Source organism: Bacteroidota bacterium (genome assembly GCA_018266755.1).
GTDB lineage: Bacteria > Bacteroidota > Ignavibacteria > Palsa-1295 > Palsa-1295 > JAFDZW01.
Genome location: JAFDZW010000002.1, coordinates 403700 through 461370, shown reverse-complemented (window position 1 = coordinate 461370; position 57671 = coordinate 403700). Strand labels below are relative to the sequence as shown.

Sequence of the window (57671 nt, the reverse complement as noted above, 5' to 3'; positions counted from 1 at the left end):
GTATTATAGTACGGCAGCTCCTCGGTCGCTTGCTTGCAGGAAGCGATCGCGAAGAGTGCAATACTACTGACGATCAGTGCTATCGTTCTTGAACGGAGATTCACAGTTGCGATATCCGGTGTTGCCGTACGAGCGGCCGCCGCGAACTTCATAGTTCGCTTGAATGCGGCCATCTTGGTAATAGACCGTTTGAAGGCCTTGCTCGTGACCTTCGTGATAATGAAACGAACGGTACAGCGCCCCGTTTGGGTACCACTCTTTGACGACGCCTTCGAAGTTATCATTGTCAAAATCATAGACGAAGCGCTGTGTACCGTCCGGCCACCAACCCTCGTGCCTACCAGTCTTCTTGCCGAGGGAGTAGTGACGAACTTCTCTCAATTGCCGGTTCGGATACCATTGCCGTTCGGTGCCATGTTCCTTGCCCCGCGAGAACGGCGCCACGGCAAGCGTATCACCGTTCTGCGCGGAGGCAACGATGTATCCCGTGTACAATTTCCCGGCAAACTTCATGACTCCCGAATCAAGCTGCAGCCGCGGATCGCTTGCGCTCACCGAGATCGTCGGCTGTTCGATAGGCTCGACATCGGGCGATCTCGGATGCTCCGCGCAATCTATAAAGAGCAGGGCCGAGATCGCCGCGACGGCGGTAACCCATACAACGCTAGTGACTGACCGTGCCCGGCGTGCCATAGAATCCGCTGCCGTTGATGTACGGCGCTTCCGCAGTGACGTGATAATGATAGATCCCGTTCGGGTACTCTGCCGTCACGCCGGTGTGTCCGTGATACGAATCGAGATCGGCGTTCGTGATCGTCTTGCCGTTCTCGATCGGCCCATAGACCGGGAAGCCGTCCAGCAGGAAGCCGAGCAGCGCCGAGCTCCCTTTTGATTTTGTCAACCACCACGGCTCGGCGTGATAGTGATATTGATTCATCGGCGTCGGATGTCCGTTCTGTTGGTCGAACGTATTGAGTTCGTTCGAGCCGAGCGGCGCGCCGTTGCCCGCATATTGATTGAAGAACGGCACGCCATTGAGCGACACACCGATCGGGCCGAGCGGCGTGGAGCTGTGCGTCGTTGCAACGGAGGGGTTCATCGGCATGCGGAAGGTCAGCGTCTGCGCGGCGATGATACCCGGTGCGAGCATGAAGCTCGTGTTCGTGCCGTTGTAGGCTTCGTAGAGTGAATCCTGCCACTGCGTGCCTTTGTAGTACGGGCTCTTGTGGTCAGGCAGTCCCTTCGACGTGATAACGACGTAATCACCATCTTGCGTGATGCTCGTTGCGCCGTAGATCTTTTTGTAGATCGCGAGCGGGTCGGTGTTCGAACTGCCGTTGTCGGTCGGCGTGGATGAACTGTTCGACTTGCAGGCCATTGCAAATGCGGCGAGGGCAATGACGGCCGTGGCGTAGAATGCGATGCGGATCGTTTTCATGTTCGTAGCGATGAATGAGTCTTTGATCTATTAGACGCCGAACCTCACGGCTTCCTACGCTCTGGTGGCGGCATTTGTTCACCGCCTTCGTGCGGCGGCGGAGGAGGCGGTTGCGTCATCCCATGCGGACCAGCTTCCGGCGGCGGCATCATACGGCCTTGCGACATTGGTCCACCTTGCGGGCCACGCGGCTGTTGATTCAGCAGCATCCGTGTCAACTCGGGCACGATCGAATCGAACTTCGGCTGCTGCTCGCTTGTGCAAAGTGCACGGATCTCTTCGAAGTGTTTGTACGTCGCTTCGGCTTTGCCTGATTGTGCTTTGCCGATCGCGGCAAGCGCCGCATCTTTGTCGGACTGACTCGCATTGCCGCGAAGCATCTGGAAGTAGCGATCCGCCGCGCTGCGGAATTCGCTGTCGAGCTTCATCATCGCCGAATGATGCGTTTCGATCGATGCGGCGTATTGTTTGTCTTGCGCTTCGCTCAGCCCGAGCGTCGAGCGAATGAGTTCGTCGGGCCGCATCATCGGGCCGCGCTCACCCATTGGCGGTGGCGGTGGAGGCGGCATGTGGTGTGGGCGTGAAATGAAGAGGTACGATATCGTGCCGATGTTCAGCACCAGCAGCACGACGATCGCAATCGTCAGTAATGTATCCCGTTTCATTTCGAGTCGAATGTTGTGTTGAACGCATCGAGCGAGAGGTCGCCCGACTGGTAGGCGCTGGCAGACTGTCCGTTCCCCGTGGCAGGGGATGATACACTGGTTGAACGTGACGCCCAAAGCATCGCCCCGGCGTTCACCATGACGAGCATCGCCGCGGCGGCAAGGGCCATGCGAACCTTCGAGGCCCCGACGTAGCGGACACCTTCCGAGATGCGCGCTTCGATCCTCGTCAGGAGGAACGGCGGCGCCTCGGCAGGCTTCATGCCTTCGGTGCTCGAGAGTATCCGTTCGGTTCGGTTCGTCGTCATGTTCGTTGTATTAGACGTTGTTCGTTTCACATTCCTACGGCTATTCTTTCCTTGCTTGTCATTCTGAGCGAAGCGAAGAATCCTCATCGTCAGTATGTCATTCTGAGGAGTGGCTTTAGCCCGACGAAGAATCCCTTGAGGTTTGCCTCGAAGGCCCGTACAGGCCGAAAGGGATTCTTCGCTTCGCTCAGAATGACACCACGGATTAAGAAGCTCCTCAAGTAGCTCCTCCTCAAGTAGCTCCTCCTCAAGTGGCTCCTCCGCAAGTAGCTCCGACTTTAGTCGGAGCATCGCCGAAGGCGATCCGCCAGCCTCGTCGCCGACTAAAGTCGGGGCTACTTTCTACTCTCGTTCTATCCGTTTCCTCAAATTCACTTTCGCCCGTTGCAGCAGCTGCTCAACGGCCCCGACGCTGGTGCCCATGACGCTTGCAACTTCTTGCTGCGGCAGGTTTTCGACGTAGGTGAGGATGAACGCAGTCTTTTGCTTGTCGGGCAACTCGTCGATCGCCGCGAAGAGCACTTTCGAATCCTCTCGCCGCTCGAGCTCGATGCCGGGGTGGACGAAATCCGACGCGTCGTGTTCGAGCTTGCCGCTCGTGGGGTTGAAGAGTCGCACGAGCGTGGCCGTGCGTTTCTTGCGCTTGCGCCGACGCAACACGTCGAGCGACCGATTGACGGCGATGCGGTAGATCCAGGTCGAAACCGTCGAGCCGCCTGCAAAGCCGGAGGCCGTGCGCCAAATGTCAACGAACACATCTTGCGTCACCTCCTCGGCGTCCGAAGGGTCTTGCACGTAGGAGAGGGCCGTATTGTAAACCTTGCCCGAGAACGCGTCATAGAGCAGCCGCAACGCCTCTTTGTCGCCGGTGGCGAGCCGATGAAGCAGTTTGTGGTGCTCGTCGCCGCTCATTTCTTCTTGCTGCTTCGCTTCTTCGATGGCTTGGCGATCTTGTTGTATTCAAGCGCCTCGTCGAGCCAGCGGTGCAGGTCGGTTTCTTTATCGAGGGCCTTCTCAGTCACATAGACGTAGCCGGCCATCGGTCGGTGCGTGAAATCCATCGGACGTGCACCCGGCCGCTTGACGGCGGCATCGGTGTCATCCGGATCGATGCGGACCATCAGGTCGTTTTTTATGACGCCGACGCACATCTTCTCGGCCACCATGAAGCAGATGCCGCCGAACATCTTTTTCTCTTCGACGTCCCGGCGGCGGGTCAGGTAGGACCGAATCCGTTCTGCAAGTGCTTCGCTGTATGCCATGGTTACCTCGTGGTTTGAATGACTAATACGTTATTTCGGATTTCCGTTCGGCCAAATTCATGGTCCGTAAGTCCCTTAGAATTCATCCGAACCCGCGTACACCCCTCACTTCGGCGACCCCCAGAAACACGAAAGTCCGCCGGGGGGCGGACTTTGCGAGCGCAGGGCGATCAGACCGATCACCCCTCGCACATCACATCTGATGTGGTGCCTATCATTCACGCATTCAATATACAACCTCGAATCCCAATTGTCAATGGGTGCCCATCAAACAAAATTTCAGAGCACAAACCGTGCCAATGACCGATAAGAACCCCCTCTCCACAAAGTGGAGAGGGCCGGGGAGAGGGCGTAATAGATTGTACTACGCACAGTCAATTGATCGGGCGCAGTTCAAAAGTTGCACCCCAAGGTCGTTGTTGTAATGATGTCGTTCAGCCGATGCACGAGGTATTGCGACTAACCGTTTCTGCGACCTGGAACGCAAATCATTCTCTCCAGCTCTTGGTTAGCAACTATGCAAATCGTGAAAGATTCACCTCGATGGATATTGACTCGGTAATCAACACAATCATATGCGGGGACTGCCTTGAGGTCATGCGGGAGTTGCCCTCTGCGAGTATCGACCTGGTAGTAACTTCACCTCCGTATAATCTCAAGAATTCTACCGGCAACGGTATGAAGGATGGACGGGGTGGTAAGTGGCGGAACGCAGCGCTCATTTCCGGATATTCTGATCATGATGACTGCATGCCACATGGTGATTATGTGAAATGGCAGCGCGACTGCCTTGCTGAAATGTTACGCTTAATAAAGGACACGGGAGCAATTTTTTACAACCATAAATGGCGAGTACAGGACGGACTACTCCAAGATAGGCACGATATAGTGGAGGGTCTTCCCGTTAGGCAGATAATTATTTGGCGAAGAAAGGGTGGCATCAACTTTAATCAAGGGTATTTCTTACCAACTTATGAAGTCATCTATCTAATCGCTAAGCCCGAATTCAAGTTGGCGCCAAAAGCGAACGCCTATGGTGACGTCTGGGAGTTCGGCCAAGAGATGAGGAATGCCCACCCTGCGCCTTTTCCGGTCGCTTTAATCGATCGTATTATTGGGTCGACCACCGCGCGGCTTGTGCTCGACCCATTCATGGGATCAGGCACAACTGCAATTTCTGCCCTAAGGAATGGACGGAATTTTGTAGGCATCGAGCTATCACAGGAATATTGCCGGATGGCAGAGGAACGGATAGGTATAGTCAAAGCTCAGTACGATCTCTCAGCATCACTAGAAATGGAAACGGCAGATGGAGTCTAGAGAAATCGTCCAACAGTTGGATAATCCGTGGCACAAATCATATTGGTTCGCTCGGATGCTCATAAGTGGTGACAAGTACGGAGGTGTGGCTAAGGACAACCGGTTACTACTGAGAATTGGAAGCGCTATGCGCGTTTTGGAAAGTGGACCAATTGCGCCAACCGAAAAACTCGCGCTCCAAAAGGCAGCGATTGGAAATATTCTTGAAGAGCGTTTCAGCCGCTCTGAAGCCAAGCTGAAGCTCGTCAGGAGACTTCACGCAGATCTTTCTGAGGAGATTCAGACCGTCGAGGACATGCGTGTCTTTGTTCTGACGTGTGAAAGTATAATTATCCCGATCAATCAAGCTATCGCTAATATTCCATCGGATGACCGAGCTTTCACCCAGACAATCGCGCAGTCCTTTCTTAAGGTTCAAGGCGACGCCGGACTCGCGACGGTCATACGTCTATGGGATGATCTCGGTGTAAAGGGTTGCTTGACAGCCGAGAGAACCGAGATTGTAAAAGCATTTGCTGCCCTCCGGCTTCTGTTGGAAAAAGACACAATTTCCGTCGAAGAGAGGGATATTGTTCTAACGGCATTTGTGCAAGAGTTTGAAAGACGTGCGGGGCAGAAAAGAAAAGGGCGTGCAGGGGGCAGCCTAGAGGATGTGACGAGCTTTATACTGGACTACTACGGTATCCCTTCTGCTTCACAGCCTGAGCATTTTCAGGCTGACATTGAGGTAGACAAATGGGTAAAGACGCGCGATAGCTGGTTGATTGGAATATCTTGCAAGAGAACCCTTAGAGAACGATGGAAACAGGTAACCAGCGCGGATCGCGGAACACTCGGACGATATAAGATCAAGCAGATTTATCACATCATCACATACGACGAGGATCTTTCGGATGAGAAACTGGCACTCCTCGGCTCACTGAGTCATATTGTATACCTCCCCAATGACAGCTCTCGTCTTAGTCACGCTGAACAGCATATCGGATTGAAGCAGTATGTTCGGCCGATCTCAGAGTTTATCAATGACTTGCGCCAGCAGCTATAGCAGCAGGAACACTGCGCTTCGCATTGAAGAACGAAAGTTCTGTCGTCGTACTGAGTCTACCTTACGAAAGCACGCCAGGCTCGCCCGATGAGATTGCGGAGCCATCGTTCAGAAGGATATCTCGATAATTGCAGTATGCTGATCCTTCAGTTTGAGAAAGACTTTCGCTCCGAAATAGCTAAGCAAGAGTAAGAATCTCTGCCATGCAGTCGGTCCATGGGCCAATACGGTGCCGATCATAGCCTCGCTAACGTAGGGAGGAGTAATTGATATCCTCTGATCTTTGACAGCCTTCTCGGCAAGCGTATCAATGTTATCAATCGTGTCTATTAGCTCCTTGAGGTCCACTTCAAATTCGACCGGTTGACGGTTGTTGATAATTGCTTTCTTCTCCTCGTTGCTTAATGATTCGAACTTCTTCAGCATAGGGCAATAATGGATGTGATATGTTGCCTGAATATGACTCACACTGCGCACACATTTAACCAACAATCGCGTCCGGGCCTTGAATTCCCGAGATCTACTCTCCGTCCAAACCATGTTTCACCAACAAGCATTGTTGGTACCCCTCCCCCTCGCAACCCTTCCGGAACGCGTATCTGTTAGTATCTTTGGCGCTTGGAGCGCGATACTTATGGACGAAAAGAAGACTACACGGGCCCGGAAGGGTCGGACGGGGGCGGGGAGCGATGGCGGTGGGACGGGGAAAGGACCGATGCCGCGGTGTTCGTTCTGTCTGCGGCCGGCCGACGAGGTGACGACGCTCATCAGCGCGCCGTATGGCGATGCGTATATCTGCGATATCTGTTCGGCGAACAATGTCGAGCTGCTGCGGGCGCATCTGCCCGACTTCACGCCGCGCGCGAACACGCGCAAAGCCGGCCTCGCACGCGTCACGCCTCGTTCGATCAAGAAATCGCTCGATGAGTATGTGATCGGGCAGGACGAAGCGAAGAAGGTCCTTTCGGTCGCGGTCTATAACCACTTCAAGCGCATCGAATCCGAGACGCTCATCGGCGTGCCGGGCTTCGAGGACACCGAGATCGAGAAAGCGAATATCCTCTTGATGGGTCCGACCGGCACGGGCAAGACGCTGCTGGCTCGGACGCTCGCGCGCATCCTCGACGTGCCGTTCGCCGTCGCCGATGCAACGACGCTCACCGAAGCGGGGTACGTCGGCGACGACGTGGAGTCGATCCTCTCGGCGCTGCTGCAGTCGGCCGAGTACGACGTCAGCCGTGCCGAGCGCGGCATCGTGTATCTCGATGAGGTCGATAAGATCTCGCGCCGCAGCGATAGCGCGTCGATCACGCGCGATGTGTCCGGCGAAGGCGTGCAGCAGGGCTTGTTGAAACTGCTCGAAGGCACGGTCGCGGGCGTCCCGCCCAAAGGCGGCCGCAAGCATCCCGAGCAGCCGCTGATCTATATCAATACGAAGCACATCCTCTTCATCGCCGGCGGCGCCTTCGATGGTCTGGAAAAGATCATCCTCAAGCGCATGCACCAGAACCCGATCGGGTTCGGCGCGGCATTCCCGGAGAAGAGCGAGGAGAAAGAGCAAAACATTTTCCAATTCGCCGAGCAGGACGACCTATTGAAATTTGGCTTCATCCCCGAGCTCATCGGCCGCTTGCCGGTGCTTGCCGCGTTGAATGGTTTGTCGCGCGAGGCGCTGCTGCAGATCCTCACCGAGCCGAAGAACGCGCTCGTGAAGCAGTACAAAAAACTCTTCGCGATGGAAGGCGTCGAGCTCGACTTCCGCGCCGATGCGCTCGATGCGATCATCGACGAAGCCGTCCGCCGCGGGACGGGTGCACGTGCGCTGCGCTCGATCATGGAGAAGGTCCTGACCGAGCTGATGTTCTCGCTGCCCGACGATGCGAAGCTCGAACGCGTGACCGTCACGCGCGAAAGCGTCGAAGGCACAGGCAAGCCGATCACGACTCGCAGCGGAGCGGGGGAGTCGCTGGCGGCGTGAGCGGCGGCGGGGGAATGTAAAATGTAAAATGTAACATTGGGGAGGGCACCCAAAGCGGTGGCACGGACTCTTAGTCCGTGCAGTGCAATGCGAAGCGAGCACTCTCCTCGACGCGTACGCTCGCTAGCGCATCGCGTGCACGGGCTAAGAGCCCGTGCCACTACTGAAAGAGGTTCTGTTGAGATGAATACTACCGCCCGTTTTTCCGATCGCGTTGAGAACTACATTAAGTACCGGCCGTCGTATCCTCCGGAGTTGATCGAGTATTTGCAGCGAGAGCTCGGGCTTGATCCGGGTTCGGTGGTTGCTGATGTCGGGTCTGGGACGGGGATATTCACGGAGCTACTCGCCAAGACCGGCGCGACCATATTTGCTGTCGAACCGAATGTGCCGATGCGCGAGGCGTCAGAGCAATTGCTCGCGCTGTATCCGAATATTCGTCACATCGGCGGGACGTCTGACGCCACCACGCTCGCCGATCATTCGGTCGGTATCATCACCGCTGCGCAGGCATTCCACTGGTTCGATCCCGAATCTGCCCGCACTGAGTTCTTGCGTATACTCAAGCCCGATGGTTGGGTCGTGCTGGTCTGGAACGACCGGGAAATCGACGCAACGCCATTCCTGCAAGAGTATGAATCATTGCTCTTAACACATGGTACCGACTATAAGGATGTAAGTCATGCCTGGGGTGATCTGACGGCGATGAGGACGCTGTTCGGTGGTGAGTACCGGCACGTGACGTTCGAGAACCGGCAGGTCTTTGGTCTCGAGGGGATGCTGGGGCGGCTTCTTTCGTCGTCGTATGTGCCGAACGAGGGACCGGCGCTTGAGGCAATGATAGCGGCATTTACCGATCTATTTCGGCAGCATGCCGACGACGGTCGGGTAGTCTTCGAATACACGACGAACGTGTATTACGGCCAGATAGATGTTAAGACAGACAATTTCTCCGAAACGACATCTCGGCAGCCAGAGTTAGAATAATAACGATAGGAATTCGTCTTGGCCGCCCCAAGGTTGAGACGTATAATTATGAACGGCCGCCGACCACCACAAGGGCGGTATTTTTTCGTCATCAGTTCTAAGAGAGTATCCGAAGAATGCTGAAGTATCGTGCCGACATTCGCACAGTGATCTATATGGTGGTAACAACTGCGACACTGATTGTGCAGTGGAGCCTCCCGCATTTTAATATTTTTCTGTTCGTCCTGAGCTTGTATCTCGGCGTGGCAACAGCCGTGATCGCGCACAACCACAATCACGTCGCGACGTTCAAGCCGAAGTGGATGAACGTCTTCATGGATTATTGGCTGACGCTCTTCTATGGGTTTCCGGCGTTCGGCTGGATCCCGACGCATAATAAGAACCACCACAAGCTTAATAACAAAGCGGGCGATTATACGATCACCTATCGCTACAGTGAGAAGAACAATCTGATCACGCTACTGACGTATCCGACGATCTCGAGCTACTTCCAGCAGACGCCGATCCGCTCGTATCTCAAAGAGATGTGGAAGACCGACCGTCCGTACTTCTGGGAGTATGTGATGCAGTATGTCGCTCTGATCGTGTATGTCGGTGTTGCGCTGCTGATCGACTGGCAGAAAGCGTTGCTGTTCATCGTGGTGCCGCAGCAGTTCGCGCTCTACATGATCATGATCTTCAACTATGTGCAGCACGTGCACTGCGACGAGGAATCGGAGTACAATCATTCGCGCAACTTCCTGGGCCTAACGAATCTCTTCCTGTTCAATAACGGCTATCACACCGTACACCACATGCGTGCCAGCACGCACTGGAGCGAGACGCCGGCTGCACATGCGAAGGTCGCGCATCTGATCGATCCGGAGCTCAACGCCAGCGGATTCTGGAGCTTCATGTTCAAGACCTATATTCTCGGTCTCGTTATGCCGAAGATGCGCACACATTCAATGCGTCTGGAGCGCATGGGGCACACACACGAATCGCCGCTGGTGCCGGCGGCCTAGAAGTGAGGGGGTATGCGGTTCGGGTATCGTCGTCCTTCGATCAAGAAACGCATCGCTGCGCGAACATCGTGGAAACGGTACGTTCGCAATAACATGGGTCTGAAGGCGCCTCGAGGCTGGGGATGGCTCACGAACCCAAAGAAAGCGGCGTACAACCGAGTGTATAACCGCACGACGAAAGGCTGCATGGTGGCGGTGGTATGGTTGGGTATCGGTGCAATCTCGATTCTTGCATCGGTGGTTATCACACTACTCTAGTATTCGCGAGACTTGCCATTCTGACCGATGGCAGAAGTCAATACTGGCAGTCGCTTTTGAATACATGCGCCTGTTGGACGTAGTGCTTTCCCGGACTCCTCACTTCGTTCGTAGTGCAACGGAAACTTTAAATCCCATACGAATAGTTATTCTTTCGTTACTCATCAAGAACAGCTGAGGGACAGGCCCGAAGAAGCTGTAGCAACCGTCGAAGCCGCAAGGCTTCGAGCCCAGGTGCTAAATCCTGCCGCGAGAGCGATCTCAAGGAAAGATGAGCCGAGGTATTAGCTTGTTCGCTTGTGTGCGAACCTCTACTACGACCTATCGGCGCTTTCCGATAGGTTTTTCGTTTTAAACCTATCGGTCCGGCGTCTGCATGTGGGAATAGATCGCCAACCTCGTGTGTCGTCTGCTGTTCTTGGAATGAGTCCACCAAACATCAGACGACCATGCACATCGAAACATCCGCAATACAACTGACCACGCATACCGATTCCGAGTACGGGAGCATCGGTACGCCGCTCTATCAATCGTCCAACTTCCGCTTTCGCGCACCGGGTGTGAGCACGGGTTACGACTATACACGCTCCGGTAATCCCACACGTGCAACGCTCGAGACCGTACTGGCCGAGCTTGAAGGCGGCGCAACGGCGGTCGCCGTTTCGACCGGAATGGCAGCGATTACCACCGTGCTTTCACATTTTCCTGCGGGTTCGCATATCATCTGCACGCATGATTGTTACGGTGGGACAGCACGACTACTGAATCACTATCAGACACAAGGCATCCTCGATGTGTCGTTCGTCGATCTCGAAGACGTGCGCGCACTCGAAGCCGCTGTTACGTCGAACACCCGATGTCTGTGGATCGAGACACCAAGCAACCCATTGCTCAGAGTTGTCGATCTTCCGGCGCTTGCCGAGATCGCACACCGACACGACATTCTTGTTTGTGTAGATAATACATTCCTCTCGCCGTACAACTTCAAACCGTTCGCATTCGGCGCAGACATCGTTGTGCACTCGACGACGAAGTGGCTCAACGGACATTCCGATGTGGTCGGCGGAGCGGTGATCGCAAAAGAGCGCGAGCTCGGCGATCGCATCTATTGGCTTGCGAATGCACTCGGTGTTACCACCGGCTCGTTCGATAGTTGGCTCGTGCTGCGAGGCATCAAGACGTTGGGTGTGAGAATGCGGCAGCACGAAGAAAATGCACACCGGGTCGCGGAGTTCTTAGAGGTTCATCCGGCGGTGCAAGAGGTGTTCTACCCTGGACGTGTGTCCCACGCGACTCACGAAACGGCGGCAAAGCTGTTCGACGGATTTGGGGGAGTCATTAGTTTCCGAATCGCAGGTGGGATTGAAGAAGCACACCGGATCATCGGCTCGACCACAGTCTTTGCGCTTGCGGAATCGCTGGGCGGTGTCGAATCGCTCATCGAACATCCGGCGACGATGAGTCATGCATCCATGGGTGCGGATCTGCGCAAGAAGGCAGGCATCACCGACGACATCATTCGTATTAGCGTCGGTATCGAGCACATCGACGATCTGCTGCACGATCTCGATCGCGCACTTGGGGCACATGAACGTCGCGTATCGATCACTGCACCTTCACTCGAGGAGGTGGTCGCATGAGCTCACTCTCTCGATGTACGATCGGCGATTTGGTGCTCGATAGCGGCGCTATACTTCCTGGTGTGGAGATCGCGTACACTACCTATGGCGCACTCAATGCCGAACGTTCGAATGCAGTCATCGTCTTTCACGCATTGACCGGCGATACAAATGTTTCGCAATGGTGGGGCGGACTCGTTGGCGCAGGGAAGCTGATCGATCCGGCCGATGACTTCGTAATCTGTCTCAACGCAATCGGTAGTTGTTACGGATCGACCGGCCCGGACAGTATTGCACCGCATACCGGACGTCCGTATGGGAAAGACTTTCCGTCGATCACGACACGCGACATCGCACGCTCGCAGCTCTCTGCGCTTGCCGAGTTGGGGATTCGCAGGGCACGTATCGGGATCGGAGGTTCGATGGGTGCAATGGTGCTCCTGGAATTGGCATTGCTCGAGCCAGGCTTTTTCGATGCCGTGATTCCGATCGCGTGTGGGGCGTCGCACAGTGCGTGGCGGATCGCATTCAGTTCGGTGACCCGCAAAACGATCGAGACGATCGCTGCCGCCGGCGGATCGACAGACGACGCATTTGTACAAGGCATGCGCATCGCTCGTCAGATCGGGATGACCTCATACCGATGCAGCGAAGAGTTCGAGCAGCGGTTTGCCAGGGATCGACGCGAAGACCAGTTCGAGGTCGAACATTATCTCCAACATCAGGGTGAGAAGATCGCCGCACGGTTTTCGCCGCATAGCTACCTTCGATTGACACAAGCGATGGAGACCTATGACGTATCGGAGGCGATCGGTTCGCTCTCATGCCCGAGCGTGTTTGTCGGTATCGATTCGGACGTGCTCTATCCGAAGTCCGAGATACGCTCGCTCGCGTCGCGCATCCCAATGGCGAAGTATGTGACGCTGCATGCGAACTGCGGACACGATTCGTTTTTGGTTGCCGAAGCAACGCTTGCACGCTTGCTTACACCGTTCGTCACTGCCATTCGCCAGTCATCAATTACAGAGGAGATCGTTCAATGAGTGAATTTCTATTTGGTTCGGATGTGGCATCGACCACAGCTATTTCAATCCCGAAACGCCTCGAGACCTTGCGTATCGGAATGTTCGGGCTTGGTGTTGTCGGCAGCGGTGTATGGCGTGTACTCAACGAAAAGCGCCGTGAATTCGCATCGCGATTCGGTATTGACGTGTCGATCGAACGCGTTTGTGTTCGTGACGGAGCGAAAGACCGCGACGCCGATCTTCCGCTCGATCGTATCACACTCGATCCGCAGGATATACTCACCGACGAGTCGATCGAAGTCGTCATCGAACTGATGGGTGGGCGCTACGAAGCACAGACCGTGATCGAAGCGGCATTGAAAGCGCGCAAACATGTCATCACCGCGAACAAGCTCTTGCTTGCACATGAACTACCTCGCTTGCGAACACTTGCAGAACGCAACGGCGTGAACTTATACTATAGTGCGTCGGTCTGCGGCAGTGTGCCGGTCTTGCGTGCGCTCGACGACCACCGCGCCGGCGATACGGTCGAGGCCATCCGTGGTATCGTCAACGGCTCGACGAACTTTATCCTCACGAGTATGACGGACAATAACCTGAGCTATGGTGATGCACTCGTGCTTGCGCGTGAGCGCGGATTTCTCGAAGCCGACCCCACGCTTGACGTCTCCGGTCAGGATGCAGCGCAGAAGCTCTCGGTACTTGTCTATCACGCATTCGGAAAACACATCGCACCGGACCGGATCGAAACGATCGGTATCGAAACGATCACCGACGACCGGATCGCCGCCGAGAAGGAGCAGGGAAATGTCGTGAAGCTGATCGCAGAGGCCAGACTTTCATCGGATGGGGAGATTCTCGCGCGTGTTGCCCCACAGTCGATCACCCGTGAACATCTGTTTGCCGCAACACGCGATGAGTTCAATGCGCTCGAGATCACGGCTCGTCACGCCGGCCCGCAAATCCTCTATGGCAAAGGTGCCGGCAGCTTCCCGACAGCATCGGCCGTGATCAGCGATGTCGTGGAATTGCTCAGAGAAAGGCTGTAAACAAGATCAGTAGGACGGACTCTTAGTCCGTCCCTCTATCGGCAGGCAGTCTATTCTCAATAATGGCACGGACGAAAAGTCCGTCCTACGGTCTCTTTGCTCAATCCTCGATCACTTGCTCGAAGTAGCTCCGGTCCTTGCCGCAGTTTGGGCAGACTTCGGGCAACGGAGCGTGGTTCAAGTGGAAGATCTCGCCGCAGTTGGTGCAGCGCCAGATGAGTACCATCCCTGCACCGCGCGATTCCGGCGGCGGGATGTTAATATCGAGTGGTTCGTCAGTTGGTGTCGGCATATTATCCTCTCTTTTACACAGAACACTTCTCATCGGGTAAACAAGTTCACCGTAAAGTATAAGGTAGTGGCTCAGCTTTGACTGTATTCCAAATGTCATTCTGAGCAACGCGAAGAATCCCTTTGGCGGAGCCTCACAGGGTTTCAGCAAGGGATTCTTCGCTTCGCTCAGAATGACAGCTCCTTGCACCGTTTTAAACTGAGCCACTACCAGAATCAGGGGGCATAACTTATTGCCCTATAATGAGTCACGCCATCATACCTCCGAGAGGTACTTATAATGGTACAACACTCGCATAATTGAGTAGTACCTGTAGCGGGAAATGAAACCCGATAACTACTTCATGTCTCTACAAACGGTCATACTCGGTGGCGGACTGGCAGGGTTGAGCGCAGCATATCATCTGCGCACCCCATACACATTGTTTGAGGCACGTTCGCAATTCGGCGGAATTGCCGGGTCGTTCACTGTCGACGGGTTTACGTTCGATCATGCAATTCATATACTCTTCACTCGGGATCCATACGCATCGGAGTTTATCCGGACGATCCTTGCAGACAACTTCGAAGTTCGAGAACGCAGTTCGTGGCTGTACTCGTATGGGACGATGACGCCGTACCCCTATCAGGCGAATATGCGGGGGCTGCCACGCAAAGTGATTGCCGAGAATCTGATCGGGCTCGCACGAGCACGCATACAGAGGCGCTCAACCAGAAGCGCGAACTTCGAGGAGTGGATTCTCGCGAACTTCGGGGCCGGTATCGCAAAACATTGCATGCTTCCGCTCAACGAGAAAGTGTGGGGCGTACATCCTCGTTCGATGAGCACCGACTGGATGGACGATCGCGTGCCTCGGACGAAGCTTCGCGATGTGCTAGCCGGTCTGCGGCGCAACGATGACAGGGGACGTTTCGGTACAAACGGAACATTCTGGTACCCGAAACGAGGGGGAATGGGAGCGCTTACCGAAGGAATCCGACGTCAGGTTCAGAACCTGCATTCCGCAACGCGGTGCGTGCGGATCGATGCGACCTCTCGAACATTGACATTCGCCGACGGCTCGACGGCATCCTACGATGTTCTGATTACTTCAATACCGCTCCACCGGCTGATCGACTTGCTCGGCGAGGTTCCGCAATCGGTCTTCACCGCCGCTCGCTCGTTGAAATGGAATACGGTCCACACGGTTGTACTTGGGATCGACCGGCCGAATATCAGCAACAAACACTGGATATACTTCCCGGAGCGTGAGGTGTTGTTTCAGCGAATTTCTTTCCCAATGAACTTTGCCGACGATCTCGCGCCGAGCGGGACCAGTTCGATCATGGCCGAGATCACCGATTCCAGCGACCGACCGCTCGAACGCGACAGTCTGACGGATCGAACGATCGAACAATTACGCAGGATCGGCATCGTGCGCAGTGACGATCGAATACTCACTCGTCACTGCGTAACGATCGAGCCTGCGTATGTGATCTACGACTGGGCCCGTCCGCAAGCCGCCCGGATAATTCACGAGTATCTCCATGGGCTTGGTATTATTCCGTGCGGCAGATTCGGTGACTGGGAATACCTGAATATGGACCAAACGATCCTCAGCGGACGTCGTGCCGCCGAGACCGTACACCGGGTACATTCCGAACACGTAGTATGAACACACACTATCTATTGATGAAGCGAGGCCTCGACGTTGCGGTGGCTACGCTACTACTTATTCTCACGCTTCCGGTGCAGTTGATCGTTGCAGCGGCGATCAAATGTTCCGATGGCGGCCCAGTCTATTTCCTTCAGCCGCGCATCGGTCGCGATGGGCAAGTGTTCCGCATGATAAAGTTTCGATCGATGCGAATCGATGTGACCCGAGAGTCGATGCGTGTCGATCTGTATGCGCCGTCTGTGGCGCAGATCCTTGAGAAATCTACGCATGATTCGCGGGTTACGCCAGTTGGTTATATTCTCCGTCGAACGTCGCTCGACGAGTTGCCGCAGCTATTCAATGTAGTACTCGGCGACATGAGCCTAGTCGGGCCCCGGCCGGTTGTCGCGCGTATGCTTGCCGCCGCGGACCCTCGAGTCGCGCAACGGCACTCCGTTCCTCCCGGACTGACGGGGTATTGGCAGATCAATGCGCGAAGCGAGAACACTTCGATCGAATCCATGCTGCCCTACGATCTTCGCTACATCGAAGAGATGTCGATCCGTACCGACGTAAAAATCTTGCTGCGTACGATTCCTGTCGTTCTATGGGGTGAGGGAGCATACTGAGAGTATTTCGCCTCACTTACGAATACTCGAATCGGAGACGAGATATGTGCGAACTGCGCTTGTCACTTCGGATACGTTGACATCGCATGCCGACGAATCGGTTGCAAGCTTCTTCCAGGGCGGTATCTTTCCATAGGCGTAGTTACCGAAGACGATAACCGGCGTCCCGTTCGTCGCAACACGGGCACCGTCCGGCGTGAGTATCCATTGATCGGCCCAATGATAGATCCATTCTGCATCCTCCGAGAGCAGACGCACACAACTATGACTTGCCGGATACCCGGGCAGATCGTATTCATGTAGTGATATGCCTTCAAGATTATCGAGATTGAAGTACCAGTTCAATATCCAGGCGTCGTCCACAGTGCTGTGGGTCTGTTTCGATTTCCAATTGGTGTGATAGAGTCCTTCCGGCGTAGGGGTCGTGCGTTTGCCGGTGCTTGTTGGTCCCCATCGCACGAGCGTGCCGTGTTCGTATGCGGCAAATGCCTGAACGCGACGCGAAATAACGAGCAGCTTGCCTTGAGCGCCGAGCGAATCCAGATGCCGCGGAAATGGCGAATATGCGAGGATACTATCTGCGGCTAACGGGATGACGATCGAATCGCCCGTTTTCAGATGTTTGAGATCTCGCCGATTCAGCTTATAGACGAGCATCATCCCGTCAGGCCCGAGCGAGCGCAGCAACGCCGAAAGCGCCGAGGCTCCGTCGATCAGATACGAGCGGTAGTGGCCCGACACGGGATGCACTGTGGCGGAAGGCGGCATTGTGGCGGGTTTCTGCACGAGCGGCGCGGACGGCTTCGGAGTCTCCGTGCGCTCTTTTGAACAGGATGCAATTATGATGAGTAGAAGACAAAGCGAACTCGCACGAAGCGGCACGAACGGTTGCGTCATAAAATAGACACATCTGGTAGTATAACTTTATTGAACATATTCCGTGCCAAAGCGTTAATAGAACGCACACAGACGACACGATCCTTTACAACCCGCTCATTCCCCATGCAACTGCGTATAAACTCGCTCTGTATTTTTGTATGCCTCTGTTGTTTTTCCCGGGTGCTGTCGGCCCAACCCTACCAGCATTATGGCGGTGCCGGGTATCAATTCGGCTATCGCATTAAACCAACCACCGATGGCGGGTTTGTTGCCGCCGGTGCAACCGATGCAACGGATTCAGCCCAGGAGGATTACTACGTCATCCGGTTCGATCGTAACGGTCACAAACTATGGGATAGTGCATACGGACGTCATGGCATCTACGATTTCCTGTGGTCTGTGCAACCGACCCACGATAATGGCTCGCTGCTCGCCGGCTATAGCGGACAGCAGTTCAGCGGAGCCGAGGAAGCACTCCTCTATAAGATCGATTCGAATGGTCGTACGGTGAAGAAGATTGAGGTGAACTATGCCAAATCCGATCATGCGCACTGGTTTGCACAAACCTCGGACGGATACTATTACTGGGCCGGTCACACCGATTCGAAAGGCGATCCGAACGGGGATATGATCTGTCAGCGGCTCGACAGCAATTTTAATCTCATTTGGGAGAAAACATACAATCACGGCGGACCGGAGCACTGCCATGCCGGGACGATCGCGCGAGACGGCGGCTGCATGCTCATTGGGCATACGAGCGTGAATAATCACGAGAAGTTCTATGCCGTGCGCAACGACACAAGCGGCGCCGTCGAATGGCAGAAGGTATATAGCAGCATCGACACGCTCGACGACTCTCCGTACGAAGTGACCAATACGTTCGACGGCGGATTTGCATTCTATGGCGGTTCTTCTGAAAGCAACGGCGCATCCAACGCCTGGCTGCTCGTTGTCGATTCGCTTGGCAACCGCGTGCTCGACCATCATTTTTCGCATGGACAAACATTTGCATGGTCCGGCATTCAGTCTTCGGATAGTGGCTTTGTCATCGTCGGTCAGGTTGCCGATACGACCATGAACTCTCAGCTCTATGTAGCAAAAGTTGATCGCACAGGCACGCTCATGTGGGAGCACTCTTATGGACCCGGTAACGGGGAAGGCGGGTATGGTATCTTCCAGCGAGGGAAGCAGTATGTTCTCACCGGCGAATTGGTGCTTGGTGGATCTGTCAGCTCCGACCTGTGGATCGCGGTGCTCGACTCTGTAGGGAATATCACTACATTGGACACGACAACATCGGATAATTCCGAAGTTCGTACTATTCCAAATGGCGGTGGTATTACGCTCGGCAATTGTATGCCAAACCCCGCAGCGTCGAGCACGATGCTAGATTTCTCCGTCGATCGGCCGCAACAGATGACACTCGATATAATCGACGTATCGGGCCGCGTCGTCCAGACGATGTTCGATGCGCGCGTCGAAGCAGGGCAGCATTATGTCCGGCTCGATACGCGCACGCTTCCCTCCGGCACATATCGTTGTTGTTTGCGTGGGTCGGATGTCGCCCTGAGCTCTGCACTCGTTGTCGTACACTAAGGGAAAGATAGCGGTCGCGAAATTGTTTAGGTGATATGCATATCACCTCGGCAGCCGATGCCGTTACCCATATCAAGAGCGGCGACCACCTCTTTATCCAATCCGTCGCCGCCGCGCCGCAGCAGCTCATCAACGCGTTCACCGAGCGTGCGCCGCATCTTCGCGACGTCAATATCTACCACCTTCACACCGAAGGCGATGCACCGTACACGCGCGACGAGTACAAAGATAATTTTCATACGTTCGCGCTCTTCACCGGCGCGAACGTCCGCGATTCGATCGCCCGCGGTAACTCCGACTATATTCCCGTCTTCCTCTCCGAAGTCCCGGCGCTCTTTCGGCACAAGGTCATCCCCTTGGATGTCACGCTCATTCATGTTTCGCCGCCTGACCATCACGGCTTCTGTTCGCTCGGCACGTCGGTCGATGCGACGCGCGCTGCCGTCGAAATGTCGAAGCTCGTCATCGCGCAGATCAACCCGAACATGCCGCGCACGCACGGCGATGGGTTGATCCATGTCAAGGATATTCAATACGCGACGGTCGTTGACGACCCGCTTCCCGAGCGCATCCCCGAACCGCTGACCGACGAGACGATGGCGATCGGACGCCTTGTTGCGGACCTGATCGACGACGGAGCCACGATCCAAATGGGCATCGGCAAGATCCCCGACGCCGTGCTTGCAGCGCTTACGGGGCATCGCGATCTTGGTGTGCATACCGAGATGTTCTCCGACGGCATCATCGATCTCGTCGAACGCGGCGTGATTACCGGCGAAAAGAAGCGAGTTCATCCGGGGAAGATCGTTGCAAGCTTTGCGCTTGGTTCGCGCAGACTCTATGACTTCATTCACGATAATCCGCTCGTGGCGATGCTCGATGTATCGTATGTCAACGACACGAGCGTCATTCGTCGCAATCCGAAGGTGGCGGCGATCAACTCGGCGATCGAGGTAGATCTGACGGGGCAGGTGTGCGCCGACTCCATCGGTCCGCGCATCTATTCCGGTGTTGGCGGGCAGATCGACTTCATCCGCGGTGCGTCGCTCTCGGAAGGCGGAAAGCCGATCATCGCATTGCCGTCGCTCACGAGCAAAGGCGAGAGCCGCATCGTCCCGTTCTTGAAGCAGGGAGCCGGTGTCGTGACGACCCGCGCAAACGTGCACTACATCGTCACCGAGTACGGTGTCGCGAACCTCTATGGCAAGAGCCTCCGCCAACGCGCGCAGGAGCTCATTGACATTGCGCATCCCCGTCACCGCGAATCACTCGACCGCCAGGCGTTCGAGATATTTAAGACGCTGTAGTATCTGAGCGCGGTGATCCTGTCATCCGACCGACATGTCTTCGCTGGTGAATGACAGAATATTTTCTGAGTATGGGTCATCATTAGTGTAAGGAATTGCTTCTATCAACCGTCATTACTATCAATGACCCGTACACTCATATTACTTGTGGGCCTCACGTTGGCCCTAGGCTTGGACGCCCATGCACAACGCCTTTGGCAAAAGGTAGGTGGTACCTTTTCGGGCCATATGGTCACACTCACTGCCGGTCAAGGTGGGGCAGTGTTCGGTGTTGAAAGCTCAAAGTATATGAGCATGAATCGGTCGCAGAATAGTTGTTATCGGTACTCCGCGAGCGATGGGTATTGGTCTGGGTTCGACACCCTGCTCCAGGGCTCGACCATGAAGGTGGTGACGTCGACCCCGAACGGGCTGATTCTGACTACCAGCTACGATGGGACCACGCATGGCTTGTCGGGTTGGTATTCGACGGACAACGGCCAATCCTGGGCCAGTGTCGTCCTGGGTCAGAGCAATGGTTTGGAAATTGAACCTGTGTACTCCATGATCCTCGGGCCTTCCGGCAGAGTAGTTGTGTCCACTTGGGCTGGAATATTCAGTCGCCAACTGCCGGATGGACCACTAACGCACGCTGCGGACGCGCCCGCCGGTGACGTTTTGGCGATGTCGGGTAACGGGATGATCTTTGCAACGACGAACGTGAGGCCGAACATCTATCGTAGCTCCGATTTCGGAGCCACCTGGCAGCCAAGTGGATCTGGCCTATCGTCCATAGGCGCGATCACGGTCTGTCCGAATGGGAGCGTCTTTGCCACTGCCAACAGGGGAGTGTTTCGGTCAACTGTCTCAGATACGAATTGGAGGTGGGTCTCGGCGTTGCCGTTGTCAGCGTGGGGGAATGACTATCAAACACTTGCAGCCGACTCGTCCGGACGCATATTCATCGGCAGTATCCATGGCGTGTATCGTTCGAACGATAATGGAAGCTCGTGGCAACTCTCGCGGTCCGGGTTGCTCGATACAAACATTGTTGCACTGTGTGTCACTTCCACCGGCGACATTGTGGCATCATCATACTCCAGACTGTTGTATCGCTCGACCGATCATGGCGTGACGTGGGAGCGCTTCAATCGTGGGCTGTCGGACGGACTTGTTGCGATGTTTGCTGCCGATTCGGCCGGCACCCTCTTCGCAGCTTCATCCAATGGGTTATTCTGCTCGAGTGATCGTGGCGACAACTGGGACGTGTGTGCCATGCAAGATACGGGTGTGACATCGGTGATGGCGCTGCGCGATGGGGCGATCGTCATATCTAGGCAAGCCGTCGGCGAAATTTTCCGCTCAACCGATCACGGAGCGAGCTGGAAAGGTGTATTTAATGAGGGGCTTGTGAATCAACCGTATGGGATCGTCTCAAAATCCTATGCGGGTACTCTGTTTGCATTGCCAGACGCAAGCCACCTGTATCGCTCCACCGACGACGGCCGATCGTGGGTCGGGCCGACAACGGTGCCGTACTTCCAACTCATTGCTGCAGCACCCGATGGCGGCTTATTCGGCTATTTGACATGTTCCAGCGCTCAGGCAATATATCACTCTACAGATGATGGGATCACCTGGTCAACAGTCAGGGACCACTACCCGGCTGGGGCCGAGCTTCTGCACGCCGATTCCTCGGGAGATTATTTTCTGTATTGTGACGGGCTCATGCGATCGACGGACGCTGGTCTATCGTGGGAAATGAAGTCAACTGGCATTCAGGGTGGAATATCTAGTTATTGGGCGCCGGAGAGTTTTGTAGTCAACCAAATAGGGCGGCTCTACATCGCCACCAGTGCAGGTGTGTTCCGATCAACAGACCACGGAGAGAATTGGGCAGCATGGGATGACGGCATCTCCAAAAAGCAGAGCGGTAACTTTGGTCTCCTGCCGGACGGGACCATGCTTCTGGCGACGGATGAGGGTATTTTCAGAACGGGCCAATCTACGCTGACGGCCCCTGTACAAACACCAGAACCTTTGGCGCAACTTGACCAAAGCATCCCAAATCCGCTCATTACGAACACAGCGATCCGATACTCACTCTCTCGCTCCAACGAAGTCTGGCTCGAGGTATCAGACCTTCTCGGGCGTGTAGTGCTAAGCACGTATCAAGGTATCCAAGATGCAGGCTCCCATACCATTACGATCGATCGCGCAGCGTTGCCGCTCGCAGGCACGTATCTCTACCGTCTTCGGACCGGCGCCGAGTACAGTGAAACTCGTACGATGATCGTACTTCCTTAGTACGCCTTCGACCAGACGACTTCGTACTTCGCCGGCTCGCCGGTGACGATGCATTTGGTCGGCGGGTTGGCGCTGCGGAATTCCTCGTCGGGGATGCAGCGGATCGTCGCCTTCGTCTCGTCTTTAACGACGGTCTCGATAGACGCGCTACCGTTCCAGCCTGCATAGACGAAGCCGCCGTCACGTGCGAGGATCTCTTTCATCTCGCCGAAATCGGTGATGCCGCGGAAGGAGTTCTGCTCGCGGCGGATCTTGGCGTTTTTCAGGAGCTGTGCTTGCAGCTCGACCGAGATTTCTTCGATCGTGTCGCAGAGTGCATCCACAGTAATAAAGAGCTTCTGCTTTTTGCCGGGCTTCGGCTCTTCGCGGCCGTCGAGCTGTACACGCGGGACGATCACGACCGTGCGGGAGGCAACATCCTTCGGTCCGATCTCAATGCGCATCGGTACACCCTTCATCTCCCACTCGTAGTACTTTGCTCCGGGCGAGAGGTTATCGCGCGTATCCATCTTGACGCGGAAGCCCTTCGACTTCAGATCGGCGAAAATGTTATCCGCTGCGGCGAGCACTGTTGCTTTCTCTTCGTCGGTCTTATAGATCGGTACGATCACGGCGACCGTCGGCGCAAGACGCGGAGGGATGACGAGGCCCGTGTCATCGCCGTGCGTCATGATGAGTCCGCCGATCAGGCGCGTCGAGACTCCCCATGAGGTGTTCCACGCATACTCGATGGCGCCCGAGCGTCCCTGGAAGCTGAGGTCGAACGCTTTTGCAAAGTTCTGTCCGAGGTTATGGCTTGTGCCTGCTTGCAGCGCTTTGTTATCCTGCATCATCGCCTCGATGCAATACGTGCGCAGCGCGCCGGCGAACTTCTCGCTGTCGGTCTTCTGTCCCGTGATCACGGGGATCGCGAGGTACTCTTCGGCGAACGTGCGATAGACGCCGAGCATCTTCAGCGTTTCTGCTTCCGCTTCGGCCTCGGTCTCGTGCGCGGTGTGGCCTTCCTGCCAGAGGAATTCCGCCGTGCGAAGGAACAGCCGCGTGCGCATCTCCCAGCGCATCACGTTCGCCCACTGATTCATCAAGATCGGAAGATCGCGATAGCTCTGAACCCACTTCGCGTACATCGAATAGATGATTGTCTCGGATGTCGGACGAATGACAAGAGGCTCGTCGAGTAACTTGCCGCCACCATGCGTTACAACTGCGAGCTCAGGCGCAAAGCCTTCCACGTGATCGGCTTCTTTCGTAAGGAACGACTGCGGGATCAGGAGCGGGAAGTATGCATTCTCATGCCCCGTGTCCTTGAACATTTGGTCGAGGTTGCGCTGGATGAGCTCCCAGATGCCGTAACCGTTCGGACGGATCACCATGCAGCCGCGAACCGGAGCATGCTCTGCAAGTTGTGCCCGTTCGACCAGCTCATTATACCAGGCGCTAAAATCCTCCGCCCGCGTCGTCAATTTCTTCTCGTCAGCCATTTTCGTGGATATTCAGTAGTATAGACCAATGAAAAGAGCGAATCGGGGATGGGAGTTCCGAGGGGGAAGAGGTGGGTGGAAACGTTGTAGCACACCGTCATTCTGAGCGAAGCGAAGAATCCCTGTGGCGGAGCCTCACTGCGTCTCATCAAGGGATTCTTCGCTTCGCTCAGAATGACGAGTCTTATACAATTCTAAACCGTGCTGCTGCTACCAAACGCTCAATTCTCCGTCGGTTTGCGAGCCCGATACACGATCCACCCCGTCACTCCCTCGATCACCATCGAGACAACAACGAGCATCGGCGAGATCAGCACGATCATGAACGAGCCGTAGTAGTGGAGCTTCGCGAATTGCGTCCCGACCTCCGACTTCACGAGCATCTCAGGCACGAGCATGATGGCAATGCACACTGCGATCGTCAGCGCAACGCTCGAGAGCATCGCTTCCGCCACGTTGCGCAGCTTGCCTCGCTTGATTCGGCTGTTACGCTTGCCGAGCCAGATGCCGTAAGCGATCGCGGCAGCGGCGAAGAGCACTAGCCCGAGCCAATCGGCCACAGCTTCTGCAAAGCGAACAACCCAGCTCGTCGGTTGATATGTGGTGATCGAGAGGATGTCTGCGGGGAGGGCATCCCAATGCTGGGCGAACGCACCGGGGCCGGGCCGACTATTCATCGCCGGGGTCAACTCAGCGCTCCAGCCTTCGGGGAGCTGCACGGTTGCGTCGAGTGCACCGAAACTTGCCCAGCGTTTGGCGGGTGCGAGAATATAGTAACACGTCCATGTGATCACGGGGCGATGCCGCAGCTCTTGCGTGACTGCGGCGGAGTAGCTCACGACGATCGTGTGCTTGCCAGGAGTGACATGCAGTGTGAAATGCAGCGCGTTCTTCGTGTTGCCGCGCGACTCGTAGAGATCGCCACGGCGACTATCGCCCAGCGTGATGCTATCGTCGAGCCACTCTTTCGGCAAGTGCTCGTCGCGAGATGCCAGAAACTTCATCGGAGCGCCGTCGAAAAGAACTTGATAGTGACCGACCTCCATATCGACACCGACGAACACGAGCTCGACATCTCGTTCGCTGCTGTCGTTTCGGATCTCATACTGCGCTTTGACGAGTGCAGGCTCGGAACGCTCGAGCGGGCGAAGATCGATCAGGAGATTCTCATGCTCGATGTGGAGCTTGCGCAACTCGCCCGACGGCTCGCCAAGCCGATCGCCCGGACGTACGGGGTTCGCCATGTTGGCGAAGGACGTTTCACAAACGAAAAGAATGAGCAGTACGAAAGCAAAGAAGCGAACGATCATGAGGGGTCACTATCATTTGGTTCGGCAAAGGCAAGCAGGAAGTTGGCCAGTGCTGCGGGTTGAGTGTCGTCGATCACTCGTTTGAAGCCGACGATCAACAGGCCATTATGCACCTCGATATATACGGGGCCGAGTTCGTCGACCAGAGTGAAAAAATCCGGCGTCAATACTGCTTCGGCTGCATCAGGGTCGAAGCACTGGAAGTGATGCCGCAAGCGAAATGAATCGAAGCCATCGATCGCCAATCGTACTGGACGAGCAAGTTCGGTGATACGGCTTTCGACATCGACCGGTTCGATCAATAGGTCACCCGGGTCATCACGAAGCGGGACAGTCCCGTAGAGTCGGGCATCTCCTACCTCAAGCAGTATGCTATCCTTGATCTCATTGAAGTATGGGGCGTTGACGAACAGAACCGGGTTAAAGAATTTGAATGGGACCTCGGACATTCGGGTCGCGCAGATCGCAATCTCAGCATGCTTGGATGCGGAGAGTGAAATGCTGTAGACCGGGAATATCTTGCGATAATCCATGAAGATTGTAAACCCTCGGAGATCAAGACCATCTAGGCGTCCTTCGTCGTGAAGCGTGCATGCAATCCCCGCTTCTGTAAGGAGCTGGGTGCACTCATCCGCTAACTGCTGCCACTCATCCGGGGAGTCGAATTCGTCGTCTGTCATGGGTACAAATATAGTACTTCTATCGGCTTGACGGATCGTGCGCTCGCTACGAGCGTTATGGGTCACATCGGCCTGCAATGTCACACGGCACGGATGTTGCTTCGTCTTCTCGTAGGCTCCCTGCACCGTTCACCAATACAGTCACATCCATGAAATTCCTTCGATATACTGCGATCAGTGCAGTGGTGATCGTCGGCTGCGGCCAAAAGACGAGTTCATCCGACCCCGAAACGCTGCTCGCCGCCGACAAGAACAAGCTCTTCGAAACCCTCAAACGCGTCGATTCGGCCGGCACTGCGAACGAAGTCTTCGCATCCGCCGCCGCCGATTCTTCTCTGCGCGATAAAATGGAAGAAGCACTGGGAATGAAACAGCGGCACGCCGAAGCTCGGCCGCAAAAGGGGCCGAAGAAAGATGTTCTCGATAAGTCGGCGGACGCATTGGACGTTGCGAACGAGAAAGTGACCAAGTCTGGCGTCGTGCTGGACAAAGCTTCGGAAGTCAAAAAGAAGACGACCGATATTCTCTCGAAATAAACTGACATTGAAATCCGGGCGGCCTGGTGAAGCCTCACACGTGGATCAACACGAGGCGTTGCTTCGTCAGAGGGTACACGTCGGCCCGTCCGCCCGGATGTTGTTTCTATCGGTCCTCGCCGAATCAAGATACATAGATGAGCTAGTAGCCGCCCCGGTTACAAAAGTCCGGCTGTCACGTAGAAGCGTGGGATGCGTGAATTCAGGCAGTGAGTCTGCTTGTACAGTTTACGAAGAAGTCATTCTGAGCAACGCGAAGAATCCCTGTGGCGGAGCCTCACAGGGTTTCATCGAGGGATTCTTCGCGTTGCTCAGAATGACAGTATGAAGAACGTCAAAACTACGCTGCTATCCGAATTCATAGCCACAAACCGCTGTTGCACCAAGCTCAATGACCACTAAAGGGACCATCCTCTGGGTCGACGACGAGATCGATCTGCTCAAGCCGCATATCATGCTGCTCGAACAGCGCGGTTATGCCGTGCGCACGGCCACCAACGGTGCCGACGCCGTTGCTCTGAACACGACCGAACCCGCCGATCTCATCTTCCTCGACGAAATGATGCCAGGCATGGGCGGGCTCGAAACGCTCATCGAGATCAAGGCCCGCAATCCAGAGACTCCGGTCGTGATGGTCACGAAATCCGAAGAGGAAGACCTCATGGAGCAGGCCATCGGCAAGAAGATCTCCGATTACCTGACAAAGCCCGTGAATCCGACGCAGGTCTTGCTGGCGGTTAAGAAGTTTCTCGAAGGCAAGCAGATCGTCTCGGAAGCCGTCTCGCGCGATTACACGCAGGAGTTTGCGAAGATGGGCCGCGAGCTCATGATGGCGAGCACCGCGCAGGACTGGATCGATCTGTATTCGAAGCTGGTCGGCTGGGAGATGGAGCTCGATGCACATCCCGATCTCGGCCTGACGCAAACGCTCGCCGACCAGAAGCGCGAGATGAACGCGGAGTTCGCGAAGTTTTTCGAGCGCAATTACAAGTCGTGGGTCAATACGATCTTCACGAGCGAGAACAAGGCGAGCCGTCCGGCGCTTTCGCCTGACATCGCAGGCGAGTGGGTACTGCCGGTGCTGCGCGAAGGCAAACGCAACGTCGTGTTTCTGGTGATCGACTGTATGCGGCTCGATCAGTGGATGATCATGGAGCGCGAGATCGCTTCACTCTTCAAGATCAACCGCAACTACCACTTCGGCATCATCCCATCGGCCACGCCGTATGCGCGTAATTCCATTTTCAGTGGCTCGTTCCCCAGTGAGTTCGGTAAGATGTTCCCCGATACCTGGACGGGGTCGGACGATGAGTTCTCACAGAACAAGGACGAAGCGCAGATGCTCCGGCTGCTGCTCGAGCGTCAGCGTGTGAAGCTTACGAACGATCTGAAATATATCAAGATCATCGACCGCGACTTCGGCGCCGGCATCGCGCAGAACATCGTCACCTATGCGCGCAACCAGCTCACGGCCATCGTCGTGAACTTCGTGGATATGCTCGCGCATCACCGAAGCGATTCGCCGATCCTCAAGGAGATCGCGCCGGATGAGCGCGCGTATCGTTCGCTCACGCGTTCGTGGTTCTTGCACTCGAGCTTGTATGAGATGTTCAAATCGCTGGCGCAGATCCCGAACGTGACCGTCGTCGTGACGACCGATCACGGATCGGTCCGGAGCCTGCGTGGCGCGAAGGTACTCGGCGACCGCGAGACCTCGACAAGCCTGCGTTATAAGTACGGCCGTAACGTCAAGGCCGAGGACAAGCAAGCGATGTTCATCAAAAAGCCGGAAGAATACAAGCTTCCGTCGCGTGCGGTCACGACGAACTACATCATTGCGAAAGAAGACTATTACTTCGTCTATCCGACCGATTACCACAAGTATTTGAATCACTATAAGGACACGTTCCAGCACGGCGGCATCTCGATGGAGGAGCTGATCCTGCCGGTCGTTGTTCTTGAACCGAAATGATGAGATCAGTTATATTCTCCTTCGTTCTGCTCGCCTCGCTTTCGTCTGTCACCATTGCGCAAGATGCGAAAGAAAAGGCATTCGTTGCCCGAGCACGGCAGTTCTTCGATCTCCTCGAAGCGAAGAAATACGACGAGTGTCTGACACTGTGCGATAGCTCATTGATCAAAGTACTTCCGGCGGAAAAGATCAAGCAGAACTGGGAGCCGATACGAGCGTCGATGGGGAAGATGCTTGAGCGAACCGGTGAACTCTACGAGGATAAGAAGTCGTACGTACTTGTGTATGTCGGTGCGAAGTACGAGAAGGAAGCGATGGACCTGAAGATCGCCTTCAATCCGCAAATGAAGATCATCGGCTTCTTCAAGAATGCGCCGATGTCGAAATCCGCGTACCATCTGCCGACATACGCCAGGCCCGATCGGACCGTCGAAGAGCCGATCACGATCGTTACCGATAGCTTCAAGCTCCCCGGCATTCTTTGTCTGCCGAAGGGTGTGGCTCATCCGCCCGTCGTGGTGATGGTCGCCGGGAGCGGCCCGAACGACCGCGACGAGACGGTCGGACAGAACAAGCCGTTCAAAGATATTGCGTACGGGCTTGCCGCTGTCGGTATTGCGAGCATTCGCTACGATAAACGCACGATGGTCTATGGCGCAACATCATCGTCAAGCCCAAACGGTGTAACACCGGACGATGAGGTCGTCAACGATGCGCTCTCCGCACTGAAGCTTGCCCGCGCAAATGCGGCTCTCGATCCCAAGAAGATATTCGTCCTCGGTCATAGCCTCGGTGCGATGATGGCGCCGCGCATCGCCGAACGTGACGGACATCTCAGCGGCGTGATTATGCTTGCGGCACCTGCACGGCCATTCCAGGATGTGCTTCTCGATCAGATGGAATTCCTATTGCCGCAGCAGACGACGCCGGAGAATGCGAAGACACAACTCGAACACATCCGCTCGATGGTCGAGACGATTTCGAAGCACGCGTACACCGCGTCAACGCCACCGGCGCAATTGTTTGGGTTGCCGCCGGCGTATTGGGAGTATCTTTCGAAGTACGACCAGGTCAACACTGCCGTCTCGCTGAGAGAACCGATCCTCTACTTACAAGGCGGAAAAGATTACCAAGTAAACATAAAGGATTTCTCGGTGTGGCAGCGCAAATTCGGTGCAAAGCAGAATGCCGAACTGAAACTCTTCGGCACTCTCTATCACCTCTTCATGCCGGGGAAAGGCACCTTCACTGATTATGATGTCCCCGGGAACGTCAGCGAAGACGTGGTTGCTGCGATCGTATCGTGGATCAAGCGGCAGTGAGGACGGAGGAGATTATTTCGCATTCGGCCGCCGAGACGATCGCCGCGGGCGAGCGCTTTGCGCGAACGTGGATGCAGCGCAGCGGCACGATCGTTGCATTGCGGGGCGATCTTGCCAGCGGGAAGACCCATTTTACAAAAGGTATCGCGCATGCGTTCGCGATCGACGAGCATGAGATTTCCTCGCCGACGTTCGCACTTGCCAACGAGTATGCAATCACGATCGACGGAAAGCCCGGAGGTATGCTCTACCATCTTGATTGCTACCGGTTCGAACGCCCAGAAGAATTGCTCGAACTTGGTGTCGAAGAATATCTCTACCCCCATGACGGCATGACGGTAATCGAATGGGCGGAGCGCATCGAGGAATATTTGCCTGCCGAGCGCATCGATGTTCGCTTCGAAACTCTCTCGCCGACCGATCGACGGATCACAATCACTCCCCACTTCGCATGATTCTCGCATTCGATACATCTGGCAACGATCTGCACATCGGTCTCTTCGATGACGACGCGAACGTACTTGGGGAATTCCACCATATCGCAACCGCCGGCGAACGAGGCGTACACGATTCGCTACTGGCCGAACAAACACTACGGCTGCTCGCAACACACGGCGCGCAGGTGCGCGATATCCGGCGTATTGCTTATATTAGCGGTCCCGGTTCGTTCACTGGGTTGCGCATTGGTCTCGCATTTGCGAAAGGTCTGGCGTTTGGTGGCGCTTGCCAACTCGTCCCGGTCGTAGCGCACCGGGTGATCAGCGAGTGTGCAGTTCGCACATATCCCGACCGCGAGTTTACGACGATCGTCACGCCCGGATATGAGCCGACAACAGTGTATGTCGCGGCATTCGGCTCTGCGGAGAATGTCATACTCCAACGCATCAACGACGTACGCGGGGCGATTGTAGGTCCGCGAGCGTTGAGCGAAACTCTTTCGGCATCGGATATAGAATTCACTCCGCTCGATATCGATCTGGGCGTACTGGCGTATCTCTCGCGCGAATTTCCTGTTGCAGCCGACCCCAGCAATCTCGAACCGTTCTATGGGACGGACTTCAAGCCCCATCCTTCCAGCATTCGGTCTCAGAAATCATAGCGCATCCTTCTACAAGATTGCGGATCGGCAGGGTGCTCTGATTCTTTAAAATACCATGCGGAAGAAGGCCGCTTTTGTCGTATATTTACGCCAGAAGGCTCCTGCGTATGTATCTCTGTGCGTTTGGGCCGAACCCATACCACCCGGAATCGTACACCAATCCTTATTACGCATATGAACGTCTTGGAAAACCTGTTCGACTTTCATCAACTCTCCGTCAAAGATCTCCTCGATGCACGCGATCACTTTCACGTGCACCTGATGAACAAGAAGAATGTCGTAGCGACGGCCATCGGCCGGTATCTGATTCGTCGTTCCGATCCGCGGCCGGGCACAGCCGCAAGCAAGCGGAAACCGCGGGGTCCCAAGCCGGCACGAACGCTCGAGAATTCGGAGGTCCGCGATTATTCGTGGCCATGTGTGCTGGTCTTCGTTAGCCAGTGGGAGCAGGAAACATCGTTGATGAACAATGCCAGCGATATTCTGCCGACGAATATCTATCTGCCGGACGGCCGCGTAGCGCCGATTTGTGTCGTCGAAGCACCGAAATCTGCATTCTCGCAAACAGTGGTCGATCCTGCCGCACTAAACTTTCCGAAGAATATGATCAGCGGCGGTTTCCCGATCCTGCTCACGGTGCAGGGACAACAGCGAATCGCGTCGGTTGGCTGTCTGGTCTCGGACGGGAATAAGACGTATGCGCTCACCAATCGGCATGTGACTGGAGATCAGGGGACAGTAATCTATTCAAAGCTTGGCTCGACACTTAGTCCGATCGGGACAAGTTCGTCGCTGCAACTCGGCAAGGTCGGTTTCGGCGAGGCATATCCCGAGTGGCCGGTGGATAACGTCGTAATCAATACCGATGTCGGATTGATCGAGGTCGATGATGCGAAAATCTGGAAGACGGAAGTGTTCGGCATCGGAGCCTTCGACGAACTCGCCGACCTCAATACGGCGAATCTCAGCTTGCGGCTCATCGGAGCGCCGGTATGTGGGTATGGCGCAGTGAGCGGGAAGCTCGAAGGGGCGATTGCCGCGCTCTTCTACCGCTATAAGTCAATCGGCGGGACGGAGTACCTCAGCGAGTTCTTGATCGGGGCGCGTCGAGGCACGAGCCTCGGCGTGCATCACGGTGACAGCGGGACCCTATGGCTCCTTGAACAAGACGGCAAGCGGCATCCCATCGCATTACAGTGGGGACAACATGAGTTTCTCTCCGGCGACGGTATCTCGACCAATGGATATGCGCTTGCTTCGAGCCTGAGTACCATCTGTAGGCTCCTCGATGTCGATCTGGTTCGCGGTTGGAATCTTGATCAAGATTATTCCTGGGGAAAGACCGGGCATTTCAAAATTGCGGCAAGTGCCTGCGATGTCGTCAGCGGCACAAAAATCGCGAAGCTTCTGAAAGCGAACAAGTTTCTCATCGGCTACTCGGATGCCGATCTTGAATCGGGCGATTCGATCGCAAAAGCGAAGAGTAAAGACTTCATCCCGCTTGCCGACGTCCCGGATCTCTGCTGGCGGTATATCCGGTTTAAAACGGAAGGACCGAATCACTTCGCCGATATGGACGAATCGAATCCGAAAGTTGCCAAAGGGAAGAGTTTGCTCGAACTCTGCAAGCAAGATTCATACATCGACGTCGATAAATGGATTCAGTTCTATAAGGACTTCGACGCCGTCGATCCGAAGACTTCCATCGATCGCATTACCAAGAAAGAAGTGCCTGCACCACGCCAGGGTGCCGTCCCGTTTCGGGTATGGCAGATGTACGAGCAGATGGTGAAGTCGTTGAAGGCCGGCAATCTCGATGAATTTATTTGCGCGGGCGGCGCGATGTCGCATTATGTAGGCGATGCCTGCCAACCGCTGCATGTATCGTATCTGCATGCGGGGATCCCGGGACACGAGACGAATGTCCATGGTGAGTACGAAGATAAGATGGTCGACGCGAACGCGGAAGCGCTATTTGCAGGCGTCAACAAGATTAACTCGAAGCGTAAAGTCAAGAAGACGGATCTCATTACCGGCGGCAAAGCTGCTGCCCGGTTGACGATCGAATTGATGCGTTCGACGTTCAAGACACTGCCACCTAAGAAAATCCTCGATGTCTTCGGTCGCGTCAGCGGACGGGGGAAGTACACAGAAGCGTGGAAAACCCTCGGCACACCCACCATCAATGTTGTCGCCAACGGCTGTTACGCGATGGCCGTGTTGTGGCAGAGCGCATGGGTCGAAGGGAACGGCGATGTGATCGCGGCTACGAAGCTCACCGAACGCAACACGAATGCATTGATCCAGCTCTACACCGACTTTCATTTCGTACAATCGTATGCGCTCACTGATGAACGGTTCAAACAAGTCCTGACCTGATCGGTGTTCTCGGGGACTCGTTACGCATGCGTTGTGTTCTCAAGAAGGCATGAGCGAGATCCCATTTACACTCTATAGCGGCGCGGGCAACGAATTCGTTGTTATCGACGCATTCAATACGCCGACCGTGTTCGGCTCGACCAAACTTGCGTTGCTGGCACAGACTGTCTGCAAACGCGGCGGTATTATCGGTGCCGACGGAATGGTTGTGCTTGCACGCAGCGCGCGCGCGCCGTTCCAGATGAACTTCTATAATCCCGACGGCTCGTTCGGTGCGCTCTGTGGCAACGGCGCTCGCTGTGCGGTGCAGGCTGCCCTCGACGCAAAGATTATTCCCACGGCCGAAACGACCTTTCAGGTGCTCGACGATATTATCAGTGCCGAACGTCCGTCGTCCGATACGCTTCGCGTCCACTACGCCGACCCAAAGCACATTAAACTCAAGTTTAAACTAAGCGTGGGTGGTGCGCTGGTGACGACGAGTTACGTCGATCTCGGTTCACAACATGCGGTGATCTTTTTCGATGAGTTCGCGGCAATTGCGAATGCCGGGATCGAGGATTTCGATATCGCGCGTTTCGGTCCGCAGGTTCGCCGGCATCCTGATTTCGAGCCCAAGGGTGCGAACGCAAATTTCGCCGAGATCCGAAGCGACCAACTCGGTCCCTACATTCGTATCCGCACCTTCGAGCGTGGCGTGGAGGGCGAAACGCTTGCGTGCGGAACCGGCTGTATGAGCACGGCAATCGCTGCCGTCGGTCGTGGGCTGGTCCCATCGGTGCCCGTACGGCTCTTGACGCAATCCGGCGAGTTCGTGAGCGTCGGATTTCGAGTCGAAGACTCGCATGTGAAGGAGTTGTGGCTCGAAGGGGGCGTCAAGCGCGGACGCAGCGGAGTACTCAGCGTCTAATGCACTCTAAACCTTCTTATATTTGTAGACGCTACGAGTTATAGATCTTTCATTTAATCGTTCGACCGATATGAAGCGCGTTTCCCTCATTGTCGTGACGTTTGCTCTGGCATCGTTCCTGGGCCTCGTCACGTCTGCCAATGCCCAGGAATTTCAGGCATCCTATAAACAGTACGAAGTCGGTCCGATCGCGACCGGCGGAGCTTCCATCTTCACCGGCACCGTGCCGGACGGAGCAAAGACCGATATTCAGCTTGCTTACACTGCTGGGGTATTCGCCGATTATATGTTTAATAAAAATTTCGGAGTCGGCTTGGGCTTGGGGTACGAATCGCGTGGGGTGTTCTTCAAAGCGCAGGGTAGTGATACCCCAAACCATAAGGAGACTATCGGATATCTCTCACTACAGCCGAGCTTTAAGATTAAGAGTTTCATGCTTGGTGCAGATATTAATCTCCCTCTAAGTGGGACGGCGAAGCATGACAATGGACTTGGTGTCGTCTCAAGTTCGATTGGGAAGGACTCAATGGGAACGCTCATTGATGTTAGGGCATCGGTTTTTCTGCCTTTGGTTGAAAACGATAAGGGTAACCTAGATTTTCTCATACAGGCTGCATACTGCTTGACAGACTTTTTTGGTGATCCGGGTCGCCAGTTCAGTGGTATCCAGACTTCTGCTGACATAGTAAAGAAGAGCCCTGTGCCCACCGTTCAGATCGGCTTCACTTATCTCTTCTCGCCGGGAGGCCCGGTGTACGAAAAGCGTTAGTGGCTGAGCAGGAACTCCGAGGCGAGTTCGGCTACACGTTCCGGATAGAATTCCATTACAATATGCTGCGTGTTCGGGAAAACCGATAACGCAGCATTTTTTATTGTGCGCTTCATCTCGACAGCGATCTCGGCGGGAAAGAACAGATCGCGATCTCCGTGGAGGATATACGTGGGTGAGGTAATGTCGCCGAGCCATTCGCGCGGGATATTAATGTCGCACTCGGGGAGCCGAAAATCGTAGAACGCGCCCGCCATAACGGGGCCATATTCAGGACCGTATGCCTCGTTCGCTTCGGCGTAGTATTGCTTGAGCTTATCGTTCAATGCTTCGTACGGTTTATAGTAACGTCTCGATGTCTCGGGGATGCGGTATGTTCCGGAATCGAGCACCATTGCACGCACGAGCTGTGGTGAGTATCGTGCGACTCGAAGCATTGTCATCGCTCCGGAGCTCGCGGCGAGGAAGTAGGACTCCCGGAGCCCGATCGAATCGCAGAGCTCGATAATATCGCGTGAAAAGCGCTCTTTGGTCCAGTCGTTCGTATCGTTGGTCGAGCGACCGTGACCACGCAAATCTACCAGATAACAGGTGAAGTGCCGAGTCAGGATCGGCAGCAGCGGGGTAAACCGAGACCGGCCGTTCGCGCTGAAATTATGCAGGCAGACAAGCGGTGGTCCATCGCCATGCGTTTCGAAATATATCTCGGCATCCGTCACGCGGATGCGTTGTCTGGCCCAGGAATCGTGGTTCACAACAGAGTGAAAATGTAACGCACATCAACGTCAAATTCTCTGTTTAGAGTTGCGAAATAACCCCAGTGATATTCCCATGAACGAGGTTGCCGAGCTTAGAAGTCGTCTGCCGAAGAAGATCGAACGGCTGGCGGATGTTGCCTACGATTTGTGGTGGTCGTCGAGCCGTCATGCGCGTGCTGTGTTTCGCATGGTCTCACGCTACCATTGGTCGGCGAGCGAACACAACCCGATCCAACTGCTCAAAGAAGTCGATCCGGCCAGGTTCGTCGCGCTTGCCGAGGATGAGGATTTCCTGCGAACCTACCGTGTGATGCTTGCGCATTACGACATCGAGTGCGAGCGATCGACGAAGTGGTTCGACTCCGAGGTGCTCTATACCGGTGCAAACCCGATCGCCTATTTCAGCGCGGAATACGGATTGCATTCGAGTTTGCCGATCTATAGCGGAGGCCTTGGCATTCTGGCCGGTGATCATGTCAAGACCGCCGACGAACTCGGTGTCCCGCTCGTTGCCGTAGGGTTCATGTATCCGTACGGGTTTTTCGAGCAGCATATCGATCATTCCGGCGAACAGATCGCGGAGTACAAACACATCGATCTCTCGCATGCTGCCTTGCAGCAGGTACTGAACTCGGACGGTTCGCCACTTCGCATTTCGTTGCGGCTCGATGCAGAACCGACACGATTGCATCTGAAGGTCTGGAAGGTTGCCGTTGGTACCGTGACGATCTACCTGCTCGATTCGGACCTTGACGAGAATGCACCGTCCGACCGCGAGATCACGCGCAGACTCTATGGCGGCGATAAGATCTACCGCCTGCGACAGGAAATCGCCCTCGGCGTCGGCGGTGTTCGAGTGCTCAACGCACTCGGTATTAAACCGGCAGCGTGGCACGCGAATGAAGGACATTCGGCATTCCTCTTTGTCGAGCGGCTTCGCAACGAGATGCATGCCGGGATGACCTTCCGCGAAGCGCTGGAGCATATTCGTCATACGAGTGTGTTCACGACACATACCATTGTTCCTGCCGGACACGATACGTTCGATCCGGAGCTTGTCGTCGAATATTTTCAAGAGACGATCAACGAACTCGGTATTTCGAAAGCGGAATTCCTCTCGCTTGGGTTGCATCACGAAGGCTGGAGCGAGATGTTCAATATGACTGCGCTGGCGATGTCGATGACACGATATCACAACGCAGTCAGTAAGAAACATCAGGAAGTAACGCGGACGATGTGGCCGGAGTACGAGACGATGAGCGCCCCCATCGTTTCGATCACCAACGGCGTCCATGTCTCGACATGGCTCGCGCCGGAGATGGAAGAATTATTCCACCTCGCGCTGCCGGACGATTGGCGCGAACATCAGTCCGATGCCGAGTTCTGGACCCGTGTTGCGACGATCCCGGATCATATCCTCTGGCATGCGCGCAAAGAGCTGTCGGCACATCTGGGACAGTTCATCAATGCCAGACTGCGTGCAGTATCGGATACCGACCCGACGGAGTTGATTGCCCGTGGTGCGCTCTTCAATCCGTTTGCACTCACGATCGGCTTTGCCCGACGATTTGCAACGTATAAGCGCGCCGATCTTCTGTTCCACGATCCGGAACGCCTGGCCCGAATCCTCGGCCATGCCGACCGACCGGTTCAAATCGTCTATAGCGGAAAGGCTCATCCTGCAGACGAAGGCGGGAAGGCATTCATCAAAGAGGTCTGGCAGTATGCACAGGATCCGCGGTTTCACGGGAAAGTATTCTTTCTCGAGAATTACTCGATGCACACGGCAAAATTTTTGGTGCAGGGCTGCGACCTCTGGCTCAACACGCCACGTGCTCCTCTGGAAGCATCGGGCACGAGCGGTATGAAGGCTGCGATCAACGGTGTTCCGAATCTTTCGGTGCTTGACGGCTGGTGGTTGGAGGCATATAACGGGAAGAACGGCTGGGCGATCGACAGCAACGACAAACTATCGGAACAAGAGCAAGATGCTGCCGATGCCGAGCAACTCTATCGCATGCTCGAAGAACAGATCGTCCCGCTCTATTACGATCGCGACCTGAACCACGTACCGGTGAAGTGGCTCGCGGTGGTCAAAGAGTCGATTGCCTCGGTCCTACCGCGCTTCTCGAGTGCACGGATGATGCGCGATTATGTGGCCGAGCTCTATCTGCCGGCAATTGGGAAGTCGTAACCGTTACCGCGGATCGTATTTCTTCGGCATCGCCCGGCCCGTATCGGGCAATGGAAATAGGATTACGCCGTTCATGTTGCACGTGCCCTCGCTTCCTTCGAGGAATCGAACGTCGCGATCGAACTTCCTTCCGATCTTTCGATAGCGTGCCGGGATAGGTGGGCGCATCTCGTAGCGAAATCCTTCCTTCGTGCGGATGTACCAACATCCCGCGCTGGTCCGGTGGATCGTACCGACGATCCGATGCTGCATAATGATCGGATCGCGAACGTGGAAGTTGGTATCGAGCACTTCTACGATCTCGATGCGGCGCCCAAGCATACAGGTCGAAGCCATGAACGGTCGATCGACAACGCGAAGAGTCACCAACCGCCCTTCGACATAACATTTGCGCAAATCTTCCGGCGAACCTGTGAGCTCGAATTTTTCTTTCTTCGTCTGCAAGAACCAGCATCCGCCTTCGAGGTCGGTATGCTGCATGATGCCGCTGACGGTGTATGGCTGCGAACGTTGTTTCGCGACTTTTTGCGCGAACAGCGGGGTCGTTACGGAAAGAAACAGAAGTGCGAGTAGGATGCGTCTCATGTGCTGCTTCGATGATTGTTCTACCGATGCCTACGCACCGACAAATGCAGAAGTAACGAGAACAACCGTGAGTAATTATTAATGCGTATCGTGTGGCAAACGAAATACGACCGGTACTGTCCACCAGGTCTTGATCGGTCCGGAGGCATTTCGGGCAGGCTCGAAAAGCATGTGTTCGACGGCTGTCTGCGCGGCAGTGTTGAATATAGGATTCGTGGAATCCCCCACAACGGTTTGTAGTACAATCCCGCGTTCGTTGATCTCGGCCGAGACGTTCACTGCGCCTTGTAAATGCTGCTCCTTGGCTTCGGGTGGGTACACGAGCAGGTCTTCCAGATCAAAACGCATCTGCGGGTTGGTGCTGTATTGATCCGATGATCGGATACTCGGTGACAACGGAAATTCGTCGAGTGTGACGCGGTCCAATGCATGACCTATCGTGAAATCGACAGTAGCATACGCAGTGGCCGTGTCGGCTGTGCTATTCGTTCCGAACGGAGCGTAGCGCGCGCGGCCGACCGCATCGAGCGCCGGACGGATGAAGAGAGAGTCGGTGGCGCTGAGCACGTTGATGCTCTTTTTGGCTCCACTCCGATCAAGTAGGACTCCAATAACCACCGTGCCTTCACGCCCCTCTCGTTTCGCTTGCTCCGGGTAGTAGATGTAATGCTGAAAAGAGTCCAGCAACGTTGGCTCATACTGTGGTTGGAAGAGGCGTACCCGCACTGCAGTTGAGGGGATCAACTCATCCGCGATCCTCGCAACAACTTGCCTGCCGTAGTGACGGGTGTTGGAGGTTGAGGAGTCCACAGCGGGCGGGAAATAGATCGGTAGCGTCCACCAGATCTTAACCGGTTTGCCGTTTTGTATCGCCGGACTGAATCGTGCGTTCTTCGCAGCTTTCAAGGCAGGCTCACGGAAGAGTGGGTCGGAAACATAGTCTGCTGCACATTGTGTGACTGTGCCGTCAGTGTCGATCAGGACACTTGCACTCACCCATCCTTTCAGTCGTCGTTCTGCCGCGCGTTTCGGGTATATCGGGATGATTGGGGCAAGCAACTTGGGTAGGATCTGAACATCAATATACTCCTCTTTGCGAATGAACCGTGTGGTATCCTTCGGCTGCTTGGCTCGCGTTCGTTGTGCAAACGCTAATGTGCTGATCGTGAGGAGCAGCAAGATCACAAAAACACACGTTCGGCGGAGGAGGAACATGGAGGCTACTCTTTTTTCTTCTTCTGGAGTTTGAAGTGTACCGGCATCGTCAGCCACGCCTTCACCGGCGTGCCGGCATGCGTGGCCGGTGCGAAGGTCAGTCGCTTGACGGCAGCAAGTGTGGGGGAGACGAATACGGAGTCGGTTACACTCTTCACGAGTGTTTTCAGCACGGAGCCGTGTTCGTCAATGAGCAGGGCAACCGTAACTCGCCCTTCTCGGTGCTCCTTGGCAGCCTCTGGCGGATAGTTCACGAGCGCGTTGATGTCCCCGTGCGGTTTCGGGGGCTTGAACTTCCCGTCGTCAAGGGTGGCAACATGTTCGGTCTTTGGCGAGTCCTGGGATTCCTGCGCGCGAAGTGTCGCGCTCGTGATGCACGCAAGCGTAACAGCGACCGAGATGAATGTTTTGCTCATAGATGGTCCGATTGACTAACAATCACTGTGCCAACCCAAATAGTTGCTCGTACTGTGTCTGCGCCGGGGAGGTTTCGGTTTGGGATGCTGCCGGTACCATGCAATTTGCAGAGCGGTTTTCATTATGCAATGCCAGCATGTCGATAACATTCTGAAAACGCTGAGGTTGCAGGGGCATATATCGGTTGATTTGAGTAGCCCCAACCCGGGTGTCTGAAATTGGCTATTGGGGCTGAAACAAAAGAGGGCAGATGGGGTCTTTTAGACAGATCATTAACGCGATAGTCACCGTTACGGAAGCAGATGACCGGACGAACCGATAGCGAATTATGCGAGATCCTAGCCGACACCCAGTCGCCCGAGCGCGACAGGGCGTTTAGCGAGATCTACCGCCGCTACTCGAGCCGGATCTATCGCTACGCGCGCCGAATCCTCTCGCGTGAGGAAGAAGCCGACGATATTTTGCAGGATACGTTCATTCGCTTCCTGCAAGCGCTCGAAGGAGGGAAACAGATCGAGAACGTTGCCGCATATTTGATGCGCATCGCTCGTAATCTTTCGCTCAACCTCGAGACCCGTCGGCCAAACTCGGTGACCATCGAAGAGACGCATGCGATCTATACGCCTGCGCCGATGGAATCGGAGGAGACGACGCAAATGATAACAATGTCACTCGATCTGCTTCCACGAGAAATGAAAGAAGCGTTGGTACTACAGGTATATGGAGGGCTCTCGTATAACGAGATCGCCGAGACGATGGGCGTCCCGATGACGACAGTTCGGAACTGGATCGTCCGGGGGAAAGCGAAGATGCGCGAGACATTGGAGCGCTATTTCGAAACGCCCGGCGAAGAAACACACGAGGCATAAGGATTACGATCATGGCTACACCACAAGCATACTCGGATCTGATCTATCTCTTCCTCGACGGCGAGGCAACGGAGACCGAGCGGAGCGTTCTTTTCAGTGCGCTCAAAGACTCGCCGGCCTTGCAGGAAGAATTCGCTTCTGCGGTGCAAGTCCGCAGTGCGCTCACGACCGATGCCCTGAAGTTGCAGGCGCCGGCGTACCTCGAAGGTCAGATCATTGAAAAGGCAGGATTGTTGGCGTCAAAGCTGTCCGCCGGTTCGGTCGCGTCGTCTGCTTTAACGACCGCGCCGACGGCAGCAACGCCATTTTTACTCAAAGCAGGATTGCTCATCGTCGCAGGCGCCGCCGCCGGTATCGCAACCCTGATCGGTATCCAACGCGCATCGAGCCCGACGACGCCGAGCGCCATCGCCCAGCGCCCGACCCCGATCGAGCGCATCCGTCCGGATCTCGTTGCCCCGGCAACCAACGCTCCGGCCGCGCAGAATACCGCGACGTCTGCAGCGTCGCAAGCCGTAACAGCCGTTCCTTCCGCTTCAAACGCTTCGGTATCTCGCACTCAGAGCGCCGAGCATGCTTCCTCATGGCATGCCGATCGCTCGGCAAGCGTCTCGCATCACTCTGCGACCCTGTATAGCAATGCGTCGAATGAGAATCGCGAGTCTGTACATTCGCGCACGTCTGTTCGTAACACGAATACCGTCGCACAGAATAATGGTACTTCGACGACAACCGAGACGAACATGAAGGCTCCGGCAGTACCGATAACGAATGACGCTCCGAAACAGGACATCTCGAACAACTCCACGCCTGCTCCGAGCCAGCAGATCGCCGAGAACTCGAACCCGACCATTCTTCCGGCGATGATCAAAGCCGAGCCTTCGGCATCGCAGGACATCATCGTCGGCTCCGAAGGAGCCGGTCGCAATCCGTTGCGTGCTCAGTTAACGCGGCCGAACGATGAGAACGAATGGGCACGGCTTTCCGTCAGTGCGTCGGGAATGCGTACGTTCGTGATGTATCCGTATCGTGACGTCCCGGGCGAGGATCGCGTCTCGTTGCAGCAGTGGTCGCTTGGTGCTGCGTATGAAGTATGGAGCGGTCAAGAATTTGGTGTCGCCGTCGGGCGTGACGAATTCCCAATCTTTATCAAGCACGACTCGAAGTACGCTGCACAGCAATCCACGACGTGGTTGGCGGCATCGTATAAATGGACGATGCATGAATTGCAGTTCTTCGGTTCATTCACTCCGTTCTTCGATGCACTTCTCGGCGTATCGGGCGTTGGCCCGACCGGTCGTGCCGGCGCCGGTTTGAATCTGGCGGTGAACGATCAGGTTACCCTCAGCAGCGGCGTTGCGTACATGGGGATGTCCTTTAAGAACCATGACGGTTCAATCGGCAGTGGCGGGAAGATCGAAGGTCTGTTCACGATCAGCGTTCGTCCGTTCTAACACAATCTTTTTTACCACAGTGAAGTACCCAAACCACACATCGAGGACCCGTTGGTTTGCCGCCATCGCGGTGGTTGGGTTGTTATTCTCAAGTCTCCTCTCCTCGTGTTCCGATGCATCGTTCACGCCGCAGATCGGCGAGCCGCCCACGCAGGGTCCGAGCCCAGCGCCGAAGTGGTATCATTTCTCCGGCGGTGCACGAATGAATGTCGTCTGCACACTCGGGATGGATTATCAGTACGAGACACTGCCGTCGAATGCACGTGTAGTGGTTGCATGGGAAACCGGCTTCGATTCGACGAATACCCCCAAGTTCAGTTTTTTTGGCGGTGCAACGCTCAGTACGTATACTCAGGGAGGGCCGTCGAACGACAAGTATCAATTCTCTCTGACGCTTGGTGATAGTGTGCCGTCGGAGGCAGTCTATCGACAAGTACACACCGGGAGCGCAACACCGGATACGGCGACACTGGCAGTCGGACATGTATTTTTGCTGGCGAACGATGCCGTGACCGACGGGTTCGTGATCGATACGGTCGCACGCCATATCGACACGCTCCATGTATACTCAAATCTTGGCGCAATGGTGATTGTGCTTCGTAAGGGCACGATCAAACCGCCGTCTTTTACGATGTTTCAAGATTCGTTGCGCGACGCAAAATTAACTCCGTCCGGATATTCACTCTTTTCGCTCCAGCATCAAGATCATGGACCTGACTACTATGGCCCATGGAATCCTTCGGACTGGACCGACATCGAGGCACACGATATCAAGGACAAGCCGAGTAGCGATGCCGGACGATTCTTTCTCTGGCTCTTCAAGTAGAGCGCTTTATCATTACGGTTCGTGGAGAAGCGGCTCGCGCAGTGTTTCATTAGGGGATTCTTCGCTTCTGCTCCTGTGGTCGCAGAAGAACGCTCAGAATGACTGCTGTTCAGAACGTGCAACCGCAGCCAGTAGCGTTCGGTCAATCGTAAAACTTTGTTATATCCCCATACGTTGGTTCAAGGGTGTAATTTCCTTCGTCACGTATTTTAATACAATATATGCTCAATTCCACTCATCGTCATCTGCGGATAGCAATCCTCAGCGTGCTCGTTCTTTCATGGACGACGGTTGCATCGGCTACAACCTGGAACATCAATTTCGGCGGCTTTGGCGGCAGCGGCTCGCTGGCGTATTCGCCGAAGACTGTAACTGTTTCAGTTGGCGATACTGTCGTCTGGAATGGAGAGTTTGGCAACCACCCACTTGCGATTAGGAGTTTCCCAGCGGGAGCTGCCACATTCGCAACGGTCCAGTCTGGGACTAGCTTCGCCTACGTTGTAACGGTTGCTGGCTCCTACCTGTACTACTGCACGAAACACGATGTTCAGTTCAACATGAACGGCAGCTTTACGACGACCGATGCGAGTGTCGGTTCGTCGAGCGAACCGCTGACCCAGCGTCTCGAGATCATGCCGAACCCAAGTACCAAGATGACGATGATTCACTTCGACCTTGCAGCGGCGGCTGTAGCAAAGATCACGATCACTTCGATGGACGGCAAGATTATGGCAACGCCGATCAATAAGTATCTTCAAGCGGGCGGACAGGTGATCAATTACGATTGCAGCGGACTTGCGGCGGGTTCGTATCTCGTGACCCTCGAATCGAACGGGACAACGATATCGAAACGAGTCGTCGTCGAACATTAAAAGCGCTGAACTACACGATTGTTCTTGAGGGACGGGTACTTCGGTGCCCGTCCTTTTTCTTTTTGCAGGGGCGGGAACGTTGACGTTCGATATGGAAATGTATTATATCGTATTTTCGTGTTCATCACTACTTCATCTCACAGATCTCGATGTCATCGTATTCCGAATTCATACAAGGTTTACCACCTAAGGAGGCGTGGGGAGAGCGTATCTACACGACGGCCGACTGTAATTATCCGCAAGAGTTAAATGCGGCAGTCGAACTGCTCGATCGGAATATCGAAGCTGGTCGTGCCAAGCGTCCGGCTATCTTCTATAAGGAACGCGTACTGACCTACGGCGATCTGGCGACTATTGTGGGCCAGATGGGCAATGCGATGCGGGCACTCGGCGTTCGCCAGGGCGACCGCGTGATGCTCCGCTTTCCGAATAACTCGACGGCACTTGCAACATGGCTGGCGACATTGCGCATCGGCGCAGTGGCCGTGATGGTCATGCCGATGCTCCGTTCACGCGAGCTATTCTACCGCACGAACGATGCCGAGTGCTCGCTCGTGCTCTGCGATATCGCGTCGATCGACGAAGTACGAAAGGCCGAGCCGATGATGTCCTCGGTCAACAAGATTCTGGTATGCGACGGGAAGGACTCCGACTACGAAAGCTTCGAGGATCACTGGATGAAGCAGCCGGCAGAGTGCGCACCGGCCGTTCTTTCCCGTAACGACATCGCTCTGATCGGGTATACATCCGGCTCGACGGGTGATCCGAAGGGCACCGTGCATTTCCAAGACGACGTCCTTGCCATCGCCGACGCATACGCGAAGAATATTCTACATCCGACCGAGAACGATATCTTCGGCGGCCATCCGTCGCTCTCATTTACGTTCGGTCTGGGTGGGTTGCTGGTGTTTCCGTTTCGCTTCGGAGCTTCGACGGTGTTGCTCGACCAGTTCACGCCGGAGAATATGCTTAAGACGCTGGCACACTATAAGTGTACGATCAGCTTCTGCGCGCCGACGTGTTATAACATGATGATGCGCCTCGACGAGGGAGGGAAGTACGATCTTTCGAACCTACGTTTGGGTGTGAGCGCAGGGGAGACCTTGCCGAAAAGTGTGTTTGACAAATGGAAGGCCACCTACGGCCGCGAGTTGCTCGATGGAATCGGCAGTACCGAGATGCTGCATATCTTCGTGAGCAATTTCCCCGGCGAGGCAAAAGGTGGGGTCACGGGCAAGCCGGTGCCGGGCTACCAAGCAAAGATTGTCGATGAGAACGGAAACGAACTACCGCCCGGAGTACCTGGATTGATTGCGATCAAGGGGCCGACGGGCTGTCGGTATCTCAAGAAGCCCGAACGACAGGCCGGGTATGTGAAAGACGGCTGGAACATCCCGGGCGATGTGTTTATCAAAGACACAGAAGGAAACTTCACATACCAGTGTCGCAACGACGATTTGATTGTCACCGGCGGCTATAACGTTTCGCCGCCCGAACTCGAAGCAGTGATTAACGAACACGAAGCAGTCAAAGAGTCGGCGGTTGTGCCGAAACCGGACGAACTTCGCGGACAAATCGTCAAGGCATATTGTGTGCTCGTGCCCGGCACGACGGGGAACGATACGCTGGTAAAGGATATTCAGGATTTTGTGAAACGTGAGCTCGCGCCGTACAAATATCCGCGCGAGATTGCATTCATAGACGCATTACCCAGAACAGACACGGGCAAAGTACAACGCTTCGTTCTGCGCGAGCGGGCGAAGGCCGAAGCTGCACAATAAACATTCCGTATTAGGGTTGCCCCACCTACCCAAACTGCGTTCAGGTGCGACCGACACATGAATCTCGGACTTCGTGGGCTTCGTCATCGTTGCTGCCGACGAACGCTTGATTGTTGTGTGTGATTGTGCTCGCTGACCGATCGCGGCTGATTCGATAACGCGATTTGTATTTCCCCAGACACTACAATGACTCTCGTTGAGGAATTAGTCTTCACGTTAAGCAAGAACGAACGGACCAGACTTCGTCCGCTGCAATTTCGCGGAGCGAAGCGGGATATTATCTTCAAGATATTGGAGTGCCGTTCGCGCAACGGCATCAATGCAGCTTCGATCAAGCGTCGCCACAAGCTGACGGACGTTCGCTACTATCAGGTACTTTCGGAAATGCTTCATACGATGTATGAAGAAGTCGCACCCGGGGATGGGATCACGCTGTTGGAGTTTTTGGGACGCAAGCAACTCTACCGGCATTTTCTGCGTGAGATCCGAAGTCAGGAGTCGGATCTGCTCGAGGCGGGCGACACCGCGGCGCTGGCGGAGTATTATCTGCAGGTGCTTGTGCTATCGAGCCTTCAGATGTTTCCGCTGAATACGTTGCCCGATCTCTCGGATGAACTGCACGGCTACGTAAAACGGTACGTCAAGTACAAGACGCCGCATCCGCATGATAAATACTTAGTGCGCGTCTACGAGATCTCCGATCGTTTAGGGAAGTTGCTTGAGAAGACAATCCGTCGCGACAAGCTCGATCCATACGTACATGAGTTAGAATCGATCTTTCGGCGAACTCGCACAAGCAGCCAGTTTCTGGTACGCTTCAATGTGTGCTTCACCTTGATGATCATCTTTGCCCGCATCTATTATGACCGGGGGAAAGCGCTACGGTATATTGCGTACGCGAAGCAATTGGTCCGAGATCACGCCGACATATTCGGTGACTATGCGGCGCTGTTTGAGCTGGTGACCGACCTGCACGATCTATCGTCGCGGCAACAGCAGACCGAACGCGTGAAGAAGTTTTTGATTGCACCGGAGCACGGAGAAAATTTAAGCTCGATCCGCTATCTCGAACGCTACCTCCCGATGATTATTGTGTCGGGCGAACACGAATGGGTGAAAGCATATGCTCGCGATCACTTCCCGGAACAACTCGGGCTCGTTGCGCCCGATGCCTCGGTGCATTACGCGATGATTCTTACACTGCTTCGAATATCGGATAACGATCTTGCTGCTGCCGAGGAATCGCTTGCTATCGCAATGCGCGCAAATACCGGACGGCATCGCAATATGTATAGTGAAATGCAGCTCCGCTGCTACGATGCATTTCTTATGGGGATGCGACATAACCCGTTGGTTGCCGAAGAATCGGTGCAGCGACACATGCGCTATATGCGCCGACAGGTGCAACAACCGCAAGATAGCAACCTCTTGATCTTTTTGAATGCAATGCGGGAATTACTGCGTGGCGTTGAAGAAGGGAAAGGAAATTGTGCGTCGATCTTCGCTGAGTTTCGGCAGAAATATCGTGGACACGAGCAATTCGTCTTCCTCTTTGAGCGACTCTGTGCGAAGTTTCGGTCGTTGGGATGAGAAAAAATAGGAGTAGTAGGGCGGCGCTGCCACGGGTATGACTAATACAGCTAATACTTGTATTATCCACCGCCCCACTACCAAGGGAGTACGAATATACATTGGTCTTAGCCTCCTACGCAAATACAAATGTTCGTCGTCTTCAGGGGCAGTCGAAGCAACGCCTTATGGACCAACCAATTACGGCACCCTGAATTATTGTTTAGGGAAGAGAGAAGACCGAACGTTCATTAGTTTGGACACGAACGAAGTACTGTACCCCCGCACTCCGATTCACTGATTAACACTCGTTTCTGGAAGCAGAAGGTGAGATGCTTTTTTCAAGACAGAGTTGAAAATCCGTTGATGTGTTTTACAGTCCCATAATTGCCGAAACCGTCATCACCGGTGAAAGTGATGACGGTTGCGTATTTGCATGGTGCGCGACGGGTTGCCGCTTCCGTCCGAGATCTCATCCACGTCGAACGTGGCACGGAGTACTTTCGTCAACCTGCGCGTGTCGTATCAACAATCCGATTCCGTTCAGCGAACCATCCGCAGCAGCACCCAATCGCATGACCACGTCCGGTTGAGCGTGCCGACGCTTTTTTCGATAATGAGCTCCATGCGTACCGGATTCGTAGTCGGAATATTCGAGGTGATCGAACCGATATACGCCTCGTCGATATAGAAATCTGCTTTGCTTCCGTCGGCACTGACAACTACCTTGAGAATGTACCACTGGTTCGCCACGACCGCTGATCCGCCCGTCACTACTGATACCGTCCCTCCGCCGGAGCGAGCTTTGAGTTGCCACTGCCCGCCGCTCTCATTGTCGCTGTAGCAGAACCAAACGCCGTTCGCGTTCAATGCAATACTGTTGTTATCCATCAGTCCGCCGCACGCCATGAATCGTTGAGTGGACGATGACAGTGTCTCGACACGAGCTCGCATCTCGAATACGACCTCTCTCCCGCCGAGCTTGAGTTTGTTCACGAAGTTGCCGGAGCCGATATATGCTCTGCCTGTTGTACTGGTACCGGTCTGAAATACATTCAGACCAAAATAGTCGTTGCCGCCAGTATAGAGTGCTGCTGTTCCATCGACATCGGCATCGGCGCCGGACCCCGAACTTCCCTGAGTGAATGCGTATTGGTTGTCATTACTGCCGGAACCGGCGTACGCATCGAATACAAAGTCTTCGAAGTTATCTCGCGATCCGCCGAAGCCAACTCGGTATTCCGGCTCACCCCATGAGAGCGTTCCGGAGCCATTGTTGATCAGCGCTTGTCCCGGTGCCGTCGCCTGGGAGACGGGAAGCGTGTAGGCGATATTCGTGTCACCTTGTGCGCCGGCCTGTATAAGTGTACTGCCGTTGCCCGTGCCTTGCATCTGCAGTTGCGATGGTGTTCCGTTGTTTGACAAATACAGATTGCCGTCGGTGATCTCAAGCCGTTGCGAAGGGTTCACCTGATTGATGCCGAGATACCCGGTTGCGCTCAACCGCATGCGCTCGCCATTGTTCGTCATGAAGAGTATGGGTTGCGGGGTCGAGACGTTTGTAGTGGCAAGGACCAGCGGTTGTGTGTTCGTCGTACCGAGGAAGTTGCCGCTGCTTCCGTTATATGCCGAGACGATCGAATTGCCGCTCAGAGCCCATCCCGAAAAGGACACGAGGGTCCCCGGATCCACCCAATCCGGAAACCCTCCTGACATAGTCAGTACGTATCCACTCGTGCCGGCGGAACGGGTCGCCCAACTGCCAGTTCCGTTCGTATATAGTATGCTGCCGGACGTGGTAGCGGATGTATTAATACCCGTACCCCCGTTCGCCGTGCCAAGAAGATTCACGACCTCGGTACCTAGATCGACATTCCCGGCCGTGAAGCCACTTCCATTTCCATGAAGTACACCGCTCAACGATGTCGTGACGGCAAGAACGCCGCTTGTGGTTACCGGCGAACCCGATACCGAAAATCCCGAGGGCATCGTTAAACCGACACTCGATACCGTCCCGCCCGAACCTGTCGCTGAAAGTACCGACCCCGTCATCGAAAGACCCGAACCGAGACTGATCTCCTGTACCGGTGTTGTCGTCGAACTGCTGCCGAGCAACATGCTTGTTGTCGAGACTGCCTGCATCTTTGCGTATGTGACAGCATTGTTCGAGATCGTCGTCGCGAATGTGCCGGTACCGGTACCGGTGACATCGCTCGTCAAGGTGATCGTCTGATCGCCGGTATTCGTGCCCGATACGGATGCATTCAGTGGGACGGTCAGTGTTGCCGCACTTGTTCCACCCGATATGGTGAAGCCGGCAGGCTGTGATGCAAGTGTTAGGCCGTTCACGGTTGTCGGCGTGATCGCACCGAGCGAGAGGGTGAGGTTCGGTGTCGTCGTTGCGTTTGTTACCACTCCGGCGATACCATTTGCATCGGTGAAGCTAAACGATGTAACGGTCCCGTTGGTGATCGTTGCCCAAGTCGGCATGCCGCTGGCGATTACCAGTGCTTGCCCCTCCGAACCCGGATTGAGCCACGAGGAAGTCCCGATGCCCGCACCGACCGAACTGATGTACAGCAGAGCTCCCTGCGTGCCAAGCGTTCCGGGTAACAACAGTGTATTGTTGATGACGCTCGACGGCGCACCGAGTGTGATCGAGTTGCCGGTGGCGTTCAAGAGAATAATATCCTTTGACCGCGTTTGTGCGTTCGCCACAGATGCGAAACAGACACCGAGCAAGAAGATGAATATGACGTGTTTCATACGAGGCTTTCAGATGTTCGTGTTGCCATGTACACTCGATAGTCGAGAAGAAGCGCTCCGCTGAGTCACCCGTGGCGCCTCTGCTGCCGCTCCGTACGAGCAGGCAGCAGAGGCTGAGAGACTATGGGACGATAATGTAGTTGATCTTGTCTCCCGCGTTCATCGCACCGGAATAGACATCGAACGATGTCGCCGTTTGATTGCTGACCGTAAATGCCTGTGCCGGGCCGGCTGAGGTTTGATATGTCACGATGATCTTCGATGTGGCGCTGTAGCCTGTTGGCAGGTTTCCGCCGCCGGAGATCGTCACAACACCTGCTGCAGCTTCCGGAGCCGTCACGGTATGCTGGAATGCCAGGCTCGAGATGAGTGTGCTGACGGGGACCCATGTCGGTGCACTACCCGAATTATACTGCAGTACTTCACCGGTATTTCCCGCAGATGTGAACTTGTAGCTCGAACCATCGCCATAGGCAACCTGCCCTAGTGCGGGTGGTGTGCTACTATTAGTACCGCCATTTGCGATCGGGAGCAACGTCGTCCAGGTCGGGACTCCACCCGGTGAGGTCAGCACCTTGTCCGATACCGTGGCCAGTTCCGAAGCATATCCCGATGAATTGCCAACGTACATATTATGGTATGTGAGCGGCAGCTCGGGCAGTGTATTGAAGATGACCGTACCATACATGTTCGTGGTGCTGGTCGAATTACCGATATTCGTCGTACCGCCGGTCGAGGAGTTATTGATGTTGGTCGTATTATTCACACCAGTGTTGCTGATGTTTGTCGTTTGACCTCCGCCTCCGATCGATGTGGTCCAAGTCGGTGCTCCCGTGACCGCATCCCAGGTCAGGACTTGGCCCGTCGCGCTGCCACCGGCGACGAGATTCAGTGCTCCGGTACCATTCCCGACGAGCATATTTCCTGCCGGGATATTGGATAGTCCGGTTCCGCCATTCGGCACCGTCAGAATCCCGCTGACTTCGGCAGCCAAACCGAGGTTGACCTTCCCGAAGCTGACCGACTTGTTTCCCGCGGCAGTACTGATCTTCATAAACGGACCGCCGGCGACAAGTTGGCCGCTATCCGGTAACGAGAGTGTCCAATTACCCGCCGATGGTGTGGTATAGACACCGATCGTCGTGTTGAACGAAGAGAGATACGGCTTCAGCATCAAACTCCGTGTCAGTGTTTGTGCATTCGCTGCAATTGCCGCCACACATAGTAGCAGAGCAATGGCGGTACGTGTTAAGGATTTCATAACGGTTAATGAATTAGTCAGTAAAAGAGGTAGACAATACAACGTTGCGTTATGGGTTGACTACGATGTAGTGTAGCTCGCCCGTGCCGGACGCAGGATAGTCCGCTGCAAAAATCACTGTGAAGCCGACACCTGCTGTGATCTGAGAAACCTTCGCGTCGACAAAGCCGAACGTGCCTGCTTGCGGATCGAAGACAGAGACGGTAACTGAGGCAAGGGGAAGGATCGAGGGAAAGGAAATGTCCATATGATTCGCACCGGTTGGGATGAATACTCTTCCGGAATACTCTCCGAGGCCTGAGCCGTTGAGCATATTCGCAGTGACTGTCCCTCCGGTCGGTACGATCGTGCCGCCTGTGCCCACATTGATCGTCACGCCGGGTTGGATCGTACCGGTAGTGATCTGGCTAGCAGAGATGGTTACCGGTCCGGGGATGATCGTTGCCCATTCAGGTGCGGGAACGCCGTACTCCGCCGTGCCGACTACGAGTATGGCACCGAGTTGCCCAGGCGGCATTGGCTCCGCTTGACCGAGCACGTTTCCACACCACATGTGTCCGAGTGGCAGCGGTGGTAACGTCGAGTTCGTCCAACTGATGTTTCCGAACTGATCGACGGCGAAGAAATTCAGTTCGCTCGGCGGACCGGCCAATGGGAAATGCAGTCGGTACGTTGCCTGGAGTTCACCATTGAGGTCCAGCACAAGTGTGTTACCGGAACCCGTGCCGTCGTCGAGTTGCAGAGCGCGAGCGCCGAACGTCCGAGGTAGATCTTGCGCATGTGCCCTGATAATCAGCGAGACGGTGATCGCTGCAGCCAATAGAAGAGATTTGGTATGCATGAGATACACTGGATCGTTCGCGTGAGCTGCGGTGCGAGGAGCAATCGGTTCCTTCGCCGGAGAAGTGGGATCCGTGACGAGTCGATAGAGAAATAACTTGTATCCTGTGCTATCTCGCCCCGACTCACGCAGTGAGTGTAAGCTGAGAGCGAATCAAGCAATCGTTATGCCACGTCGCACACTCGTGAGGATATTCTTACTTATGGCGAATAGGGTGCAGGTTCGCTATATACTCGATGGAGTGTGTGACCACACGTGTCAGATATAGTCGTTTCAGGAAAAATGTAGCTCAATGCGAGATCGGAGTAGGAGAGGGAGTGAAAATATAAAGATGAGTACGAAGTTACTTATTTATATGTATGATACATCAACCGAACATCCAACGCCTTCGGGAGCATCACTCGGTAAAGAGAGCGGAAATTATGGTTGAGTAAGAATTCTTAAGTCCCGTAATGCCGTGTGTTTTCAACAGCTTCCAAGATGTTTTCGGCGCCTCGGTAGTCCACATGTAATAATTACTTACGAATCCCGATGCCGACAATGACGTCGACCGAAGAAAGTATGCTATATGACTGTAACTGTGATATCCGGGGTGTGTTGTATGTGGGTCTGAACAATTCATTTCATTCACTATGAAGAGTACAAGTCCTGCATACATTGATGCGCTCGTCGGCACGGTTCGGCGGTACGGTGTAATGCTTACTGTGTTGTTGTTGGCCGGTCTGGTACAGATCGGATGTAAATCCAGTACGACCGATGCGACGCAAACCGTGATCGGTGCGGAAGGGCAGCCTGTAACCACGACGATCTATGGGCGTGTCCTCGATGAATCCGGCATGCCGCTCTCCGGAGTGCAGATCAGCGCCGGTACGGGGTCGGCTACGACCGATAGCCGTGGTTTTTATATCATCAGAAATGCTTCGGTACCGTCGAGTCGGGCCGTGATCATCGCTCGACGTAGCGGCTACTTCGATGCGGCAAAGGCGGTCGAACCGCGTTCCGGCGGTGTGACGCGCATCGACGCCGCGATGATGCAACTCGTAACGACCGGTACCGTCAATGCTTCGGCAGGCGGCACAGTCAACGTCAGTGGTGCTGCGCAGGTTGTCTTCCAGCCAGGGAGTTTTGTCGATGGGTCCGGTGCACCGTACAACGGCACGGTGAATGTTGCCGCACGGTTTCTCGATCCTCGCAATGTCGATTATTTCGATTATTTCCCCGGCGACAACGTAGCGCAGACGACAAGTGGCAACACCGTCGGACTCATTAGCTGCGGAGTACTGCGCGTTGCGATCCTCGGTTCTGCCGGACAACAGTTGCAGCTCAATCCTGCAAAGCCGGCGACACTGTCGTATCCGCAACCGATCGATCCCAAGGCTCCGACATCGATGCCATTGTGGTATTTCGATGAAACGCTCGGGAAGTGGAAGCAGGACGGTTCTGCAACGCTTGCAGGCGGGAAGTATGTCGGCAAGGTTTCGCACTTCACCGATTGGAATCTTGACTATTTCGATTCGACCGGCTCATTTGGTGCAAACGGAGACGTCTATTTGCGCGTCGTGTGTAATGGTGTGCCGATCGAGGGAGTCACGATTACGATCGTTGGTGACGATGCACCCGGAAAGTACTTCGTCCATCCGGGGGGGAAGACGGGGCCGGACGGGAAGTTGCATTTCTACCGATTCCCGGCAAACCGCGATGTGCTCGTAGATATTCGTTCGGCGAAGAATCAAGGACTCTATTGGATCAATAATCCGATTAAGGTCAATATTACGTCCGGTCAGAAGTTCGATATGGGAGATATCAGTCTCGATTCACCGTGTCCGGCGTCGATCAAAGGCGTGCTCAATAACTGTAGCGACACGGCCGCCGAGGGATTGGTGTACGCAACCGCCGGTACAACGTCCACGTACTTTTACACGAAGACCGGCGACTTCACATTCCAGGTGCCTGCGACTGTTGCGCTGAATCTCGACGCCATGAATGTCAATGGCGACCAGGCCCAGACTATCGCGGTTCCGGCGCTCGGCCAGGGCGAGTTGCGCGATGTCGGGACAATCAAAATCTGTGGCAACGGGACCCCAACATTCCTTGACGTGAAGTTCACCGGGAAAAACGCAATTCCAACATTTATCGAGCTGTCGCACGATGGATCGTTGCTTGCAGGCTGGATTTCAGATGGGACGGTGAATATCTACGATACCAAGACCGGGAATGTTGTCAGTACAATCGCTCTGTCGCAGAACGAATACTCCAATCAAATTGAGTTCAGCGCTGACAACAAACGACTGATGATTTCCACCGGACCGTGGGGACATACCGATGTCTATGACATTACCGGCGCGACCGGATCGTTGCTGTTCACAAAGCCGAAACTTGCATCACCACACTTCTACGATGACGGCACGAAGGTGATCGCCGGTTTGGTGAATACAATGGGCACTCCGTCGCCAGTGACGGTATATGCAGTAAGCGATGGCTCGACCGTCTCCACGATTACGCCGACATTCTCTACGATGCAGGATTCGATCTCTCGGTTTGGGCTGATTCGAAGCTCGAACGAAATCGTCTATACCGACTATGGTACACCGGCCAGTGACTACGTATGGTCGGTCGGATCGAACACGCAAGTCCGTAACTTCCAGGTAACGGGCAGTTCGTACTCGATGGTAACCTCGGAGGACGGCGAGACGGTTGCGCATTCACCGGATAACTCAACGTTTTCTTGCTACGATACCAAGAGCGGGCAGTTGATCGGTACTGTCGCACTTCCCCTTACGGGTCGTGAGTACAATTACCAGATTACGAAGAATCTCTTCTATTCGACTGACCATCTAAATGGCGCGGCGATTGTCCGAGCGACAAATATTGCCAGCGGCACTTCTACGATCCGACTGCTCAGCGATTCGAACTCATATGTTCACACGATCGCGGCCAGCCGAGATGAATCCACCATCGCGGCCAGCAGCAACACATCGATCAGAATCTGGAAGCTGAAATAAGCAAACCGATTTACTGAATACAAAAAAGCCGGGCCATTGGCCCGGCTTTTTTTTGGGGTGCTTCCTGACGGACTCGAACCGTCGACCCACTGATTAAGAGAAAATGGATGAACCGCGTCGTGACGCCACTTTGAGGCAGAATGAGAACCGACGATGAGAACCGAAATGACGGGTCAAAGAACGAGTATAAACCGGTCAGGGACGCACGAACGGGATCGCAAACGCCCCGTGAGAACTTGAACATCGTTGATGGATCGAGAGCGCGGGTCGTTGGGTGGTTCGAATGAGTTTTCCAGATCCAAACAACTCATGTCTCAGCATATCTCTGTCGGTAATCCGTTCGTTGCCTCTGGGCGCTCCTGCTACTATGTCAAAGTGACGCTCACTGATCCTAGAACAGGGCAGCGACGCCATCTCAAGAAGTCCACTGAAGTACTTGTTACTGCTCCAAATGCCCTGAGCAAGGCACACCAAGCACGGCTTCGTATTCTCGCCGATTTCAACGAGAACCACGATCCTGGTGCGCCATTAACATTGAGAGATTTTGGGAAGCACTACATTGCAGAGAGGGAAGCGGAGCATCTTAGCCGTTCTTCGATCTCAGGGATAACGCGGGCGTTTGCCGAATTCGTCAAATACTCCGGGAAGGGGAGACTGCTGCAGGACCTCTCCGTGACAGACGTTCGCAGCTTCGTGTTTAAGTATCTCAAGAACCCAGCTATGGCAGTGATCAACTATCGCTATCTTCATGCAGCATTCGCTCGTGCGGTGCGGGACGGGTTGATCGGCGCAAACCCCTTCGATCAGATCGACAAGCATCTACTCAAGAAGAGGTTCAAGCCGAGACCGCGAGGCATCCTGAGTCCTAAGGATGTCATGGCGATCTACGAAACGATGCCGAAGACAGAGTTCTGCGATGCGACGTTCGCAAACTACTTCCTGCTACTATTTGGTGGCGCTCTTAGACGCGGGGAAGCATGCTACTTGACCACCAGGGACGTCGATCTTGCTGCTTCAACGATTATCATCCGGCCGAGTGAAGTGCACCGACTGAAGAATGCGGCGAGTGAGGGAGCGATTCTGATGACTTCGCTTGCCCGGACGGCAATCGAGTCTCAGCTCAAGTTGAAGAGACTACATTCGAAGGAGGAGGTCCGGGAATCGGAGTACATTTTCTGCAACCGATTAGGCTTCCATTACTACCCCGATTCTCTGACAAAGCAGGTTATTCGGCGTGTAAAGCTAGCTGCACGATCGCTTGGGATCAGGACGGACGGGTTTGACCTACACTCACTCCGTCACTCGATGATCCAACACTTGATCGACAGCGGAACCGATCCGGTGGTGGTGGCCAAATTTGCGCGACACGCTAACCTTAGTACGACATTGAGTGCGTACCATAAGATGCGGGACTCAACGAGCGGGTTTGACCAGATCGAGAAGCTGACGAGGTCAATTGGAGTATACGTTTAGCACGACAGAGCTCCGACAAAAAGAACCTTACTTGACGGCGCAAACACCGGATTGATCACTGAGGAGTCCTACAAATACCTGTCAAGAGGGTAGGTATCTTCAATATTTGTGTACGATATGGAACTAATCTATGGCGTTCTGGAATTAAATTCTTGTACCCACAAACGGTATTCGGTCATTTCATAGTCGCCTGTATCATGAATAAGCGAAAGCTATGTTTGCTGATTTTTGGCATCGTCTTCTTATCTTGCGCAATCTCACAATTGAAAGCACAGGGCGGTATCTCCAGCGATGGCCGCGAGTACTTTCTTGGGTTCGTTACTCCGTCGATCATGCGTCAGCAAGGCGTGCAGGTCAGTTTTACTCCACAGATCACTGTCGCCGTACTCATTACCAGCGGGGTCGATAACTCCGTGGACGTATCCTATTTTGACGAAAGCGGTAATGCTGTGAACGGAAGTACCCTGACGATCAAGGCCGGAACAACGACCAGTTACTCACCTGACCTCAGCGCAATTGGTAACTCATACGTGAATGGCGAAGCCGTTCACTATGGGACATTACATATCGTTTCGCGAGCACCGATCACGGTAAGTATGCTCAGCACCGGCGCATGTACCGGTGGTTCCTATCTTGCACTTCCGGTGTCCTGTTGGGGAAAGCGGTATGTGGTTCAGAGTTACCTGGACAACCCGAACGGAAGCGGCGGGATGATCAATCAGTTCGCATCGAGAGGGTTCTTTCAAG

At 54.8% G+C, this 57671-nt stretch carries 52 protein-coding genes and 1 riboswitch (2 of these 53 running past the window's edge); of the genes, 32 read left to right on the top strand and 20 right to left on the bottom strand.

The features are described 5' to 3' along the window. From JSS75_04440 to JSS75_04410, 7 genes are all read right to left on the bottom strand, one after another. Nucleotides 1-104, bottom strand: the start of a protein-coding gene (locus JSS75_04440; GenBank protein MBS1902932.1) for an SCO family protein. Its footprint begins 547 nt before the window's first position; only the first 104 of its 651 coding nucleotides appear in the window; its start codon is at nucleotides 102-104; its stop codon lies off the left edge, out of view. Next, nucleotides 64-693 carry a membrane-binding protein gene (locus tag JSS75_04435; protein MBS1902931.1) on the bottom strand — a complete coding sequence of 210 codons (630 nt, stop codon included), beginning with the start codon at nucleotides 691-693 and terminating at the stop codon, nucleotides 64-66. Before JSS75_04435 ends, JSS75_04440 begins: the two co-directional genes overlap by 41 nt. Then, nucleotides 665-1438, bottom strand: a complete 774-nt coding sequence (locus JSS75_04430; protein MBS1902930.1) for a YHYH protein — start codon at nucleotides 1436-1438, stop codon at nucleotides 665-667. The genes JSS75_04435 and JSS75_04430 overlap by 29 nt, the downstream gene beginning before the upstream one ends. A 44-nt stretch (nucleotides 1439-1482) precedes the next feature. Beyond that, on the bottom strand, nucleotides 1483-2103 hold the full coding sequence (locus tag JSS75_04425; GenBank protein MBS1902929.1) for a periplasmic heavy metal sensor: 621 nt from the start codon (nucleotides 2101-2103) through the stop codon (nucleotides 1483-1485). Next, entirely contained in the window at nucleotides 2100-2411 is a 312-nt protein-coding gene (locus JSS75_04420) for a hypothetical protein (protein ID MBS1902928.1), read from the bottom strand. Before JSS75_04420 ends, JSS75_04425 begins: the two co-directional genes overlap by 4 nt. Nucleotides 2412-2753: 342 nt before the next feature. Further along, a complete protein-coding gene (locus JSS75_04415) occupies nucleotides 2754-3323 on the bottom strand; it encodes an RNA polymerase sigma factor (GenBank protein ID MBS1902927.1) in 570 nt (189 codons plus the stop codon). Then, nucleotides 3320-3673 carry a TfoX/Sxy family protein gene (locus tag JSS75_04410; protein ID MBS1902926.1) on the bottom strand — a complete coding sequence of 118 codons (354 nt, stop codon included), beginning with the start codon at nucleotides 3671-3673 and terminating at the stop codon, nucleotides 3320-3322. Before JSS75_04410 ends, JSS75_04415 begins: the two co-directional genes overlap by 4 nt. Before the next feature lie 543 nt (nucleotides 3674-4216). On the opposite strand from JSS75_04410, the gene JSS75_04405 reads away from it, so the two are divergent. Together JSS75_04405 and JSS75_04400 are read left to right on the top strand one after the other, a co-directional pair. Continuing rightward, the gene (locus JSS75_04405; GenBank protein ID MBS1902925.1) at nucleotides 4217-4993 is read left to right on the top strand and encodes a site-specific DNA-methyltransferase; all 777 of its coding nucleotides are present in this window, start codon (nucleotides 4217-4219) and stop codon (nucleotides 4991-4993) included. Next, the gene (locus JSS75_04400; protein MBS1902924.1) at nucleotides 4983-6038 is read left to right on the top strand and encodes a hypothetical protein; all 1056 of its coding nucleotides are present in this window, start codon (nucleotides 4983-4985) and stop codon (nucleotides 6036-6038) included. The genes JSS75_04405 and JSS75_04400 overlap by 11 nt, the downstream gene beginning before the upstream one ends. A gap of 108 nt (nucleotides 6039-6146) precedes the next feature. On the opposite strand, the gene JSS75_04395 is transcribed toward JSS75_04400, so the two are convergent. Continuing rightward, a complete protein-coding gene (locus JSS75_04395; GenBank protein ID MBS1902923.1) occupies nucleotides 6147-6464 on the bottom strand; it encodes a hypothetical protein in 318 nt (105 codons plus the stop codon). Nucleotides 6465-6753: 289 nt separating this feature from the next. On the opposite strand from JSS75_04395, the gene clpX reads away from it, so the two are divergent. The 7 genes from clpX (at nucleotide 6754) to JSS75_04360 (ending at nucleotide 13958) form a co-directional block, all read left to right on the top strand. Continuing rightward, nucleotides 6754-8016, top strand: coding sequence for an ATP-dependent Clp protease ATP-binding subunit ClpX (clpX, locus tag JSS75_04390; protein MBS1902922.1), 1263 nt, complete (start codon nucleotides 6754-6756; stop codon nucleotides 8014-8016). Nucleotides 8017-8199: 183 nt separating this feature from the next. Beyond that, complete coding sequence (locus tag JSS75_04385; protein ID MBS1902921.1) at nucleotides 8200-9003, top strand: methyltransferase domain-containing protein; 804 nt, start codon at nucleotides 8200-8202, stop codon at nucleotides 9001-9003. A gap of 116 nt (nucleotides 9004-9119) precedes the next feature. Then, nucleotides 9120-10007 carry a fatty acid desaturase gene (locus tag JSS75_04380; GenBank protein MBS1902920.1) on the top strand — a complete coding sequence of 296 codons (888 nt, stop codon included), beginning with the start codon at nucleotides 9120-9122 and terminating at the stop codon, nucleotides 10005-10007. A gap of 12 nt (nucleotides 10008-10019) precedes the next feature. Then, nucleotides 10020-10265, top strand: a complete 246-nt coding sequence (locus JSS75_04375; GenBank protein ID MBS1902919.1) for a hypothetical protein — start codon at nucleotides 10020-10022, stop codon at nucleotides 10263-10265. 158 nt (nucleotides 10266-10423) lie between these two features. Beyond that, nucleotides 10424-10543, top strand: a riboswitch (SAM riboswitch). 171 nt (nucleotides 10544-10714) lie between these two features. Further along, nucleotides 10715-11905 (top strand): PLP-dependent transferase, encoded by a 1191-nt coding sequence (locus JSS75_04370; GenBank protein ID MBS1902918.1) that lies wholly within the window; start codon nucleotides 10715-10717, stop codon nucleotides 11903-11905. Further along, the gene (gene metX, locus JSS75_04365) at nucleotides 11902-12927 is read left to right on the top strand and encodes a homoserine O-acetyltransferase (protein MBS1902917.1); all 1026 of its coding nucleotides are present in this window, start codon (nucleotides 11902-11904) and stop codon (nucleotides 12925-12927) included. Before JSS75_04370 ends, metX begins: the two co-directional genes overlap by 4 nt. 23 nt (nucleotides 12928-12950) lie before the next feature. Further along, nucleotides 12951-13958 (top strand): homoserine dehydrogenase, encoded by a 1008-nt coding sequence (locus tag JSS75_04360; GenBank protein MBS1902916.1) that lies wholly within the window; start codon nucleotides 12951-12953, stop codon nucleotides 13956-13958. Between the two features lie 100 nt (nucleotides 13959-14058). Here the strand turns inward: JSS75_04360 and JSS75_04355 are convergent, their stop codons facing one another. Continuing rightward, entirely contained in the window at nucleotides 14059-14250 is a 192-nt protein-coding gene (locus JSS75_04355; GenBank protein ID MBS1902915.1) for a hypothetical protein, read from the bottom strand. 343 nt (nucleotides 14251-14593) lie between these two features. On the opposite strand from JSS75_04355, the gene JSS75_04350 reads away from it, so the two are divergent. Both JSS75_04350 and JSS75_04345 read left to right on the top strand, forming a co-directional pair. Continuing rightward, nucleotides 14594-15904: an FAD-dependent oxidoreductase gene (locus JSS75_04350; protein ID MBS1902914.1), complete on the top strand. Its 1311-nt coding sequence runs from the start codon at nucleotides 14594-14596 to the stop codon at nucleotides 15902-15904. Continuing rightward, the gene (locus JSS75_04345) at nucleotides 15901-16515 is read left to right on the top strand and encodes a sugar transferase (GenBank protein MBS1902913.1); all 615 of its coding nucleotides are present in this window, start codon (nucleotides 15901-15903) and stop codon (nucleotides 16513-16515) included. The genes JSS75_04350 and JSS75_04345 overlap by 4 nt, the downstream gene beginning before the upstream one ends. A gap of 12 nt (nucleotides 16516-16527) precedes the next feature. Here JSS75_04345 and JSS75_04340 read toward each other — a convergent pair whose 3' ends face one another. Continuing rightward, nucleotides 16528-17412 (bottom strand): L,D-transpeptidase, encoded by an 885-nt coding sequence (locus JSS75_04340; GenBank protein MBS1902912.1) that lies wholly within the window; start codon nucleotides 17410-17412, stop codon nucleotides 16528-16530. A 105-nt stretch (nucleotides 17413-17517) separates the two neighbouring features. Here JSS75_04340 and JSS75_04335 point away from each other — a divergent pair, with 105 nt between their 5' ends. The 3 genes from JSS75_04335 to JSS75_04325 all read left to right on the top strand — a co-directional run bounded on the left by JSS75_04335 (nucleotide 17518) and on the right by JSS75_04325 (nucleotide 22583). Then, complete coding sequence (locus tag JSS75_04335; protein ID MBS1902911.1) at nucleotides 17518-18990, top strand: T9SS type A sorting domain-containing protein; 1473 nt, start codon at nucleotides 17518-17520, stop codon at nucleotides 18988-18990. Between the two features lie 35 nt (nucleotides 18991-19025). Next, nucleotides 19026-20297, top strand: coding sequence for an acetyl-CoA hydrolase/transferase family protein (locus JSS75_04330; protein ID MBS1902910.1), 1272 nt, complete (start codon nucleotides 19026-19028; stop codon nucleotides 20295-20297). 294 nt (nucleotides 20298-20591) lie between these two features. After that, the gene (locus tag JSS75_04325) at nucleotides 20592-22583 is read left to right on the top strand and encodes a T9SS type A sorting domain-containing protein (GenBank protein ID MBS1902909.1); all 1992 of its coding nucleotides are present in this window, start codon (nucleotides 20592-20594) and stop codon (nucleotides 22581-22583) included. Here the strand turns inward: JSS75_04325 and JSS75_04320 are convergent. The 3 genes from JSS75_04320 to JSS75_04310 all read right to left on the bottom strand — a co-directional run bounded on the left by JSS75_04320 (nucleotide 22580) and on the right by JSS75_04310 (nucleotide 26054). Beyond that, nucleotides 22580-24064: a proline--tRNA ligase gene (locus JSS75_04320; GenBank protein MBS1902908.1), complete on the bottom strand. Its 1485-nt coding sequence runs from the start codon at nucleotides 24062-24064 to the stop codon at nucleotides 22580-22582. The genes JSS75_04325 and JSS75_04320 overlap by 4 nt on opposite strands. Before the next feature lie 221 nt (nucleotides 24065-24285). Then, a complete protein-coding gene (locus tag JSS75_04315) occupies nucleotides 24286-25308 on the bottom strand; it encodes a hypothetical protein (GenBank protein MBS1902907.1) in 1023 nt (340 codons plus the stop codon). 62 nt (nucleotides 25309-25370) lie between these two features. Beyond that, nucleotides 25371-26054 carry a hypothetical protein gene (locus JSS75_04310; protein ID MBS1902906.1) on the bottom strand — a complete coding sequence of 228 codons (684 nt, stop codon included), beginning with the start codon at nucleotides 26052-26054 and terminating at the stop codon, nucleotides 25371-25373. Between the two features lie 149 nt (nucleotides 26055-26203). Here JSS75_04310 and JSS75_04305 point away from each other — a divergent pair, with 149 nt between their 5' ends. The 8 genes from JSS75_04305 to JSS75_04270 all read left to right on the top strand — a co-directional run bounded on the left by JSS75_04305 (nucleotide 26204) and on the right by JSS75_04270 (nucleotide 35041). After that, complete coding sequence (locus JSS75_04305) at nucleotides 26204-26590, top strand: hypothetical protein (protein MBS1902905.1); 387 nt, start codon at nucleotides 26204-26206, stop codon at nucleotides 26588-26590. Nucleotides 26591-26981: 391 nt separating this feature from the next. After that, complete coding sequence (locus JSS75_04300; GenBank protein ID MBS1902904.1) at nucleotides 26982-28562, top strand: bifunctional response regulator/alkaline phosphatase family protein; 1581 nt, start codon at nucleotides 26982-26984, stop codon at nucleotides 28560-28562. Next, a complete protein-coding gene (locus JSS75_04295) occupies nucleotides 28562-29884 on the top strand; it encodes an alpha/beta fold hydrolase (GenBank protein ID MBS1902903.1) in 1323 nt (440 codons plus the stop codon). The genes JSS75_04300 and JSS75_04295 overlap by 1 nt, the downstream gene beginning before the upstream one ends. Continuing rightward, nucleotides 29866-30339 carry a tRNA (adenosine(37)-N6)-threonylcarbamoyltransferase complex ATPase subunit type 1 TsaE gene (gene tsaE, locus JSS75_04290; protein ID MBS1902902.1) on the top strand — a complete coding sequence of 158 codons (474 nt, stop codon included), beginning with the start codon at nucleotides 29866-29868 and terminating at the stop codon, nucleotides 30337-30339. Before JSS75_04295 ends, tsaE begins: the two co-directional genes overlap by 19 nt. Beyond that, complete coding sequence (gene tsaB / locus JSS75_04285) at nucleotides 30336-30983, top strand: tRNA (adenosine(37)-N6)-threonylcarbamoyltransferase complex dimerization subunit type 1 TsaB (GenBank protein MBS1902901.1); 648 nt, start codon at nucleotides 30336-30338, stop codon at nucleotides 30981-30983. The genes tsaE and tsaB overlap by 4 nt, the downstream gene beginning before the upstream one ends. Nucleotides 30984-31157: 174 nt before the next feature. Then, nucleotides 31158-33362, top strand: coding sequence for a hypothetical protein (locus JSS75_04280; GenBank protein MBS1902900.1), 2205 nt, complete (start codon nucleotides 31158-31160; stop codon nucleotides 33360-33362). Nucleotides 33363-33411: 49 nt separating this feature from the next. Then, the gene (dapF, locus tag JSS75_04275; protein MBS1902899.1) at nucleotides 33412-34272 is read left to right on the top strand and encodes a diaminopimelate epimerase; all 861 of its coding nucleotides are present in this window, start codon (nucleotides 33412-33414) and stop codon (nucleotides 34270-34272) included. 70 nt (nucleotides 34273-34342) lie between these two features. Next, nucleotides 34343-35041, top strand: a complete 699-nt coding sequence (locus JSS75_04270; GenBank protein MBS1902898.1) for an outer membrane beta-barrel protein — start codon at nucleotides 34343-34345, stop codon at nucleotides 35039-35041. Here the strand turns inward: JSS75_04270 and JSS75_04265 are convergent. Further along, the gene (locus tag JSS75_04265) at nucleotides 35038-35796 is read right to left on the bottom strand and encodes an alpha/beta hydrolase (GenBank protein ID MBS1902897.1); all 759 of its coding nucleotides are present in this window, start codon (nucleotides 35794-35796) and stop codon (nucleotides 35038-35040) included. The genes JSS75_04270 and JSS75_04265 overlap by 4 nt on opposite strands. A 76-nt stretch (nucleotides 35797-35872) precedes the next feature. Here JSS75_04265 and glgP point away from each other — a divergent pair, with 76 nt between their 5' ends. After that, nucleotides 35873-37993 carry an alpha-glucan family phosphorylase gene (glgP, locus tag JSS75_04260; protein ID MBS1902896.1) on the top strand — a complete coding sequence of 707 codons (2121 nt, stop codon included), beginning with the start codon at nucleotides 35873-35875 and terminating at the stop codon, nucleotides 37991-37993. Between the two features lie 3 nt (nucleotides 37994-37996). On the opposite strand, the gene JSS75_04255 is transcribed toward glgP, so the two are convergent. The 3 genes from JSS75_04255 to JSS75_04245 form a co-directional block, all read right to left on the bottom strand. After that, complete coding sequence (locus tag JSS75_04255; protein MBS1902895.1) at nucleotides 37997-38578, bottom strand: hypothetical protein; 582 nt, start codon at nucleotides 38576-38578, stop codon at nucleotides 37997-37999. Between the two features lie 78 nt (nucleotides 38579-38656). After that, nucleotides 38657-39763 carry a TonB family protein gene (locus JSS75_04250; protein ID MBS1902894.1) on the bottom strand — a complete coding sequence of 369 codons (1107 nt, stop codon included), beginning with the start codon at nucleotides 39761-39763 and terminating at the stop codon, nucleotides 38657-38659. A gap of 35 nt (nucleotides 39764-39798) precedes the next feature. Next, nucleotides 39799-40209 (bottom strand): energy transducer TonB, encoded by a 411-nt coding sequence (locus JSS75_04245; GenBank protein MBS1902893.1) that lies wholly within the window; start codon nucleotides 40207-40209, stop codon nucleotides 39799-39801. A 303-nt stretch (nucleotides 40210-40512) separates the two neighbouring features. Between JSS75_04245 and JSS75_04240 the strand changes: the two genes are divergently transcribed. The 6 genes from JSS75_04240 (at nucleotide 40513) to JSS75_04215 (ending at nucleotide 47602) form a co-directional block, all read left to right on the top strand. Next, on the top strand, nucleotides 40513-41079 hold the full coding sequence (locus tag JSS75_04240) for an RNA polymerase sigma factor (GenBank protein ID MBS1902892.1): 567 nt from the start codon (nucleotides 40513-40515) through the stop codon (nucleotides 41077-41079). 11 nt (nucleotides 41080-41090) lie between these two features. Beyond that, the gene (locus JSS75_04235) at nucleotides 41091-42533 is read left to right on the top strand and encodes a hypothetical protein (protein MBS1902891.1); all 1443 of its coding nucleotides are present in this window, start codon (nucleotides 41091-41093) and stop codon (nucleotides 42531-42533) included. Nucleotides 42534-42552: 19 nt separating this feature from the next. Next, complete coding sequence (locus tag JSS75_04230; GenBank protein ID MBS1902890.1) at nucleotides 42553-43359, top strand: hypothetical protein; 807 nt, start codon at nucleotides 42553-42555, stop codon at nucleotides 43357-43359. A gap of 221 nt (nucleotides 43360-43580) precedes the next feature. Further along, nucleotides 43581-44231, top strand: coding sequence for a T9SS type A sorting domain-containing protein (locus JSS75_04225; GenBank protein MBS1902889.1), 651 nt, complete (start codon nucleotides 43581-43583; stop codon nucleotides 44229-44231). A 149-nt stretch (nucleotides 44232-44380) separates the two neighbouring features. Then, nucleotides 44381-46012: a benzoate-CoA ligase family protein gene (locus JSS75_04220; protein ID MBS1902888.1), complete on the top strand. Its 1632-nt coding sequence runs from the start codon at nucleotides 44381-44383 to the stop codon at nucleotides 46010-46012. A gap of 186 nt (nucleotides 46013-46198) precedes the next feature. Further along, nucleotides 46199-47602 (top strand): hypothetical protein, encoded by a 1404-nt coding sequence (locus JSS75_04215; protein MBS1902887.1) that lies wholly within the window; start codon nucleotides 46199-46201, stop codon nucleotides 47600-47602. Between the two features lie 522 nt (nucleotides 47603-48124). Here the strand turns inward: JSS75_04215 and JSS75_04210 are convergent. The 3 genes from JSS75_04210 to JSS75_04200 all read right to left on the bottom strand — a co-directional run bounded on the left by JSS75_04210 (nucleotide 48125) and on the right by JSS75_04200 (nucleotide 52449). Beyond that, nucleotides 48125-50347 carry a hypothetical protein gene (locus JSS75_04210; GenBank protein MBS1902886.1) on the bottom strand — a complete coding sequence of 741 codons (2223 nt, stop codon included), beginning with the start codon at nucleotides 50345-50347 and terminating at the stop codon, nucleotides 48125-48127. A 121-nt stretch (nucleotides 50348-50468) separates the two neighbouring features. Continuing rightward, the gene (locus tag JSS75_04205) at nucleotides 50469-51608 is read right to left on the bottom strand and encodes a hypothetical protein (GenBank protein MBS1902885.1); all 1140 of its coding nucleotides are present in this window, start codon (nucleotides 51606-51608) and stop codon (nucleotides 50469-50471) included. Between the two features lie 49 nt (nucleotides 51609-51657). Beyond that, complete coding sequence (locus JSS75_04200; GenBank protein MBS1902884.1) at nucleotides 51658-52449, bottom strand: hypothetical protein; 792 nt, start codon at nucleotides 52447-52449, stop codon at nucleotides 51658-51660. Nucleotides 52450-53081: 632 nt separating this feature from the next. Here JSS75_04200 and JSS75_04195 point away from each other — a divergent pair. The 3 genes from JSS75_04195 to JSS75_04185 all read left to right on the top strand — a co-directional run. Then, nucleotides 53082-55451 carry a carboxypeptidase regulatory-like domain-containing protein gene (locus tag JSS75_04195; GenBank protein ID MBS1902883.1) on the top strand — a complete coding sequence of 790 codons (2370 nt, stop codon included), beginning with the start codon at nucleotides 53082-53084 and terminating at the stop codon, nucleotides 55449-55451. 309 nt (nucleotides 55452-55760) lie between these two features. Beyond that, nucleotides 55761-56924 carry a site-specific integrase gene (locus JSS75_04190; GenBank protein MBS1902882.1) on the top strand — a complete coding sequence of 388 codons (1164 nt, stop codon included), beginning with the start codon at nucleotides 55761-55763 and terminating at the stop codon, nucleotides 56922-56924. Between the two features lie 197 nt (nucleotides 56925-57121). Further along, on the top strand, nucleotides 57122-57671 hold the 5' portion of the coding sequence (locus JSS75_04185; GenBank protein MBS1902881.1) for an IgGFc-binding protein. The gene runs 2738 nt beyond the window's last position; 550 of the gene's 3288 nt are visible here — the first part of the coding sequence; the start codon lies at nucleotides 57122-57124; the stop codon falls past the right edge of the window.

Bases quoted from the DNA above. Each gene is read 5' to 3' on its own strand.
- JSS75_04435 (MBS1902931.1), bottom strand. From the start codon at position 693: ATGGCACGCCGGGCACGGTCAGTCACTAGCGTTGTATGGGTTACCGCC.
- JSS75_04430 (MBS1902930.1), bottom strand. From the start codon at position 1,438: ATGAAAACGATCCGCATCGCATTCTACGCCACGGCCGTCATTGCCCTC.
- JSS75_04425 (MBS1902929.1), bottom strand. From the start codon at position 2,103: ATGAAACGGGATACATTACTGACGATTGCGATCGTCGTGCTGCTGGTG.
- JSS75_04420 (MBS1902928.1), bottom strand. From the start codon at position 2,411: ATGACGACGAACCGAACCGAACGGATACTCTCGAGCACCGAAGGCATG.
- JSS75_04415 (MBS1902927.1), bottom strand. From the start codon at position 3,323: ATGAGCGGCGACGAGCACCACAAACTGCTTCATCGGCTCGCCACCGGC.
- JSS75_04410 (MBS1902926.1), bottom strand. From the start codon at position 3,673: ATGGCATACAGCGAAGCACTTGCAGAACGGATTCGGTCCTACCTGACC.
- JSS75_04405 (MBS1902925.1), top strand. From the start codon at position 4,217: ATGGATATTGACTCGGTAATCAACACAATCATATGCGGGGACTGCCTT.
- JSS75_04400 (MBS1902924.1), top strand. From the start codon at position 4,983: ATGGAGTCTAGAGAAATCGTCCAACAGTTGGATAATCCGTGGCACAAA.
- JSS75_04395 (MBS1902923.1), bottom strand. From the start codon at position 6,464: ATGCTGAAGAAGTTCGAATCATTAAGCAACGAGGAGAAGAAAGCAATT.
- clpX (MBS1902922.1), top strand. From the start codon at position 6,754: ATGCCGCGGTGTTCGTTCTGTCTGCGGCCGGCCGACGAGGTGACGACG.
- JSS75_04385 (MBS1902921.1), top strand. From the start codon at position 8,200: ATGAATACTACCGCCCGTTTTTCCGATCGCGTTGAGAACTACATTAAG.
- JSS75_04380 (MBS1902920.1), top strand. From the start codon at position 9,120: ATGCTGAAGTATCGTGCCGACATTCGCACAGTGATCTATATGGTGGTA.
- JSS75_04375 (MBS1902919.1), top strand. From the start codon at position 10,020: ATGCGGTTCGGGTATCGTCGTCCTTCGATCAAGAAACGCATCGCTGCG.
- JSS75_04370 (MBS1902918.1), top strand. From the start codon at position 10,715: ATGCACATCGAAACATCCGCAATACAACTGACCACGCATACCGATTCC.
- metX (MBS1902917.1), top strand. From the start codon at position 11,902: ATGAGCTCACTCTCTCGATGTACGATCGGCGATTTGGTGCTCGATAGC.
- JSS75_04355 (MBS1902915.1), bottom strand. From the start codon at position 14,250: ATGCCGACACCAACTGACGAACCACTCGATATTAACATCCCGCCGCCG.
- JSS75_04350 (MBS1902914.1), top strand. From the start codon at position 14,594: ATGTCTCTACAAACGGTCATACTCGGTGGCGGACTGGCAGGGTTGAGC.
- JSS75_04345 (MBS1902913.1), top strand. From the start codon at position 15,901: ATGAACACACACTATCTATTGATGAAGCGAGGCCTCGACGTTGCGGTG.
- JSS75_04340 (MBS1902912.1), bottom strand. From the start codon at position 17,412: ATGACGCAACCGTTCGTGCCGCTTCGTGCGAGTTCGCTTTGTCTTCTA.
- JSS75_04335 (MBS1902911.1), top strand. From the start codon at position 17,518: ATGCAACTGCGTATAAACTCGCTCTGTATTTTTGTATGCCTCTGTTGT.
- JSS75_04330 (MBS1902910.1), top strand. From the start codon at position 19,026: ATGCATATCACCTCGGCAGCCGATGCCGTTACCCATATCAAGAGCGGC.
- JSS75_04325 (MBS1902909.1), top strand. From the start codon at position 20,592: ATGAATCGGTCGCAGAATAGTTGTTATCGGTACTCCGCGAGCGATGGG.
- JSS75_04320 (MBS1902908.1), bottom strand. From the start codon at position 24,064: ATGGCTGACGAGAAGAAATTGACGACGCGGGCGGAGGATTTTAGCGCC.
- JSS75_04315 (MBS1902907.1), bottom strand. From the start codon at position 25,308: ATGGCGAACCCCGTACGTCCGGGCGATCGGCTTGGCGAGCCGTCGGGC.
- JSS75_04310 (MBS1902906.1), bottom strand. From the start codon at position 26,054: ATGACAGACGACGAATTCGACTCCCCGGATGAGTGGCAGCAGTTAGCG.
- JSS75_04305 (MBS1902905.1), top strand. From the start codon at position 26,204: ATGAAATTCCTTCGATATACTGCGATCAGTGCAGTGGTGATCGTCGGC.
- JSS75_04300 (MBS1902904.1), top strand. From the start codon at position 26,982: ATGACCACTAAAGGGACCATCCTCTGGGTCGACGACGAGATCGATCTG.
- JSS75_04295 (MBS1902903.1), top strand. From the start codon at position 28,562: ATGAGATCAGTTATATTCTCCTTCGTTCTGCTCGCCTCGCTTTCGTCT.
- tsaB (MBS1902901.1), top strand. From the start codon at position 30,336: ATGATTCTCGCATTCGATACATCTGGCAACGATCTGCACATCGGTCTC.
- JSS75_04280 (MBS1902900.1), top strand. From the start codon at position 31,158: ATGAACGTCTTGGAAAACCTGTTCGACTTTCATCAACTCTCCGTCAAA.
- dapF (MBS1902899.1), top strand. From the start codon at position 33,412: ATGAGCGAGATCCCATTTACACTCTATAGCGGCGCGGGCAACGAATTC.
- JSS75_04270 (MBS1902898.1), top strand. From the start codon at position 34,343: ATGAAGCGCGTTTCCCTCATTGTCGTGACGTTTGCTCTGGCATCGTTC.
- glgP (MBS1902896.1), top strand. From the start codon at position 35,873: ATGAACGAGGTTGCCGAGCTTAGAAGTCGTCTGCCGAAGAAGATCGAA.
- JSS75_04255 (MBS1902895.1), bottom strand. From the start codon at position 38,578: ATGAGACGCATCCTACTCGCACTTCTGTTTCTTTCCGTAACGACCCCG.
- JSS75_04245 (MBS1902893.1), bottom strand. From the start codon at position 40,209: ATGAGCAAAACATTCATCTCGGTCGCTGTTACGCTTGCGTGCATCACG.
- JSS75_04240 (MBS1902892.1), top strand. From the start codon at position 40,513: ATGACCGGACGAACCGATAGCGAATTATGCGAGATCCTAGCCGACACC.
- JSS75_04235 (MBS1902891.1), top strand. From the start codon at position 41,091: ATGGCTACACCACAAGCATACTCGGATCTGATCTATCTCTTCCTCGAC.
- JSS75_04225 (MBS1902889.1), top strand. From the start codon at position 43,581: ATGCTCAATTCCACTCATCGTCATCTGCGGATAGCAATCCTCAGCGTG.
- JSS75_04220 (MBS1902888.1), top strand. From the start codon at position 44,381: ATGTCATCGTATTCCGAATTCATACAAGGTTTACCACCTAAGGAGGCG.
- JSS75_04215 (MBS1902887.1), top strand. From the start codon at position 46,199: ATGACTCTCGTTGAGGAATTAGTCTTCACGTTAAGCAAGAACGAACGG.
- JSS75_04210 (MBS1902886.1), bottom strand. From the start codon at position 50,347: ATGAAACACGTCATATTCATCTTCTTGCTCGGTGTCTGTTTCGCATCT.
- JSS75_04205 (MBS1902885.1), bottom strand. From the start codon at position 51,608: ATGAAATCCTTAACACGTACCGCCATTGCTCTGCTACTATGTGTGGCG.
- JSS75_04200 (MBS1902884.1), bottom strand. From the start codon at position 52,449: ATGCATACCAAATCTCTTCTATTGGCTGCAGCGATCACCGTCTCGCTG.
- JSS75_04195 (MBS1902883.1), top strand. From the start codon at position 53,082: ATGAAGAGTACAAGTCCTGCATACATTGATGCGCTCGTCGGCACGGTT.
- JSS75_04190 (MBS1902882.1), top strand. From the start codon at position 55,761: ATGTCTCAGCATATCTCTGTCGGTAATCCGTTCGTTGCCTCTGGGCGC.